Origin of the sequence: Pseudoxanthomonas sp. Root65, assembly GCF_001427635.1 — a bacterium.
GTDB lineage: Bacteria > Pseudomonadota > Gammaproteobacteria > Xanthomonadales > Xanthomonadaceae > Pseudoxanthomonas_A.
The window spans coordinates 729,146-786,816 of record NZ_LMHA01000002.1 but is presented as its reverse complement, the minus strand read 5'-3'; the positions used below and the strand labels follow the sequence as shown (position 1 = coordinate 786,816).

46 protein-coding genes and 2 pseudogenes (2 of these 48 running past the window's edge) are annotated in these 57,671 nt (G+C 67.6%); 28 read left to right on the top strand and 20 right to left on the bottom strand.

Going from position 1 to position 57,671, the window contains the following annotated elements:
• A protein-coding gene (locus ASD77_RS14205; RefSeq protein ID WP_055943030.1) for a hypothetical protein crosses the window boundary here: on the top strand, positions 1–2,001 show its 3' portion. 1,632 nt of this gene lie to the left of the window's left edge; only the last 2,001 of its 3,633 coding nucleotides appear in the window; the start codon falls outside the window, past its left edge; the stop codon is at positions 1,999–2,001.
• Positions 2,002–2,007: 6 nt separating this feature from the next.
• Here ASD77_RS14205 and ASD77_RS14200 read toward each other — a convergent pair whose 3' ends face one another.
• A complete protein-coding gene (locus tag ASD77_RS14200) occupies positions 2,008–3,300 on the bottom strand; it encodes a DUF1343 domain-containing protein (RefSeq protein WP_055943027.1) in 1,293 nt (430 codons plus the stop codon).
• A gap of 140 nt (positions 3,301–3,440) precedes the next feature.
• Between ASD77_RS14200 and ASD77_RS14195 the strand changes: the two genes are divergently transcribed.
• Complete coding sequence (locus tag ASD77_RS14195) at positions 3,441–5,498, top strand: hypothetical protein (RefSeq protein ID WP_156383652.1); 2,058 nt, start codon at positions 3,441–3,443, stop codon at positions 5,496–5,498.
• Positions 5,499–5,538: 40 nt separating this feature from the next.
• Here the strand turns inward: ASD77_RS14195 and ASD77_RS14190 are convergent, their stop codons facing one another.
• The 5 genes and pseudogenes from ASD77_RS14190 to alr form a co-directional block, all read right to left on the bottom strand.
• Positions 5,539–7,902: a Tex family protein gene (locus ASD77_RS14190; RefSeq protein ID WP_055943021.1), complete on the bottom strand. Its 2,364-nt coding sequence runs from the start codon at positions 7,900–7,902 to the stop codon at positions 5,539–5,541.
• 151 nt (positions 7,903–8,053) lie between these two features.
• Positions 8,054–8,626 (bottom strand): annotated as a pseudogene (locus ASD77_RS14185) (OmpA family protein); the annotation flags it as partial.
• Between the two features lie 209 nt (positions 8,627–8,835).
• On the bottom strand, positions 8,836–10,296 hold the full coding sequence (locus tag ASD77_RS14180; RefSeq protein ID WP_055943018.1) for a wax ester/triacylglycerol synthase family O-acyltransferase: 1,461 nt from the start codon (positions 10,294–10,296) through the stop codon (positions 8,836–8,838).
• Positions 10,297–10,356: 60 nt separating this feature from the next.
• Entirely contained in the window at positions 10,357–11,775 is a 1,419-nt protein-coding gene (locus ASD77_RS14175; RefSeq protein ID WP_055943015.1) for a deoxyribodipyrimidine photo-lyase, read from the bottom strand.
• 27 nt (positions 11,776–11,802) lie between these two features.
• A complete protein-coding gene (gene alr, locus ASD77_RS14170; protein WP_055943012.1) occupies positions 11,803–12,993 on the bottom strand; it encodes an alanine racemase in 1,191 nt (396 codons plus the stop codon).
• A gap of 97 nt (positions 12,994–13,090) precedes the next feature.
• Here alr and ASD77_RS14165 point away from each other — a divergent pair, with 97 nt between their 5' ends.
• The gene (locus ASD77_RS14165; RefSeq protein ID WP_156383651.1) at positions 13,091–13,789 is read left to right on the top strand and encodes a hypothetical protein; all 699 of its coding nucleotides are present in this window, start codon (positions 13,091–13,093) and stop codon (positions 13,787–13,789) included.
• 4 nt (positions 13,790–13,793) lie between these two features.
• Here ASD77_RS14165 and ASD77_RS14160 read toward each other — a convergent pair whose 3' ends face one another.
• The 5 genes from ASD77_RS14160 to ASD77_RS14140 all read right to left on the bottom strand — a co-directional run bounded on the left by ASD77_RS14160 (position 13,794) and on the right by ASD77_RS14140 (position 17,193).
• On the bottom strand, positions 13,794–15,194 hold the full coding sequence (locus ASD77_RS14160; protein WP_055943006.1) for a replicative DNA helicase: 1,401 nt from the start codon (positions 15,192–15,194) through the stop codon (positions 13,794–13,796).
• A 211-nt stretch (positions 15,195–15,405) separates the two neighbouring features.
• The gene (gene rplI / locus ASD77_RS14155) at positions 15,406–15,855 is read right to left on the bottom strand and encodes a 50S ribosomal protein L9 (RefSeq protein WP_055943002.1); all 450 of its coding nucleotides are present in this window, start codon (positions 15,853–15,855) and stop codon (positions 15,406–15,408) included.
• Positions 15,856–16,019: 164 nt separating this feature from the next.
• Positions 16,020–16,250 (bottom strand): 30S ribosomal protein S18, encoded by a 231-nt coding sequence (gene rpsR, locus ASD77_RS14150; protein ID WP_055942998.1) that lies wholly within the window; start codon positions 16,248–16,250, stop codon positions 16,020–16,022.
• 11 nt (positions 16,251–16,261) lie between these two features.
• A complete protein-coding gene (gene rpsF, locus ASD77_RS14145; protein ID WP_055942995.1) occupies positions 16,262–16,684 on the bottom strand; it encodes a 30S ribosomal protein S6 in 423 nt (140 codons plus the stop codon).
• A 170-nt stretch (positions 16,685–16,854) separates the two neighbouring features.
• On the bottom strand, positions 16,855–17,193 hold the full coding sequence (locus ASD77_RS14140; protein WP_055942992.1) for an iron-sulfur cluster assembly accessory protein: 339 nt from the start codon (positions 17,191–17,193) through the stop codon (positions 16,855–16,857).
• A 113-nt stretch (positions 17,194–17,306) separates the two neighbouring features.
• On the opposite strand from ASD77_RS14140, the gene asnS reads away from it, so the two are divergent.
• The 17 genes from asnS (at position 17,307) to ASD77_RS14055 (ending at position 31,803) form a co-directional block, all read left to right on the top strand.
• Positions 17,307–18,707 carry an asparagine--tRNA ligase gene (asnS, locus tag ASD77_RS14135; protein WP_055942989.1) on the top strand — a complete coding sequence of 467 codons (1,401 nt, stop codon included), beginning with the start codon at positions 17,307–17,309 and terminating at the stop codon, positions 18,705–18,707.
• Positions 18,707–19,012, top strand: coding sequence for a hypothetical protein (locus ASD77_RS14130; RefSeq protein WP_055942986.1), 306 nt, complete (start codon positions 18,707–18,709; stop codon positions 19,010–19,012). The genes asnS and ASD77_RS14130 overlap by 1 nt, the downstream gene beginning before the upstream one ends.
• Positions 19,009–19,317 (top strand): hypothetical protein, encoded by a 309-nt coding sequence (locus ASD77_RS14125; RefSeq protein ID WP_055942981.1) that lies wholly within the window; start codon positions 19,009–19,011, stop codon positions 19,315–19,317. Before ASD77_RS14130 ends, ASD77_RS14125 begins: the two co-directional genes overlap by 4 nt.
• Positions 19,318–19,324: 7 nt before the next feature.
• Complete coding sequence (locus tag ASD77_RS14120) at positions 19,325–19,969, top strand: FMN-binding negative transcriptional regulator (RefSeq protein WP_055942977.1); 645 nt, start codon at positions 19,325–19,327, stop codon at positions 19,967–19,969.
• A gap of 104 nt (positions 19,970–20,073) precedes the next feature.
• Entirely contained in the window at positions 20,074–20,862 is a 789-nt protein-coding gene (locus tag ASD77_RS14115; protein ID WP_055942974.1) for an SDR family oxidoreductase, read from the top strand.
• Between the two features lie 38 nt (positions 20,863–20,900).
• Positions 20,901–22,328, top strand: a complete 1,428-nt coding sequence (locus tag ASD77_RS14110; RefSeq protein ID WP_200947402.1) for an aldehyde dehydrogenase — start codon at positions 20,901–20,903, stop codon at positions 22,326–22,328.
• Between the two features lie 24 nt (positions 22,329–22,352).
• Positions 22,353–23,018: a carbonate dehydratase gene (can, locus tag ASD77_RS14105; RefSeq protein ID WP_055943515.1), complete on the top strand. Its 666-nt coding sequence runs from the start codon at positions 22,353–22,355 to the stop codon at positions 23,016–23,018.
• On the top strand, positions 23,011–23,442 hold the full coding sequence (locus tag ASD77_RS14100; protein WP_055942971.1) for a RidA family protein: 432 nt from the start codon (positions 23,011–23,013) through the stop codon (positions 23,440–23,442). Before can ends, ASD77_RS14100 begins: the two co-directional genes overlap by 8 nt.
• A gap of 1 nt (position 23,443) precedes the next feature.
• The gene (locus ASD77_RS14095; RefSeq protein ID WP_055942968.1) at positions 23,444–23,992 is read left to right on the top strand and encodes a 3-hydroxyanthranilate 3,4-dioxygenase; all 549 of its coding nucleotides are present in this window, start codon (positions 23,444–23,446) and stop codon (positions 23,990–23,992) included.
• A gap of 8 nt (positions 23,993–24,000) precedes the next feature.
• A complete protein-coding gene (locus tag ASD77_RS14090) occupies positions 24,001–24,678 on the top strand; it encodes a nucleotidyltransferase domain-containing protein (RefSeq protein ID WP_235578541.1) in 678 nt (225 codons plus the stop codon).
• Positions 24,662–25,069, top strand: coding sequence for a hypothetical protein (locus ASD77_RS14085; RefSeq protein WP_055942965.1), 408 nt, complete (start codon positions 24,662–24,664; stop codon positions 25,067–25,069). Before ASD77_RS14090 ends, ASD77_RS14085 begins: the two co-directional genes overlap by 17 nt.
• 79 nt (positions 25,070–25,148) lie before the next feature.
• Entirely contained in the window at positions 25,149–26,159 is a 1,011-nt protein-coding gene (locus ASD77_RS14080) for an amidohydrolase family protein (RefSeq protein WP_055942962.1), read from the top strand.
• Positions 26,160–26,265: 106 nt separating this feature from the next.
• On the top strand, positions 26,266–27,540 hold the full coding sequence (kynU, locus tag ASD77_RS14075) for a kynureninase (protein WP_055942960.1): 1,275 nt from the start codon (positions 26,266–26,268) through the stop codon (positions 27,538–27,540).
• A 15-nt stretch (positions 27,541–27,555) separates the two neighbouring features.
• Positions 27,556–28,935 carry an NAD(P)/FAD-dependent oxidoreductase gene (locus ASD77_RS14070; protein WP_055942957.1) on the top strand — a complete coding sequence of 460 codons (1,380 nt, stop codon included), beginning with the start codon at positions 27,556–27,558 and terminating at the stop codon, positions 28,933–28,935.
• Between the two features lie 123 nt (positions 28,936–29,058).
• Complete coding sequence (gene sbcB, locus ASD77_RS14065; RefSeq protein WP_055942954.1) at positions 29,059–30,498, top strand: exodeoxyribonuclease I; 1,440 nt, start codon at positions 29,059–29,061, stop codon at positions 30,496–30,498.
• Positions 30,499–30,557: 59 nt separating this feature from the next.
• The gene (locus tag ASD77_RS14060; protein WP_055943509.1) at positions 30,558–31,244 is read left to right on the top strand and encodes a DUF2461 domain-containing protein; all 687 of its coding nucleotides are present in this window, start codon (positions 30,558–30,560) and stop codon (positions 31,242–31,244) included.
• Between the two features lie 16 nt (positions 31,245–31,260).
• Complete coding sequence (locus ASD77_RS14055) at positions 31,261–31,803, top strand: DUF2939 domain-containing protein (RefSeq protein WP_055942952.1); 543 nt, start codon at positions 31,261–31,263, stop codon at positions 31,801–31,803.
• Between the two features lie 20 nt (positions 31,804–31,823).
• Here the strand turns inward: ASD77_RS14055 and ASD77_RS14050 are convergent, their stop codons facing one another.
• The 6 genes from ASD77_RS14050 to ASD77_RS14025 form a co-directional block, all read right to left on the bottom strand.
• Positions 31,824–32,555: a hypothetical protein gene (locus ASD77_RS14050; protein ID WP_055942949.1), complete on the bottom strand. Its 732-nt coding sequence runs from the start codon at positions 32,553–32,555 to the stop codon at positions 31,824–31,826.
• 98 nt (positions 32,556–32,653) lie between these two features.
• A complete protein-coding gene (locus tag ASD77_RS14045) occupies positions 32,654–33,562 on the bottom strand; it encodes a 5'-nucleotidase (RefSeq protein ID WP_055942947.1) in 909 nt (302 codons plus the stop codon).
• A gap of 41 nt (positions 33,563–33,603) precedes the next feature.
• On the bottom strand, positions 33,604–34,092 hold the full coding sequence (locus tag ASD77_RS14040) for a hypothetical protein (RefSeq protein WP_156383650.1): 489 nt from the start codon (positions 34,090–34,092) through the stop codon (positions 33,604–33,606).
• 118 nt (positions 34,093–34,210) lie between these two features.
• Positions 34,211–34,978: an NAD kinase gene (locus tag ASD77_RS14035; protein ID WP_055942941.1), complete on the bottom strand. Its 768-nt coding sequence runs from the start codon at positions 34,976–34,978 to the stop codon at positions 34,211–34,213.
• Between the two features lie 29 nt (positions 34,979–35,007).
• The gene (locus ASD77_RS14030) at positions 35,008–35,613 is read right to left on the bottom strand and encodes a hypothetical protein (protein WP_055942937.1); all 606 of its coding nucleotides are present in this window, start codon (positions 35,611–35,613) and stop codon (positions 35,008–35,010) included.
• A gap of 95 nt (positions 35,614–35,708) precedes the next feature.
• Positions 35,709–40,781 (bottom strand): NAD-glutamate dehydrogenase domain-containing protein, encoded by a 5,073-nt coding sequence (locus tag ASD77_RS14025; protein WP_082563312.1) that lies wholly within the window; start codon positions 40,779–40,781, stop codon positions 35,709–35,711.
• A gap of 310 nt (positions 40,782–41,091) precedes the next feature.
• On the opposite strand from ASD77_RS14025, the pseudogene ASD77_RS14020 reads away from it, so the two are divergent.
• The 5 genes and pseudogenes from ASD77_RS14020 to ASD77_RS14000 all read left to right on the top strand — a co-directional run.
• Positions 41,092–41,694 (top strand): annotated as a pseudogene (locus tag ASD77_RS14020) (TetR/AcrR family transcriptional regulator); the annotation flags it as partial.
• A 107-nt stretch (positions 41,695–41,801) separates the two neighbouring features.
• On the top strand, positions 41,802–42,983 hold the full coding sequence (locus ASD77_RS14015) for an efflux RND transporter periplasmic adaptor subunit (RefSeq protein ID WP_055942934.1): 1,182 nt from the start codon (positions 41,802–41,804) through the stop codon (positions 42,981–42,983).
• A gap of 15 nt (positions 42,984–42,998) precedes the next feature.
• Positions 42,999–46,166: an efflux RND transporter permease subunit gene (locus ASD77_RS14010; protein ID WP_055942930.1), complete on the top strand. Its 3,168-nt coding sequence runs from the start codon at positions 42,999–43,001 to the stop codon at positions 46,164–46,166.
• A gap of 250 nt (positions 46,167–46,416) precedes the next feature.
• The gene (locus tag ASD77_RS14005) at positions 46,417–47,613 is read left to right on the top strand and encodes an efflux RND transporter periplasmic adaptor subunit (protein WP_082563310.1); all 1,197 of its coding nucleotides are present in this window, start codon (positions 46,417–46,419) and stop codon (positions 47,611–47,613) included.
• Between the two features lie 12 nt (positions 47,614–47,625).
• Positions 47,626–50,808, top strand: coding sequence for an efflux RND transporter permease subunit (locus ASD77_RS14000; RefSeq protein ID WP_055942924.1), 3,183 nt, complete (start codon positions 47,626–47,628; stop codon positions 50,806–50,808).
• A 179-nt stretch (positions 50,809–50,987) separates the two neighbouring features.
• On the opposite strand, the gene ASD77_RS13995 is transcribed toward ASD77_RS14000, so the two are convergent.
• The gene (locus tag ASD77_RS13995) at positions 50,988–51,371 is read right to left on the bottom strand and encodes a helix-turn-helix domain-containing protein (protein ID WP_055942921.1); all 384 of its coding nucleotides are present in this window, start codon (positions 51,369–51,371) and stop codon (positions 50,988–50,990) included.
• 127 nt (positions 51,372–51,498) lie between these two features.
• Here ASD77_RS13995 and ASD77_RS13990 point away from each other — a divergent pair, with 127 nt between their 5' ends.
• Positions 51,499–52,401: an SDR family oxidoreductase gene (locus ASD77_RS13990; protein ID WP_055942917.1), complete on the top strand. Its 903-nt coding sequence runs from the start codon at positions 51,499–51,501 to the stop codon at positions 52,399–52,401.
• A gap of 65 nt (positions 52,402–52,466) precedes the next feature.
• Here the strand turns inward: ASD77_RS13990 and ASD77_RS13985 are convergent, their stop codons facing one another.
• Positions 52,467–54,347 carry a DUF885 domain-containing protein gene (locus ASD77_RS13985; RefSeq protein ID WP_055942914.1) on the bottom strand — a complete coding sequence of 627 codons (1,881 nt, stop codon included), beginning with the start codon at positions 54,345–54,347 and terminating at the stop codon, positions 52,467–52,469.
• Positions 54,348–54,515: 168 nt separating this feature from the next.
• Positions 54,516–55,664: an acyl-CoA dehydrogenase family protein gene (locus tag ASD77_RS13980; protein WP_055942911.1), complete on the bottom strand. Its 1,149-nt coding sequence runs from the start codon at positions 55,662–55,664 to the stop codon at positions 54,516–54,518.
• Positions 55,665–55,789: 125 nt separating this feature from the next.
• Here ASD77_RS13980 and ASD77_RS13975 point away from each other — a divergent pair, with 125 nt between their 5' ends.
• Together ASD77_RS13975 and ASD77_RS13970 are read left to right on the top strand one after the other, a co-directional pair.
• A complete protein-coding gene (locus tag ASD77_RS13975; RefSeq protein WP_055942908.1) occupies positions 55,790–56,719 on the top strand; it encodes an ArsR family transcriptional regulator in 930 nt (309 codons plus the stop codon).
• A protein-coding gene (locus tag ASD77_RS13970; RefSeq protein WP_055942904.1) for a homocysteine S-methyltransferase family protein crosses the window boundary here: on the top strand, positions 56,716–57,671 show its 5' portion. 139 nt of this gene lie beyond the right edge of the window; 956 of the gene's 1,095 nt are visible here — the first part of the coding sequence; the start codon lies at positions 56,716–56,718; its stop codon lies beyond the right edge, outside the window. The genes ASD77_RS13975 and ASD77_RS13970 overlap by 4 nt, the downstream gene beginning before the upstream one ends.

Sequence of the window (57,671 nt, the reverse complement as noted above, 5' to 3'; positions counted from 1 at the left end):
GCCTCGGCACGCGGGCTGGAAGTGGCGCGCGAAGGCACGCCAATCCTGCTGCAATCGGGGCTGGACACGCTGGGGCGCTGGATCGCGATCTCCGGGGCCGCCGCCGCGCCCGGTGCCGGCGCGTACACCACGCGCGGCTGGGCGCTGCTGCTGTTCCTGGCTGGCGCACGCCTGGGCTACTGGCTGAAGGTCGGGCGCGCGCAGGCGTTCCAGCCGGCTTCGCGCCTGCGCGAAGCACTGCGTGGCTCCAAGGCCGGACGTCTGCTGTCCGAAGCGATGGGCCGGTTCCATGGACAGAGCGCGGCCAGCTGGTACCTGTCCGACGGTGGCCACTTCGACAACACCGGCGTGCATGCGCTGCTGCGGCGGCAGCTCGACTTCATCATCCTGGCCGACTGCGGCGCCGACCCGCAGTACCAGTTCGGCGACCTGGAGAACCTGGTGCGCAAGGCGCGCATCGACTTCGGCACCGACATCGAGTTCTACACGCACGAGAGCGCCGGCCGGCTGCCGCTGCCCACCGATACCCAGATCAACATCCTGGCACCGGAAGACCTGCGCCACCTGTACACCGCGCGCGGCGTGCTGCTGGCGCGCATCCGCTACCCCGAAGTCAACGGCGAACGCCGCGTCGGCACGCTGCTGGTGGTGAAGCCCAACCTGCACTGGGCGCTGGACAGCGACGTGCTGGCCTATGCCAGCCGCAATCCGCTGTTCCCGCAACAGCCGACGTCCGACCAGTTCTTCGACGAGGCGCAGTGGGAGAGCTATCACCGGCTCGGCGAGGACTTCGGCGACGCACTGCACCCGCGCTGGCTGGCGCGCATTCCCGGCTGGTCCTCGCCGGTGGAAGGCGACGACGAACTGCCGCCGCTGCGGCGGCTGCAGTTCCGACCGGCCGAACCGGATGCGCAGGCGGTCCCGTTCTGGCGCGGCAACGCGAAGACGGCAGCACTCGGGGCGACGCTGGGCCTGGGCGTGCTGGTGACGATGCTGGTGCCGCTGATGCAGGTGTTCGACCGCATCGAGGAAAGCCGGCAGGCGCAGGTGGACCGCACCCAGCAGCACATCGATGTCGCCACCGAGGCGCTGGACCTGTGGGAAGAGACGCCGGACCAGCCGCCCTTCGCCAGCGATGCGCAGAAGATCGCGATGGCCGCGCTGTACCGACAGGTCGCCGACGTCCGGCTGGAAGACGCCGGCGACAGCGATGCCGGTGCGCTGGTCTATCGCGCGCAGCAGCAGTGCAGCATCCTCCCCGGCCAGACGCTGGGCACCTTCTGCCGGCCGTCGACCGCGTTCGAAGACCGCGAGCGCTCGGGGCTGTGCGACTACGTGTGCACACAGCCGGGCACGCGCTACTACGGCTACTGGGGCAAGAGCCGCGACATCACCCCGCAGGACGAGATACCACTGGACGTGTCGCCGGCCGTCGGCGCCATCGCGGGCGCCGCGGTGGGCGCGCAACCCGTGCCTGCGCCGCCACCGCCGCCCGACCCCGTCCCCACGCTGGGGAGCGAGATGCCGGTTCCCGCACCACCGCCTCCGCCTCCTCCCGTTGCCGACACCCGCCTGCAGGCCTGCCGCCAGGGGGATCGCGATGCCACGCTCTACGTGCATGTCTATGACGAAGCCACGCGCGCGCGCATCGCGACGTTGGAGCCGCCGGTTGCCGACAGCGGCGTGCGCATTCCCGGCATCGAGAACGTGGTGAGCTCGGCCACGGCGCGCAAGGCACGTCCGCCCACGCCCTACCGCACGCCCACGCTGATCGTGCACGACCTGCCCCACCGGCAGGCCTGTGCCGACGCCGTCGCCGCCTGGGTGCAACAGCAGATAGAACCCTGGTACGGCCCCGGCAACGGGGTGGCGATCGCACCGCTGCCCTCGCGCTTCAGGCCGGGCAAGGGCGTGATGGAACTGTGGCTGCCGCCGGTGGACAGCACCTATGGCGGCCACCGCGACATCTCCAAATGGGCCAACGAAGCCCAGACCCGTTGAACCGGATCAGTCGCGCGCGTCGGACCTGCCCGGATACCGCAGGTGGCGCTGGCGGAGGCGGAGGAAATCCGCCAGCGGCGCCTGCCACCGCGCTTCGATGGCGTCCAGCGTGTCGCCGCGTGCGATGGCCTCGCGCAGCCACGGCACGCCGGCCAGCCGGTCGAAGAACGGCGGTTCGCCCGGCAGGAAATCGAAGTCCTGCGGATGCTGGTCGTGCAAGGCCTTCAACACCGCGACGCCGGTGCGGACCGGGCGGAACGCGGCACGATCGGTGACATGCAGCTGCACGCCGCCGCAGGCCTGGCCGGCGTGCTTGGAAAAAGTCGGCGTGAACCAGGTCGGACGGAACCGCACGCCCGGCAACGCCATCGCATTGAGCCGTTCGGCCAGCGCGCGCGCATCCACCCACGGTGCGCCGAGGGTCTCGAACGGCCGCGTGGTGCCGCGTCCTTCCGACACGTTGGTGCCTTCCAGCAGGCCCATGCCCGGATAGACCAGCGCGGTGTCCGGCGTGGGCATGTTGGGCGATGGCGGCACCCACGGCAGCGCGCCCCGCAGCGGTTCGTCGCCACGTCGCCATCCCTGCATCGCCACCACATGCAGCTCGGCGCCGATGCCGAATTCGGCATTGAACAGCGAAGCCAGTTCGCCGATCGTCATGCCATGCCGCAGCGGGATCGGGAACAGGCCGACGAACGAGGCCAACGCCGGCTCCAGCACCGGGCCTTCGACCTGCACACCGCCGAGCGGGTCCGGACGGTCGGCGACGACGACCGGAATGCCCGCACGCTTCGCCGCACGCATCACGCCCGCCAGTGTGTAGGGATAGGTGTAGAAGCGCGTGCCCACGTCCTGGATATCGAAGACCAGCACGTCGATGCCGGCCAGCATCGCCGGCGTGGGTTCGCGATGCGCTCCGTACAGGCTGTGCACCGGCAGGCCCGTGGCGGCATCGCGCGAGGAGGACACCTTGTCGCCCGCCTGCACGTCGCCGCGCACCCCGTGCTCGGGCCCGAAAAGCGCGACGAGCGTGAAGTCCGGATGCGCGGCAAAGCGGTCCACGTCGCTGCGCAGCTGGCTGTCCAGCCCCGTGGCGTTGGTCACCAGCCCGACCCGCTTGCCACGCAGCAGGTCCAGCCGCTGTTCCAGCAGTACCTCGATGCCCAGGCGTGGTGCCACGGCCTCGGCTGCGACAGCGGCCGCGTACGGCCAGAAGGACGCCAGCGACAACAGCGCCAGCAACACGCGGGCGCGGACCGGGCGCAGTGCAGCATGCAGGGGACGATGGAACCGGGGCATAGTGTCACGACCGTTTGCTATCGTTGTCACGACAATAGCAGCCTGCGTCCGTCGCCGCGCCATCCGCCGGCAATGCCGCATTCTTCCGTTGTCAGGTGAGCGATCCGATGTCCCGTACGGCGAAACGCATCATGCGCAGCATGTCTTTCCTTGTCATGGCCGGCGTGCTGGCCCCCGCGGCGGCCCAGCCCGCGACCAACCGCCTGGGCGTGTCGCCCTCGGCGCAGTCGCAGGATTTCGTGGCGCACAAGCAGCAGTTCCAGTTGCACAGCCTGCTGACGGAACAGCGCCATCCGCGCAGCGTCGACCTGAGCACCCGCATCGCCGCCGACACCGCCGATGGCCTGGCCTCGCTGCTGGCCGTTGACGAGGACATCGCGAAAGCGCTGCAGGGCGTGGCCGCCGATCCGGCGCGCCTGGCCGCCCTGGACGCGGCCTCGAGGGAGATCACCCGCGCGCTGCGCGAAGGCCATCGGCTGTACTTCTACGGCACCGGTTCCACCGGACGCCTGGCGGAAACCATCGAAAGCGGGCTGTGGCGGCCGTTCTGGCAGCGCACGGCGCAGTCGCCGCTGATGGCGAGGATCGAAGCGCGCTATCCGACACTGGGCGAGCGCGTGCGCGGCGAAATCACCGGCGGCGACCGTGCGCTGATCGCCTCGCTGGAAGGCTTCGAGGACATTCCCGAGATCGGCCGCCTGCAGTTGCAGGACAACGGCATCCGTCCGCAGGACCTGGTGTTCGCCGTCACCGAAGGCGGCGAGACCTCGGCGGTGATCGGCACCGCGCTGGCCGCCGCCGACCAGGCCGGCGCGGACGCGCGCCGCACGTGGTTCGTCTACAACAATCCGGACGACGTGCTGCGCCCGTTCGAGCGCAGCCGCCGCGTGCTGGACGATGCGCGCATCACCAAGATCCCGCTGCCGACCGGACCGCAGGCCATCACCGGCTCCACCCGCATGCAGGCGACGACGACCAGCCTGTACGTGCTGGGCGTGGTGCTGGAAGACGCCACCCGCGCGCTGCTGCGCGACGTGTTGTCGGCCGACGAACTGGCCTCGCTGGGCTTCAACGACGTCGGCATCGCCGACCGTCTGCGCGGCTTCACCGCCCTGCAGCGGACCACGGCGGCCGCGGCACCGAAGCTGGCCGCATGGACCGACCGCGAGGCCGCCAGCTACGCCAACGGTCGCCGCAGCACCTATCTCGCCACGCGCGCGCTGATGCCGGTGTTCGTGGACGTCACCGAACGCGCGCCGACCTTCCGGCTCGGCCCGCTTGATCCGGTCAACGCGAGCGAGCGGCGCTCGTGGATCCAGGTGTGGACCCCGGCCACCGATGGCGCACAGGCGTGGCAGGCGCTGCTGCACCGACCGTTCCATGGCCTCGACAAGGCGCTGTACTTGCCGCCGTTCGAGAACGGCATTGACGATCCCTATCTGCGCGAGGCCGCGTTGCGCGGCCTGTCGAATGCGGGCGACGAACAGCAGGCGCTGTACGACCTGTCGTACTCACCGGCCAACATGCAGCGCAATGCGCCCGCGGCCGGAGACTCCGGCGCGCTGATCCTGCTCGGCGACGAAGCGCATCGGGAGGCGAACCGGCAGTGGCTGCAGGCCGCCACCCAGGCTGGCGCCGAGCTGGTGCTGGTGTCGGTGTCCGCAAGGCCGCTGGCGTCGGAGGTGCTGCGCGATGTCGCCGCCCCCCGTCCGGTGCCGGTGATCGCGGTGACCGTGCCGCAGCGCGACGCGTTCGAACTCGACCAGACCATCGTGCTGAAGATGCTGATCAACGCGCACTCCACCGGCGTGATGGCCAAGCTGGGCCGCGTGGTCGGCAACACCATGACCAGCGTGCAGCCGGGCAACCTGAAACTGATCGGCCGTGCCACATGGCTGATCCTCTCGCACGTCAACGGCACGCTGGAATCCTCCGCATGGCGCGCCGCGCACGGCACGACGGCGCCGCTGTCGTATGCCGAAGCGAATGCGGTGCTGTTCGACGCCATCGAGCAGCGCCGCAACGCGGTGGGCGCGGCCGGCCTGCCGGAAGTCGAGCTGTCCGTGGTGGCCGTGCTCGAGGCCCTGAAGACGGGCAAGCCGGTGGACTGGCCCGCGGCCGCCGCAACGCTGCGAGCGCAGGGCCTGAACCGTTATCTGGCGCCCTACGCCACCCCCACGCAGGACGCTACGCCCTGAGAGAGGGAGCGACTCGCGTCGCTCCCTCACGCTTATTCGATCAGCGCTGCTCTTTCGCCCGCGCGAACGCCGCCGCCAGCGCATTGTCGGCCGGCGCTGCGCTGGGCTTGACCGGTCCCGGTCCGCGCCGCGGGTCGCGCGAGGGGCCGCGCTCCTGCCCGCGCGACGGACGCGCATCGTTCGTCCGCGCCTCTCGCGGTGCCTGCGGCGCCGGCGCGTCGTCCAGCCGGCGGGTCAGCGCGATGCGCTTGCGCGCCACGTCGACCTCCAGCACCTTCACCTTGACGATGTCGCCGGCCTTAACCACCTCGCGCGGATCTTTCACGTAGCGGTCGGCCAGCGCGGAAATGTGGATCAGGCCGTCCTGGTGCACGCCGATGTCGACGAAGGCGCCGAACGCGGCCACGTTGCTGACCACGCCTTCCAGAATCATGCCTTCGCGCAGGTCCTTGATGTCTTCCACACCGTCGGCGAAGCGCGCGGCCTTGAACTCGGGGCGCGGATCGCGGCCGGGCTTTTCCAGTTCCTTGAGGATGTCGCGGATGGTCGGCACGCCGAACTTCTCGTCGGTGTACTGCTCAGGCTTCACCGCGCGCAGGAACACGATGTCGCCGACGATCTGCTTCACCTGCCGGCCGCTGCCGGCCAGGATGCGCTCGACCACCGGATAGGCTTCCGGATGCACCGAGGAGGCGTCCAGCGGTTCGTCTCCGTCGGCGACGCGCAGGAAGCCGGCGCACTGCTCGAAGGTCTTCTCGCCCAGGCGCGGCACGCCAAGCAGCGCCTTGCGCGAGCGGAAGGCGCCATGCTCGTCGCGGAAGCGCACGATGTTCTCGGCCACCGTCGACGACAGGCCGGACACGCGCGTCAGCAACGCCGCCGAGGCGGTGTTGACGTCTACGCCGACCGCGTTGACGCAGTCCTCGACGCGGGCATCCAGCGCGCGGGCCAGACGGAACTGGTCCACGTCGTGCTGGTACTGGCCCACGCCAATCGCCTTCGGCTCGATCTTCACCAGCTCGGCCAGCGGGTCCTGCAGTCGGCGCGCGATGGAGACCGCGCCGCGGATACTGACGTCGAGATCCGGGAATTCCTTCGACGCGAACTCCGAGGCGGAATAGACCGATGCACCGGCCTCGCTGACGACGATCTTCTCCAGCTTCAGCTCCGCCGCCTGCTTGATCAGGTCGCCGGCCAGCTTGTCGGTCTCGCGGCTGGCGGTGCCATTACCGATGGCGATCAGCTCCACCTGGTGTTTCGCGCACAGCGCACGCAACACATGCAGCGACGCGTCCCACTGGCGCCTGGGTTCGTGCGGATAGATCGTGGCGTGGTCGACCAGCTTGCCGGTGCGGTCCACCACGGCGACCTTCACGCCGGTGCGCAGGCCCGGATCCAGGCCCAGCACGGCCTTCGGTCCGGCGGGCGCCGCCAGCAGCAGGTCCTTGAGGTTGTCGCCGAACACGGCGATGGCCTCGGCCTCGGCCTTCTCGCGCGCCTGGTTGAACAGGTCCAGCAGCAGGTGCATGTGCAGCTTGGCGCGCCAGGTCAGGCGGCAGGCATCCAGCAGCCATTTGTCGGCGGCGCGGCCCTTCGACGCCACGCCTGCATGCACGGCGACGCGACCTTCGGCCTGCTGGTGACCGGCCTCGGCCTCCATGCCCGGGTCGAGATCGAGCAGCAGGATCTCCTCGCGACGCGCGCGGAACAGCGCCAGCAGGCGGTGCGAGGGAATCTTCGCCAGCGGTTCGGCATGGTCGAAGTAGTCGCGATACTTGGCGCCTTCGTTCTCCTTGCCCTGCGCAACCTTGGCGCGGATCACGCCGACCTCGGTCATCCAGGCGCGCAGTTCGCCGACCAGCGCGGCGTTCTCGCCCCAGCGTTCCATCAGGATCGCGCGTGCGCCGTCCAGCGCCGCCTTGGCGTCGGCCACGCCCTTCTCGGCGTCGATATAGGCGGCCGCCGCGACTTCCGGCACCTGGGTGGGATCGGCCAGCAGGCCATCGGCCAGCGGCTCCAGTCCCGCCTCGCGCGCGATCTGCGCGCGGGTGCGACGCTTGGGCTTGTACGGCAGGTACAGGTCTTCGAGGCGCGCCTTGCTGTCGGCCGCTTCGATGTCGGCACGCAGCGCGTCGGTCAGCTTGCCCTGCTCGTCGATGCTGGCCAGCACGGCGGCGCGGCGGTCTTCCAGTTCGCGCAGGTAGGTCAGGCGCATCTCGAGGTCGCGCAGCTGGATGTCGTCCAGCCCGCCGGTGACTTCCTTGCGGTAGCGGGCGATGAAGGGAACCGTGGCGCCTTCATCCAGCAGCGCGATGGCGGCCTTGGCCTGCGCGGTCTGGGCGCCGATCTCGGCGGCGATGGTGGCGGCGATGTGCTGGGCGATCGTGGGATTGCGGTCTTGCATTGCGTCCGTACTGGAAAACCCGATGGACCGGGTGGGACCCGGATTGTGGCAACCGGCGGCCGCGCTGGAAACGGGTTGACAGCGCGGCCGGGAATCACCAAAGAAAACGGGCCGCTTGCGCGGCCCGTTTTGCATACGCGGCAACGATGGCTTACGAGCGAACCGGCAGCACGCGGACTTCGACGCGGCGGTTCATCGCGCGGCCGGCGTCGGTGTCGTTGCTGGCGACCGGATAACGCTTGCCCATGCCGACGATCTCGAAGCGCTCGCGCTGCAGGCCCTGGCCGATCAGGTAGTTGCCGACCGCGGACGCACGCTGTTCCGACAGGCGCTGGTTGACCGCGTCCGAACCGATGCTGTCGGTGTGGCCGCTGACTTCCACGATGGTCTGGTTGTACTCGCGCAGCGTGGCGGCCACGTTGTTGAGCGCGGGATAGAACTGCGACTTCAGGTCGGCCTTGCCGAAGTCGAAGGTCACGCCGTCGGGCAGGTTGAGCTTGATGACGTCGCCATCGCGGCTGACGTCGATGCCGGTCCCGGCGGTCTGGCGGCGCAGTTCGGCCTCCTGGCGATCCTGGTAGGCACCGATGGAGCCGCCTGCCAGGCCGCCCACGCCCGCGCCGACCAGCGCGCGCTGGCGGCGCTCGGTGGCGTCGCTGCCGCTCAGCAGGCCGGCGACCGCGCCGATGCCCGCGCCGATCAGAGCGCCGGTGCGGGTGCGGTTGGGGTCGTTCGGGTCGCTGGTCTGGCCGGTGTAGCTGGCGCAGCCTCCCAACATCGTCACGGTAAGCGCCGCGAGGGCGCCGGTCTTGAGCATCGCGTTCATGGTGTCTCCTGGGTGGCTTGCGGGTAAAGCGAACGGGGGGCAAGCCTAACCAGCAGAATGTTCATGCGACGCGATTTGAGCCCTGTTCATTCAGGTGGCGGCGGGGATCAGGACAGCATGCCGCTGGCGGTCGGCGCATCGAGCGTCCGCTCCCAGTCCCCCATCAGCGACAGGTACAGCAGCTTGTCGAACTCGGGTCCGAACCGGCGGATCACCGCATCCGGGTCGGGAATCAGCTTGGCGTCGGCGATCAGTCCGAAGTGCACGCGTCCGTTGTAGCTGAGGATGGACACGCCGATGCCGATGGACCCGGTCTGCGGTACCCAGAACATCATGTCGCGGACGCGCGAGCCGCCCATGTACAGCGGCTGCTGCGGACCGGGCACGTTGGTCGCCACGGCGGTCGCCTTGCGCGAGAACAGCTCCAGCGCGACGCTCTGGATCGCCGCCGGCGCCATGCCAAGCGCGGCAAGAAGTCCAAATGCAACAATGGCTTGCCGTGAATTCTTAAGGTCACGCATGCACTCGGCAACACGTTCGAGCCGGCGGATCGGGTTGTCCTCGCCCACCGGCAGATCCAGGAACACAAGGCCGAAGTGGTTGCCCAGCTTGCGCGCATGTTCGAGCGGTCGCAGGTTGACCGGGACGGTCGCGCGCAGGGTCACGCCGTCCAACTGCTCGCCGCGTTCCAACATGTAGCTGCGCAACGCGCCGGCCGCGGCGGCCATCAGCACGTCGTTGACCGTGCAGTCGCAGGCGCGCCCGACCGCCTTCACTTCCTCCAGGTCCAGCGGCTCGGCCCAGGCCACGCGCTTGCTGACACCCAGCTTGCCGCGCAGCAGGGTGGGCGGATCGTCCGACAGCGACAGCGCATGCAGCAGTTCGCGGCCGATCTCGCCGCCCTCCTTCGCCAGCATCGTCGCCAGCGTGGGGTCCTGCATCATCTCCATGCCCTTGCCCAGCACCTTGCCGCCGATCTGCACGTAGCGGTCGATCGCGCCGACCCGACGCACGACCTCGGCGCCATCCTTCTTCAGCCACGCCGAGCGCAGGTCCTTGCCGGCATCCGGTTTGCGGCTGGTATCGGTCAGCGACAGCAGCACCTGCACCAGCGCGATGCCGTCCGCGTAGCTGTGGTGGATGCGCGCCACCAGCGCCGAACCGGTGCCGTAGCGTTCGATCAGGTGGAACTGCCAGAGCGGCTTGGTCTTGTCGAGGGGCGTGGACGCCATCTGGCTGGTGAAGCGTTCCAGCGCCTTCTTTTCGGATTTCGGGTCATGCCGGCCGGGCAGCGCGGAGATGCGCACGTGCCAGTCCAGGTCGAAATCCTGGTCGACGACCCAGGACGCCCCCGCCGGCGTGTCGACGGCCTTCTGCAGGAAGCGCGGATAGGCCAGGAAGCGCTTCTTTATCACCTGCTTCAGGCGATCGAGCGTCATCGGCTCGTCGAACATCAGCACGCCGGTGATCATCATCGGGTTGGTCGGACGACACATCCGCAACCAGGCGGTATCCACCCGCGACATCGGCTCGCGACGCGGCTTTGCCGGCGCCTTCTTCGTGGCCATGCATGTTCTCCTCTCCCGCACCGAGTGAAGCACGCGGTGCCGAAAGGCGTCAAACGCGGCTCAGCTCACGGTCTGGCGGTACGCCGCCAAGGCGCCATCGCGGCCGACCGCCAGATCGGCGATGGGATGGCGCGGATAGTCCGGCGCCAGCCGCGCCAGCACGTCCGGCTTCTGCCACGGCGCGAAACGCAGCGGCACGGGCAGCGCTGCCAGCTCGGGCACCCAGCGCGCGATGTACGTACCGTGGGGATCGAACTTCTCTGCCTGCGTCACCGGGTTGAACACGCGGAAGTACGGCGCGGCATCGGCGCCGGTGCCCGCGGTCCACTGCCAGCCCAGCGTGTTGCTGGCGAGGTCGGCGTCCACCAGCGTGTCCCAGAACCAGCGCGCACCGTGCAGCCAGTGGTAGCGCAGGTGCTTGGTCAGGTAGCTGGCCACGATCATCCGCACGCGGTTGTGCATGTAGCCGGTGGTCCAAAGTTCGCGCAAGCCGGCGTCGATGATCGGCACGCCGGTGCGTCCGCGTTGCCAGGCCGCCAGCGACGCCGGATCGACCTTCGCCCAGTCGAAATGCTCGAAGCGCGGGTTGAGGTTCTGCGTCGTCGTCTGCGGAAAGTGGTGCAGCAGGTGGTAGCCGAACTCGCGCCAGCCCAGCTCACGGATGTAGCCGTCCATGTCGGCGCTGTTGGCGGCGGTGCGCACGCGCTCCAGCTCGGCGGTGATCCGCCAGGGGGCGATTTCCCCGAAGTGCAGGTAGGGCGACATCCGTGAGGTGCCGACACGATCGGGACGGTCGCGGTCGGTGCGGTAGCCGTTGAGCGCACCGTCGATGAAGACCTCCAGTGCCTCGCGTGCGCCGGCTTCGCCCGGCGTCCACGTGTCCCAGAAGCCTGCATCCCAGCCGAGCGACGGCACGAGCCGCCACGCCTCCAGCGGTTCGCTCCGCAGCGCGTCATCGACCGGTGGCAGTCGTGCCGGCGCCGTCCACGATTCGGGGACCCGCCACTGCGCCAGGGCCGCGCGCCAGAACGGGGTGAACACCTTGTACGGCGTGCCCTGCTGGGTGGCGAGGTCCCAGGGCTCGAACAGCAGCACGCCCTTGAAGCTTTCCACCTGCAGTCCACGTTCGCGCAGCGTCTTCTTCAACGCCGCATCGCGTGGCTGGGTGGCGGGTTCGTACTTGCGGTTCCAGAACACCGCCTCGGCGCCGGTGTCGGCCACCAGGGTGTCCAGCGCGGTGGCGCTGGGACCGCGCCGCCGCAGCAGGCGCGATCCACGGGCCTGCAGGTCGGCATCGAGCGCCGCCAGCGTGCGATGCAGCCACGCGTTCGATGCGCCACCCGGCGCCCACTCGCCCTCCTCTTCCGGTGCATGTACGTACACCGGCACGGGCGTGAACCCCTGGTCTAGCGCCGCGCGCAGCGCCGGATTGTCGTCCAGGCGCAGATCGTGGCGAAACCAGACGAGGGCGTTAGGCATGTGGAGAATCCAGGGCAGAGAAGCGCTTTACGCGGCCGACGATGTTCCGGATGCGCCGCCGCTGTATTCGCGCGGGATGCGTGCGTTCAACCCGGTCAGGATCTCGTACGGGATGGTGCCCGCGGCCTGCGCCACCGCTTCGCACGAGATCGTCTGCTCCCCTTGCCGGCCCATCAGCACCACCTCGTCCTCGTTGTAGGCCGTGCCCACGGGACCCAGATCGACCATCAGCTGGTCCATGCAGACCCGTCCGACGATGGGACGACGCGCACCGCGCACGAGCACCTCGCCACGCGAGGACAGCGAACGCGGATAACCATCGCCATAACCGATCGGCACGGTCACCACACGCGTATCGTCCGTCGCGGTCCAGGTGGCACCGTAGCTGACGCTGCGACCCGCCTTCACCACCTTGAAGTAGACCACTTTAGAGACCAGCGAAAGCGCTGGTCGCAGGTCAACGGTCGGTCGCGAGGCGGGGTCCGGCATCACGCCGTACAGCGCGATGCCCGGACGCACCATGTCCAGGCAGGTCTCCGGGAAATGCAGCACGCCGCCGGAATTGGCCAGGTGGCGGATCGGCATGGGCGCACCGATGCGGTCGAAATGCGTGCACGCATGCAGGAAGCGCTGCAGCTGTTCGTGCGTCATCGGCGATGCCGGGTCGTCCGAGCACGCCAGGTGCGAGTAGATGCCCTTCACCGTGCACCACGACGACGCGACGGCGGCGTCGATGAAAGCGCCCGCGTTCTCGCTGTGCACGCCGATGCGCTCCATGCCGGTGTCGACCTTCAGGTGGATCACCGCCTTGCGTCCCAGCGACGCCGCCGCCTGCTCCACCTGCCGCAGCTTGGTGATCGAGGAGACGGTCACCTCCAGATCGTGGGCGAGGAACTGCGCCACCTGCGGCGCGTGGATGCCGCCCAACACCAGGATCGGCACCGTCAAGCCGGCACGGCGCAGCGCGATGCCTTCCTCGACGAACGCGACGCCCAGTTGGTCGATGCCCTGCGACTCGAGATGAAGCGCCACCGGCACCAGGCCGTGGCCGTAGGCATTGGCCTTGACGATGCCCATCACCGGTACGCCGACATGGGTGTGGATCGCGCGCAGGTTTTGCGTCAGCGCGTCCAGATCCACGCGGATGCGCGTGGGGCGGTCGTTGGCCTCGGGGCGGAGATCGTGGTCGGGAATCACGTGGGCAGCCGATGGCGTCATGCGCAGATTGTAGCCCCGGCCGACGGATTCCCCAGCCAGCGCGACCCGTCACCACACGGCTACACTGGCACCGACGTGATGTTCCAGAGGGAACCGCATGAAACCCAACCAAGGGTTCATTCTGGCCGGTGTCGTGTTGCTGGCGGCCTGCGCGGGATGGTGGGCGTGGAAGCACGCCGGCACATCACCGATGTCCAATGATGCGACGGGGTCACTCGCTGCGGAATCACCTGTCCCGCGTATGGACGGACCCGGTGCAGGCGCGAGCGCCTTGGCTCATCCTGCGGGGGATCATTCGTCCCGCATCGCGACTTCCGACACCGACACCGACGCGGCAGCCACCATGCCGGCGCCCGTCGTACCGCGCGACGCCAATGTGGGTGTTGCGCCGCGCCCGATTACGCCCGAGGGCGAAGCGAGGATTGACGCCCTGCTTGCCGGATTGCGACGCACCGACGACGCGACGGCCCGGGACTACGAACTGCTGGCGCGCTCGGAACCCTCGGACCCCGACACCTCCCCTCGCCTGGAATCATTGATCCAGCAGGTCATCGATCGTCATGCGGGCGACCTCGGACAGCTGGAAATCACGCGCCCACGCTGCAGCAGGAGCTTGTGCATGTTGGCAGCGGTTTCTCATGTGCCACAGACCCGGCACGCCCAGGCCGATTACTCGCGCCTCACCGGCCACATGTTCGCCGAGCCGTGGTTCCGCGAGGCGTTCTTCGATCAACGGACGACCGTTCACGGGGATCGCCAGGGCGTGGTCTATGTGAGCTACTTCATCCGCAAATAGCCTGCTACTCGAACGCACCGATGCTGTCGTGGCTCAGGTTGTCGAAGCGGGTGTACTCGCCGAAGAAGCGCAGCTTGCACGAGCCGGTCGGGCCGGAACGCTGCTTGCCGATGATGATCTCGGCCAGGCCTTTGTCCGGCGAGGTTTCCTTGTTGTAGTAGTCGTCGCGGTAGATGAAGACGATCATGTCGGCGTCCTGCTCGATGGCGCCCGATTCGCGCAGGTCGGCCATCACCGGGCGCTTGTCGGTGCGCGTTTCCAGCGAGCGGTTGAGCTGCGACAGTGCGATCACCGGGACGTTGAGTTCCTTCGCCAGGCCCTTCAGCGAGCGCGAGATCTCGGAGATCTCGGTCGCGCGGTTCTCGCTGTTGCCGGGCACCGACATGAGCTGCAGGTAATCGATGACGATCAGCCCGAGGTCGTGCTCGCGCTTCAGCCGGCGCGCCTTGGAACGCAGTACGTCGGGCGACAGGCCGGGCGTGTCGTCGATGAAGACCTTGGCCTGGTCCTTGAGGATGCGGATGGCGCTGGTGACGCGGCTCCAGTCCTCGTCCTCCAGCTGACCGGTGCGCAGCCGGGTGGCGTTGATGCGGCCGACCGAGGAGATCAGGCGCATCGCCAACTGGCCGGCCGACATTTCCATCGAGAAGATCGCGACCGCCTTCTTGGACTTGATGGCCGCGTACTCGGCCATATTCAGCGCCAGCGTGGTCTTGCCCATGGCCGGACGCGCCGCCAGGATCACCAGGTCGGTGGGCTGCAGGCCCGCGGTCATCATGTCGAACTCGGTGTAGCCGGTCGGCAGGCCGGTCACCGTACCGCCGCTCTCGGAGCGCACGCGCAGGACCTCGAACGCGTCCTTCAGCGCGTCGTTCATCGCCACGAAGTCGGTGCGCCCGCGCGCGCCCTGCTCGGCGATGGCGAACACCTTCTGCTCGGCCACGGCCAGCATCTCGTCGCTTTCCTTGCCCTCGGGCTGGAACGCGTCGTTGACGATCTCGGTACCGACTTCGATCAGCTGCCGCATCACCGCCTTGTCGCGGACGATCTCGGCGTAAGCAGTGATGTTGGCGGCCGACGGCGTGGTGCTGGCCAGTTCCACCAGGTAGGCACCGCCGGCGACCAGCTCCATGTGTCCCTGCGATTCGAACCATTCGCCCAGCGTCACGGCGTCGAACGGCCGGTTGCGCTCGGCCAGTTCGCCGATGGCACGATAGATCAGCTGGTGGTCGCGCCGGTAGAAGTCGTTGGGCGTGAGCTTGTCGTTGATGCGGTCGTAGGCCTCCGGTGCCAGCATCAGGCCGCCCAGCACCGCCTGCTCCGCTTCGATGGAGTTTGGCGGCACGCGCAGTTGTTCGATGCGCGAATCGTGCGGGTCGGTGCGGAAGCCGGTACGTGCGGGCATGGACAGAGACAACCAGATCGGAGGAACGCCGGACCGGACATGCTAGAGGCCCGGCCTGTGGGCTCGCGACGGAACAACCTGTGGATAAGTGACGCACGTTGACCGCGCGTCATCTCACCCGCTGCGACGGAACCGTCCGCCGGTCCGCAGAAACAGCACGGGCGCCTTTCGGCGCCCGTCTGTCGGCATCACGGAGGATGCGCGGGGTGGATCAGGCTTCGGCCTGCACCACGACCTTGACGGTCGTCTGCACGTCGGCGTGCAGCTTCACGACGATGTCGTACTCGCCGATGTTGCGCAGCGCGCCTTCGCCCATGATGACCTCGCTCTTCTCGAGCGGCAGGCCGGCGGCGGTGAAGGCGTCGGCGATGTCGCGCGGGCCGACCGAACCGAACAGCTTGCCTTCGGTGGCGGCGTTGGCGGTGATCGTCACGCTGGCGCCTTCCAGCTTGGCGGCGCGGGCTTCGGCGTCATCATGCACGGCCTTGGCCTTGGCTTCGTACTCGGCGCGCTTGGCTTCGAACTCGGCGACGTTGGCGGCGGTGGCCGGCACGGCCTTGCCCTGTGGCACCAGGAAGTTGCGGCCGTAGCCCGGCTTGACGTTGACCTTGTCGCCCAGGACGCCCAGGTTGGTCACTTTCTGCAGAAGAATCAGTTCCATCGTGTATCTCCGATTCGTTAGCGGCCGCAGGGCGACCGCAACTGGTTGCTGTCCGAATGGACGGTATTTTTGAAGACAGGAGTGAGCGAAGAAGAGTGAGAAGTGAGGGAGAACACACCTCTTCACTCACTCCTCGCGGCGGAGCCACTACTCACTCCTCGCCCTCAGACGTCGTGGTTGTCCGTGTACGGGATCAGCGCCAGGAAACGGGCGCGCTTGACCGCGGTGGACAGCTGACGCTGGTAACGGGACTTGGTACCGGTAACGCGGCTCGGCACGATCTTGCCGTTCTCGGTCAGGTACTGGCGCAGGGTGTTGAGATCCTTGTAGTCGATCTCTTTCACGCCTTCGGCGGTGAACTTGCAGAACTTGCGGCGACGGAAGAACTTGGACATGGGTGTGCTCCTCAGGCGGCTTCGGCGGTGTCGGAATCGGTCGAGGCTTCGGTACCGGCCTCGTCGTCGTCACGGCGGCGGCGCTCGCCACGCTCGGGCTTGTCGCCCTTCTCGTCCTTGTTCTTCATGATCAGGGACTGCTCGGTGTCCGGGCCATCACGCTTGATGACCAGGTTGCGCAGCACCGCATCGTTGAAGCGGAAGCTCTCGACCAGCTCGCTCAGCACGGCCTGGTCGGCTTCGATGTTGAGCAGCACGTAATGGGCCTTCACCAGGTTCTGGATCGGGTAGGCCAGCTGGCGGCGGCCCCAGTCTTCCAGACGGTGGATGGTGCCGTTGCCCGCCTCGATCAGCGACTTGTAGCGCTCGATCATGGCCGGCACCTGCTCGCTCTGGTCCGGATGGACCAGGAACACGACTTCATAGTGACGCATCGTTTTTACCTTTCGGATGTGGGTCCGGCCAGGGAAAAGGCCGGACGGAACAGCCCCCCGATGCCCGGATCGGACACGGTGGAGCGAGGACCGACGGCCAGGCCGACCATCGGGAGCCGGAAATTATGGCAGGTCAACCACTTAGGGGCAAGTCACGGCCCGCGGAGCGGTCAGGCGGCGTCGGCGGCCGTGGTGAAGCTCTCGCCGCAGCCGCACTCGGCCGCCGCGTTGGGGTTGCGGAAGATGAAGGTTTCCGAGAGCCCCTGCTTGGCGAAGTCGATCTCGGTGCCGTCGACCAGCGGCAGGCTGGCGGCGTCGACGTAGATCTTCACCCCCGCGAACTCGAACACGGTGTCGCCCTCGCGCGCGTCGCGGGCCAGGTCAGCCACATGGCCCCACCCCGAACAGCCGGTGCGGGTCACGCCGAAGCGCAGGCCGAGTGCAGCCGGGGTCTGCTCGACGAAGCGCTGCACGCGCTCGAGTGCGACCGGGGTGAGGGTGATGGCCATGCGTGTCTCCTGTGCAACGCAAACGATTATAGGCCGCCGGGCGCGCCGAGGGCTGCGCGGCTCTTGTAAACTCCGCGTTCCATTAATAAGTCTGTTATCGAAGGATTCAAGCCATGACGGTGGTGAGCGTCGAACATGCGCTGGCGGGCAAGCTCCCGGCCGGCGGCGAAGTCACGGTGCGCGGCTGGGTGCGCACGCGGCGCGATTCCAAGGCGGGCCTGTCCTTCGTCAACGTCAGCGACGGCTCCTGCTTCGCGCCCATCCAGGTGGTGGCGCCCGATTCGCTGGCCAACTACGAGTCCGAGATCAAGCACCTGACCACCGGCTGCGCGGTCGTCGCCACCGGCACGCTGGTCGCCTCGCAGGGCCAGGGCCAGAGTTTCGAGATCCAGGCCTCATCGGTCGAGGTCGTGGGCTGGGTGGAAGACCCCCTCACCTACCCCATGCAACCCAAGCAGCACTCGCTGGAGTATCTGCGCGAGTTCGCCCACCTGCGCCCGCGCACCAACCTGTTCGGCGCGGTCACCCGCATCCGCAACTCGCTGGCGCAGGCGGTGCACCGGTTCTTCCACGAGAACGGCTACTTCTGGATCAGCACGCCGATCATCACCACCTCCGACGCCGAGGGCGCCGGGCAGATGTTCCGCGTGTCCACCCTGGACCTAGTCAACCTGCCGCGCGACAAGGAAGGCGCGGTCGACTTCTCGCGCGACTTCTTCGGCAAGGAGACCTTCCTGACCGTCTCCGGCCAGCTCAACGCCGAGGCGTACGCGCTGGCGATGAGCAAGGTCTATACCTTCGGCCCGACCTTCCGCGCCGAGAACAGCAACACCACGCGCCACCTGGCCGAATTCTGGATGATCGAGCCGGAAGTCGCCTTCAATGACTTGGCCGCCAACGCGCAGCTGGCCGAAGACTTCCTGAAGTACCTGTTCCGTGCCGTGCTCAGCGAGCGCGCCGACGACCTGGCCTTCATCGCCGAGCGCGTCGAACCGACCGCGCTGACCCGGCTGGAAGCTTTCGTCAACTCGCCGTTCGAGCGCATCGACTACACCGATGCGATCGCGCTGCTGCAGAAGTCGGGGCAGAAGTTCGAGTTCCCGGTCGAATGGGGCCTGGACCTGCAGACCGAACACGAGCGCTGGCTGACCGAGCAGCATGTCGGCCGCCCGGTGGTGGTGACCAATTATCCGGAGCACTTCAAGGCCTTCTACATGCGTCTGAACGACGACGGCAAGACGGTCGCCGCGATGGATGTGCTGGCACCCGGCATCGGCGAGATCATCGGCGGCAGCCAGCGCGAAGAGCGCCTGGACGTGCTGGACGCGCGCATGGCGCAGTTCGGCCTGGATCCGGCGCATTACGGCTGGTATCGCGACTTCCGCCGCTACGGTTCGGTGCCGCATGCGGGCTTCGGCCTCGGCTTCGAGCGGCTGGTGGTGTATGTCTGCGGGCTGTCCAACATCCGCGACGCCATCGCCTACCCGCGCGCGCCGGGCAACGCGGAGTTCTGATGATCCTGTTCTTCGCCCTCTGCTTCGTCGGGGTCGCCATCGCCGGCTTCTGCGCGTTCGTCATCTTCTGGCCGCTGACGCTGGTGCATGTCCGCGACCGTCACGGCGCGCTCGGCGCGGAGTGGGGCGAAGGCGCCTTCCTCAAGCCGGTCGCGCTGCGCTGGCTGCTGTCGGGCGACTACCGCAGCATTCCGGACACGTCGCTGTCGGGCCTGGCCACGCCGGCGCGCATCTCGCTGTGCGTCATCATGGTCGGGCTGGCGATGGCCGGCCTGCTGGCCCTGTGGGCGGAGGCGTTCGCATGACGCCGTTCCTCCGTGAAGACTGGTACCTCGCCTCGCTGGGCCGCACGCTGATCTGGGCACGCTTGCGCGTGCTGGACGCCGGCACCGCCGAGGTGCTGGACAGCGACGGCAACACCCTGCCCTACGACAGCGAGGACAGTGCGCGGGCCGCGCTGTTCGATGCGGAGTTCGTGGCGTTCGACGGCCTGGACGAAGACGACGCGCTGGCGCGCGGCTTCTCGCTGGCCGGCGTGCAGCCGCCGCACGCCGACGACGATGCCGCACTGGTGCCGAAGATGGTGCAGTCGCTCGGCGCACGCGCCTGATTCCACCATGTATACGCCACGCGCGTTCGTCGAAACCGACCTGGTCGCACTCGACCGGCTGATCGCGCGCGATGCCTTCGTCACCCTGGTGACCGTCGCCGACGGGGTGCCGTGTGTCAGCCACCTGCCCGTGCTCTATGCGCGTGAAGGCGACCGGATCGTCATCGAGGGGCACTGGGCGAAACCGAATCCGCAGGCGCGTCATGCCGGCCCTGCCCTGCTGATCGTGCATGGCCCCCATGCCTATCTGTCGCCGGGCTGGTACGTGGACAAAGAGGAAGCCGCACGCGTCCCGACCTGGAACTATGCGGTCGCGCACCTGCATGGCGTACTGGAGCTCACCGACGACACCGCCGAACTGGCGTCAATCGTCGATCGCCTCAGCCAGCTCAACGAAGCCCGGGTGGGCAACGACTGGCGCTTCGAGCATGACCGCGACGACCATGTGCGCCAGCTGCGCGGCATCGTCGGTTTCCGCTTCATGGTCGAGCGCGTGGAGTTGAAGTTCAAGCTCAGCCAGAACCATCCTGCCGCCAATGTCGAAGGCGCTGCCGCCGCGCTGAGGCAGCTGGGGGGCGAAGACAACGTGGCGGTATCCGAGCTGATGCGCGAGCGCCTGGCCCGCCAGGCAGCAGATGTGGGAGCGACGTGAGTCGCGACACGGCGACTTCACCCTCCAGGAGGGCCGGGAAAGCATCGCGACTCACGTCGCTTCCACAAGGCTAAACTCGCCCCACCTCCGCCCTGGATCCTTGCATGGACCTCAACCTCGCCGGCCGGCATGCCTTGGTATGCGGTGCCTCCGAAGGCATCGGCCGCGCAGCCGCCCATGAGCTCGCCCTGCTGGGCGCGGACGTGACCGTCCTGGCCCGTCGTGCCGAGGTGCTGGCGGACGTGGCCGCTGCGCTGCCGCGCATGGCCGCAGAACAGCACCACGGCAGTCTCGCCATCGACGTCGCCGATGCTGCGGCATTGCAGGCAAAGGTCGGCGCACTCGTGGCCGCCCGTCCGGTCCACATCCTCATCAACAACACCGGCGGCCCGCCCGGCGGACGCGCCATCGAGGCCGGCGCCGACGACTACCTGGCCGCCTTCCAGCGCCACCTGCTGGCCAACCAGTCGTTCGCGCAGCTGACGGTACCCGGCATGCGTGAAGCCAGCTGGGGCCGCATCGTCAACGTGGTCTCCACCTCGGTGAAGGAGCCCATCGCCAATCTCGGCGTCTCCAACACCATCCGCGGCGCGGTGGCCAGTTGGGCCAAGACGCTGTCGAAGGAACTGGGCGCCGACGGGATCACCGTCAACAACGTGCTGCCCGGTTACACGCGGACGCAACGACTTGAACAGATCCTGCAGGACCGCGTGCAGGCCACCGGCAAGGACGAAACCGCCATCAGCGCCGCCATGCTCGCCACCGTGCCGACCGGCCGCTTTGCCGAGGCGCACGAGATCGCCGCCGCCATCGCCTTCCTCGCCTCCCCTGCAGCGGCGTACATCACCGGTGTCAGCCTGGCCGTGGACGGTGGCCGCATGCAATCGATCTGAGGCCGTTTACGGGGGGGCTTGCCAGCCGGGTTAAGCTAATGGACATGGACCGCTTCGGCCACTTCATCGACGGCGAGACGCGCGCTGGCAGCGCCTGGCGTCCCGTGTTCGAGCCGGCCTCGGGCGAGATCTATGCCGAGGTCGCCGACGGTATCGAGAGCGATGTGCTGCTGGCCGTGCAGTCCGCCGAATCCGCCTTCCCTGCCTGGGCCGCGCTGCCCACCAGCGAACGATCGCGCTGGCTGGAGACGCTGGCCCAGGCCCTGGAACAACGCCGCGATGCGTTCGCCGCTGCCGAATCCCGCGACACCGGCAAGCCGCTGGCACTGGCGCGGAACGTCGAGATTCCACGCGCCATCGCCAACCTGCGCTTCTTCGCCCATGCCGCCACCCAGTTCGCCAGTGAGTCGCACCATGGCGAGGCAGGCTTGAACTACACCCTGCGGCCGCCACTGGGCGTGGTGGCGGCGATCTCGCCGTGGAACCTGCCGCTGTATCTCTTCACCTGGAAGATCGCGCCCGCGCTAGCGGCCGGCAATACGGTGGTCGCCAAACCGTCCGAGATCACGCCGGCCACCGCGACGCTGTTCGGACAGCTGGCCGCGGACATCGGCCTGCCGCGTGGGGTGCTGAACATCGTGCACGGCGCGGGCCCGGCCGTCGGCGAACCGCTGGTGCGGCATCCCGCGATCAAGGCGATCTCGTTCACCGGCAGCACGGCGGTTGGGCGGCGCATCGCCGGTCTGGCCGCGCCGGAGCTCAAGAAGGTCTCGCTGGAACTCGGCGGCAAGAACGCCACCTTGGTCTTCGCCAACAGCGACTGGCGCGCGCACCTGGACACCCTGCTGCGCTCGGCGCTCCAGAACGCCGGACAGATCTGCCTGTGCGGTTCGCGCCTGCTGGTGCAGCAGGCGATCTACGAGGAATTCCGCGACGTGCTGGTCGAGCGAGCCGCCGGGTGGCAGGCCGGGCCGCTCGACGATCCGGATACCCGTCTCGGCGCGTTGGTGTCGCAGGCGCACTTCGACAAGGTGCTGGCGTGCATCGCACGCGCGCGCGTCGAGGGCGGCCGCGTGCTGACCGGCGGCCATACGCTGGACCGTCCGGGCTGGTACATCGCGCCGACCGTGATCGAAGGCCTGGGACCGGAAGCCGCGACCAACCGCGAGGAAATTTTCGGCCCCGTGGTGACGCTGCAGCCGTTCGAGGACGAGGCCCATGCGCTTGCGCTGGCCAATGCCGGGGACTACGGCCTGGCAGCCACTGTGTGGACGCGCGACCTGGACCGCGCCCATCGCCTGGCAGCGCAGCTGCGCGCCGGCATTGTCTGGATCAATACGTGGATGACACGCGACCTGCGCACGCCGTTCGGCGGCACGGGGGCTTCCGGCCTGGGCCGGGAAGGCGGCCTGGAGGCCATGCGTTTCTTCACCGAACCCAAGAACGTCTGCATTGCGTTGCGCTGAGGAACCTAGACCCGAATGTCCGACCTGACCGAACTCGAGAAACTGCTGCAGAACAACCGCGACTGGGCCGACCGCATCAAGCAGGAGGACCCGGGCTTCTTCAAGCGCCTGTCCCAGCAGCAGTCGCCACGCTACCTGTGGATCGGCTGCTCCGATTCGCGCGTGCCGGCCAACCAGATCCTGGGCCTGGACCCGGGTGAGGTGTTCGTCCATCGCAACATCGCCAACGTGATGTCGCATGGCGACCTCAACGCGCTGTCGGTGGTGCAGTTCGCCGTCGACATCCTGAAGGTCGAACACATCCTGCTGGTGGGCCACTACGGCTGCGGCGGCGTGCATGCGGCGATGACCGGCCTGCGCGTGGGCCTGGCCGACAACTGGCTGCGCCATGTCGCCGACGTGGCGATGAAGCATGCGGACCTGCTGGAACAGGTGGACACCGAATCGCTGCGCCATGCGCGCCTGTGCGAGCTGAACGTCATCGAGCAGGTGTTCAACGTCTGCCAGACCACGGTGGTGCAGGACGCCTGGGCACGCGGACAGCCGCTGGCGATCCATGGCTGGGTCTACAGCCTGTTCGACGGGCGGGTGCGCGAGCTGGGCATGGACGTGAGCGCAGCCGACGAACTGCAACCCGCCTACCAGCGCGCCCTCGCGGGCGTGCCGCCCAAGGGCAAGCGCGATGAGTGAGGCCGTCCACGCCGATGCCGCGCCGAAGCCGGTCGGCCAGTATCCGCACGCGCGACGCGTGGGCGACCTGCTGTTCCTGTCAGGCATCGGGCCGCGCGATCCGGCCAGCAACGCCATCGTCGGCAACGTGCACGATGCGGACGGACGCCTGATCAGCTACGACATCGACGCGCAGTGCCGTGCCGTCTTCGCCAACGTGCGTGCCGTGCTGAAAGCCAGCGGTGCACGCTGGGAAGACCTGGTGGACGTGACGGTCTACCTCACCGACATGGCGCACGACTTCAAGGCCTACAACCGGGTCTGGACGGAGTACTTCCCCGACGCGGCCACCGCCCCCTGCCGCACCACGCTCGGCATCACCGCCCTGCCCACCCCTATCGCGATCGAGCTGAAGTGCATCGCGCACCTGCCGGAGCGCCGCTGAGATGCTGCCCAACCCGCTCAACTTCCAGGCCTGGATCGACGAGCATCGGCACCTGCTGAAGCCGCCGGTCGGCAACAAGGTCATCCATGACGGCGACTTCATCGTCATGGTGGTGGGCGGGCCGAACGCGCGCACCGACTATCACTGGGACGAAGGCCCGGAGTGGTTCTACCAGTTGGAAGGCGAGATGGTGCTGCGCATCCAGGAGGACGGTGCCGTGCGCGACATTCCGATCCAGGCCGGCGAGATCTTCCTGCTGCCGCCGCGGGTGCCGCATTCGCCGCAGCGCATGCCGGGCTCGGTCGGGCTGGTGATCGAGCGCAGGCGCCTGCCGCACGAGGACGACGGCCTGCTGTGGTTCTGCGAGCGCTGCAACGAGAAGGTGTACGAGGAGTACTTCCACCTCAACGACATCGAGAAGGATTTCTTCCGCGTCTTTGAAGCTTTCTACCGCAACGACGACCTGCGCACCTGCAAGGCCTGCGGCCACCTGAATCCCCGGCCCAGCCGCTACGAAATGCAGGCCGACTCGCAGGCCGACATCACCTGAGCTTGCACTTGCCCAATCTGGGCATTATCGTGCCCGATATGGGCATTAACGACATTCCCCGGTCTGGAAAGGTCAGCGAAGCGGCGGCGCGCTATGCCAGCGCCAGCCTATCCGGCGCCCTGTTCACCACCACCCAGCAGCGCGTGCTGGCCTGTCTGTTCGGCGAGCCCGGACGCAGCTACGCGGTCAACGAACTGATCCAGGCCACAGGCGCCGGCAGCGGCGCCGTCCAGCGCGAACTGGCCCGCCTGGCCGGCAGCGGACTGCTGACCGTCGAGCACGTCGGCAACCAGAAGCGCTACCGCGCCAATCCCGACGCCCCGATCCACGACGAGCTGGTGTCCATCGTCCGCAAGACCTTCGGCCTGGCCGAGCCGCTGCGCGAAGCGCTGGCGCCGCTGGCCGGGCGCATCCACGCCGCCTTCCTCTACGGATCGATCGCCAAGGGCAGCGACACCGCCCGCAGCGACATCGATCTGATGGTGATCGCCGACGACCTGGCCTACGCCGACGTGATGCTGGCGCTTCACCCGGTGGCCGAACGGCTGGGGCGGCAGGTCAATCCCACGGTCTACGCGCGCGACGAGCTGCGCACCCGGATCGACGCAGGGAACAGCTTCGTCACCCGGGTCCTGCAACAACCGCGGCAGTGGCTGATCGGGGGCGACGATGACCTCGCCGCTTGAGAATCTGGCCGGTTCCAGCGGCCCGCTCAGTGCCGAACCTCCCGACAAGAAGGAAGTCGCCGGCCTGCTGCGCTCCGGGCTGGCGCGACTGGCCGATGCGCACAGCGACGCGCTGTCGCTGGAAAGCCGCTTCGACCTGGCCTACAACGCGGCGCACGCGCTGAGCCTGGCGGCGCTGCGCCGCGCCGGCTACCGCGCGCGCCATCGCTATATCGTCTTCCAGGTGCTGCCGCATACGCTGGGGCTCGGCCCCGAGGTCTGGCGGGTGCTGGCCAAGGCGCATGACCTGCGCAACCTCGCCGAGTACGAAGGCCACGTGGAGGTGGACCGTCGCCTGGTCAACGACGTGATCGCCGCCTGCGAGCGGGTCTCCGACGCGCTGGAACGATGATCCGCAGCGCCGGGCCCATTCCCGCACCGTCGCGGCAACGCAGCGCGAAACCCGCGCAGTCAGCCCCTACAATCCCTCCATGCTGAAAATCGACACCCACGCGCATTTCCTGCCCCGTGACTGGCCCGACCTGGCGGCCAAGTACGGCGACCTGCGCTTCCCGGTGATCCACCACGGCGACGACGGTCGTCACCGCATCTACAAGGACGGCAAGTTCTTCCGCGAAATCCTGCCCAAGACCTGGGACCCGGAGGAACGCATCGCCGACTACGCCCAGTTCGGCGTACAGGTGCAGGTGATCAGCACGGTGCCGGTGATGTTCAGCTACTGGGCCAAGCCGCATCACGCCCTGGAACTGCACCAGGCGCTCAACGACCACACCGCCGCCGCCTGCCGCGACTACCCGCGCCATTACGCCGGCATCGGCACGGTGCCGATGCAGTCCCCGCGCCTGGCCGTGCAGGAACTGGAACGCTGCATGGACCAACTGGGGCTGCAGGGCGTGCAGATCGGCAGCCATGTCAACGACTGGAACCTGGACGCGCCGGAGCTGTTCGAGTTCTTCCAGGCCGCCAGCGAGCTCGGCGCAGCGATCCTGGTGCATCCGTGGGACATGATGGGCGCGGCGTCCATGACGAAGTACTGGCTGCCCTGGCTGGTGGGCATGCCGGCCGAACAGTCGCGCGCCGCGTGCAGCCTGATCTTCGGTGGCGTGCTGGAACGCCTGCCGCAACTGAAGGTCTGCTTCGCCCACGGCGGCGGCAGCTTCCCCTACACCATCGGTCGCATCGAGCATGGCTTCAACATGCGGCCGGACCTGGTGGCCACCGACAACCATCGCAACCCCCGCGACTACCTGGGCCGCGTGTACTTCGACTCCTGGGTCGCCGATCCGCGCGCGCTGCGCTACCTGCTGGACACCGTCGGCCACGCGCGCGTCATGCTGGGTACCGACTACCCGTTCCCGTTGGGCGAACAGGAACCGGGCGCCGGCATCGCCGCGCTGGGCCTGGACGAGGCGCAGCAGGCGCGCCTGTACCACGGCACGGCGCTGGAATGGCTGGGTCTGCCGGCGTCGAGGTTTCTATGAAACTTCGGTGTGGGAGCGACGTAAGTCGCGATCAACGAGTCCCTGTAGTGCCTCATCGCGACTCACGTCGCTCCCACAACCACATTGCCAGTCCTACCACCACTCCATGACCGACCCGCTGTCCCGCACCCACATCATCGCCCTCGATGCCGCCGATCCGCTACGTGCGCTGCGCAACGACTTCCTGATCCCGCGCCACAAGCACAACGACCAGGTGTACTTCTGCGGCAACTCGCTCGGCCTGCAGCCGAAGGGCGCGCGCACGTACATCAACGAGGTGCTGGACAAGTGGTCCACCGAAGCCGTGGAGGGCCATTTCACCGGCAACGCGCAGTGGATGACCTACCACGAACTGGTGCGTGACCCGCTGGCACGCGTGGTGGGCGCGGAGCCGGCCGAGGTGGTGGCGATGAACACGCTGACCACCAACCTGCACCTGATGATGGTGAGCTTCTACCGCCCCACGGCGGAACGGCCGGCGATCCTGATGGAAGCCGGCGCATTCCCGTCCGACCGACATGCGATGGAGTCGCAGGTGCGCTTCCATGGCTTCGACCCGGCGACCGACCTGATTGAAGTGGAGCCGGACCAGCCCGATGGCACGCTGTCGATGGCCGCCATCGAGCGCGCCATCGCCGAACACGGTCCGCGGCTGGCGCTGGTGCTGTGGCCGGGCATCCAGTACCGCACCGGACAGGCCTTCGACCTGGCCGAGATGGCCCGCCTTGGCCATGCGCAGGGCGCCATCGTCGGCGTCGACCTCGCGCATGCGGTCGGCAACCTGCCATTGCGCCTGCACGACAGCGGCGTCGATTTCGCCGTGTGGTGCCACTACAAGTACCTCAACTCCGGGCCGGGTGCCGTCGCCGGCTGCTTCGTGCACGCACGGCATGCGCTTACCGATCGACCGCGCTTCGCCGGCTGGTGGGGACACGAAAAGGAAACCCGCTTCCGCATGGCCCCCGAGTTCGTCCCCACGCCCGGCGCCGAGGGCTGGCAGCTCAGCAACCCGCCCATCCTGGGCCTGGCGCCGCTGCGCGCCTCGCTGGAACTGTTCGAGAAGGCCGGCGGCATGGACGCCATCCGCACCAAGTCGCTCAAGATCACCGGGCTGCTGGAAGCCCTGATCCGGACACGGCTGTCGGACGTGCTGCAGATCATCACGCCTGCCGACACCACCCGACGCGGCGCACAGCTGTCGCTGCGCGTGAGCGGTGGTCGCGAGCGCGGGCGTGAGCTGTTCGAGTACCTGCTGTCGGTGGGCGTCGTCGGTGATTGGCGCGAGCCGGACGTGATCCGCATCTCGCCCGCTCCGCTCTACAACCGCTACATGGACGTCCACCGCTTCGTCGAGGAAGTCGAGACGTGGCGCGGATTCTGATCGGGAGACCTACGCTTGGGCACTGAGACGCCTCGACACATCACCATCATCGGCGCCGGCCTCGCCGGCGCGCTGCTGGCCACGCTGATGGCCCGTGCGGGCTGGCGGGTGGACGTGTTCGAGAAGCGTGGCGACCCGCGCGTGCAGGGCTATGCCGGCGGGCGCTCGATCAACCTGGCGCTGACCGAGCGCGGCCGCCATGCGTTGCGGATGGCCGACGCCGACGATGCGGTGATGCGGCAGGCGGTGATGATGCGCGGTCGCATGGTGCATGCCCTCGATGGGCGGCAGCAGTTGCAGCGCTACGGGCGCGACGACTCGGAGGTCATCTGGTCGATCCATCGTGGCGATCTGAACATCACCCTGCTGGACCTGGCCGAGCGCGCGGGTGCGGCACTGCATTTCCATCGCCGGTTGGACACCGTGGACTTCGATGCGCAGGTCGTCCGGTTCGGTGACGAACAGGATGGCAGCGTGCATGCCGTGGGCTTCACTGCCCTGATCGGTGCCGACGGTGCCGGATCGTCGCTGCGCGGCGCCATGCAGCGACGCGAGGATCTGGGCGAGCGTACCGAGTTCCTCGACCATTCCTACAAGGAACTGGAAATCCCGCCGTCGGCCGACGGCGATTTCATGATGGAACCGAATGCGCTGCACATCTGGCCACGCGGACACTACATGTGCATCGCACTGCCGAACGATGAGCGCACGTTCACGGTGACGCTGTTCCTGCCCAATCACGGCGACCCAAGCTTCGCCAGCGTCCGTACGGGAAAGGACGCGAAAGCGCTGTTCCTGCGCGACTTCGCCGACGCCGTACCGCTGATCCCCGAACTCGAACAGGACTGGGAGACCAACCCCACCGGCCTGCTCGCCACGCTGTACCTGGATCGCTGGCATCTCGGCGGCCAGGCGGTCCTGCTGGGCGACGCGGCCCACGCCATGGTGCCCTTCCACGGCCAGGGCATGAACTGCGCCTTCGAGGACTGCGTGGCGCTGTCGCGGCATTTGCTGGGGTCTGACGACCTGGCCGTCGCCTTCGCCGCGTTCGAGGCCGAACGCAAGCCGAACGCGCTGGCGATCCAGGAGATGGCGCTGGAGAACTACGTGGAGATGCGCGACAAGGTCGACGACAGCGGCTTCCTGCTGCAGCGCGAACTGGAACTGGCATTGCAGGAACGCCACCCGCAACGCTTCGTCCCGCACTACACGATGGTCAGCTTCATGCGCATCCCCTACGCGCTGGCGCAGCACCGCAGCCACGTGCAGCGTGACCTGCTGGTGCGGCACACCGCAGGCCGGGCATCGCTCGACGGCATCGATTGGGCGGCAGTGGATGCGGATGTCAGTGAAAGGTTGCCGATCCTCGCGGACGCCGCGGCGATGGCCCACTGACAGGTGACCAGCATGGCCGACAGCTTCCTCTTCTGCGATCACGCCCCGATCCACCCTCCGGCGCGCGTTCAACGACGCCGTCGCAACGGCCCGGCACAATGACTTGCCGACGAAGGACGACGCATGGCGGGAACCTTTCTCTTCTACGATCTTGAGACCTTCGGCGCCGATCCGAGGCGCAGCCGTCTGGCGCAGTTCGCGGCGGTGCGCACCACGCCCGCGCTGGAGGTCATCGATGAACCGATCAGCTTCTTCGTGCAGCCCGCCGACGACCTGCTGCCCTCACCCATCGCCACGCTGATCACCGGCATCACCCCGCAACAGGCGCTGCGTGACGGCGTCAACGAGGCCGAGGCCTTCGCCCGCATCGCCGACGAAATGGGCCGGCCGGAAACCTGCACGCTGGGCTACAACAGCCTGCGCTTCGACGACGAGTTCGTCCGCCACGGCCTGTTCCGCAATTTCCACGAGCCGTACGAGCGCGAGTGGCGCGGCGGCAACTCGCGCTGGGACCTGCTGGACGTGATGCGGCTGATGCATGCGCTGCGGCCAGAGGGCATTGTCTGGCCGAAGCGCGAGGACGGCGCCACGTCGTTCAAGCTGGAGCACCTCGCGCTGGCCAACCGCGTACGCGACGGCGATGCGCACGAGGCGCTGTCGGACGTGTTCGCCACCATCGGTCTGGCGCGCCTGATGCGACAGGCGCAACCCCGCCTGTGGGACTACGCGCTGCAGTTGCGCGACAAGCGCTTCGCCGCGCGGCTGCTCGACACCATCGCCATGCTGCCAGTACTGCACGTCTCGCAACGCTATCCCGCGCACCGGCTGTGTGCCGCACCGGTGCTGCCGCTGGCCCGGCATCCGCGCATCGACAACCGCGTAGTGGTGTTCGACCTCGACAGCGATCCGGCGCCGCTGCTGTCGATGTCGCCGGACGATATCGCGGACCGTCTGTACACGCCGGCCGCCGACCTTCCCGAAGGCGAACAGCGCATCCCTTTGAAGGAAGTCCACCTCAACCGTGCACCGGCGCTGGTGGCGTGGTCGCACCTGAGGCCCGCCGACCTGGACCGGCTGGGCATCGATCCCGCGCGCTGCGAGCGCCACGCCGCGATCCTGCGCGAAGCCGGCCCCGAACTGGCCGAAAAAGTACGCCAGGTCTTCGCCGGCGAACGCGCTTTCCAGGCCGGCGATGTGGACGGATCGCTCTACGACGGTTTCCTGGCCGATGCCGACAAGCGTCGCTTCACCGACGTGCGCACCACCCCGCCTGCGTTGCTCGGCCAGCGCGATTTCGGCTTCCGCGATGCGCGGCTGCCGGAACTGCTGTTCCGCTATCGCGCGCGCAATTGGCCCGACACCCTGTCCGCCGGCGAACGCCAGCGTTGGGACGACTACCGGCGCCAGCGCCTGGGCACGGACAGCGGGCTGTCCGAGTACAGCTTCGAGCGCTTCGATGCGGAAGTGGCCGAACTGCGGCTCACGCAGGCCGCCAGCACCGACAACCTGGCGCTGCTGGACAAGATCCAGCAGTGGCGCGACGACCTGCAGGCCAGCCTGTAACGGCACGTCGAGGGCGATCTTGCCGGTTCCATGACGCCGGCGTGTCTAGAATGGCGACCATGGCCACCTACTTCTCCGATGCCAGTTTCAAATTCCTGCGCGGGCTGGCGCGCCACAACGACAAGACCTGGTTCGCCGACCACAAGGCACAGTACGAAGACCATGTCCGGCAACCGTTCCTGCGCCTGCTGACGGACCTGCAACCGGACCTCGCCGCGGTCAGCCTGCATTTCCGCTCCGAGCCCAAGACCGTCGGCGGTTCGCTGTTCCGCATCTACCGCGACGCGCGCTTCTCCAACGACAAGTCGCCCTACAAGTCCTGGCAGGGTGCACGCCTGTTCCACGAGCGCCACAAGCAGGTACCGGCCCCGTCGTTCTACCTGCACCTGCAACCGGGCGAATGTTTCGTGGGCGCCGGCCTCTGGCATCCGGAACCGGATACGCAGCGGCGCGTCCGCCAGTTCATCCTCGACAATCCCGGCAGCTGGAAGAAGGCCGCGCACGACCCTGCGTTCCGGCGCCGCTTCGAGTTCGAGGAGAGCGAGAAGCTGGTTCGGCCGCCGCGCGGCTTCCCGGCCGATTTCGAGTTCATCGACGACCTGAAGCACCGCAATTTCGTCTTCTGGCGCCCGCTGGACGATGCCACCATGATGGGACCGCGCCTGCGGCAGGCCCTGGCGGGCGATCTGAAGATGCTGGGGCCGTTCGTCGACTACCTGTGTGCTGCGCTGGACCTGGAATTCTGACCCGGAGATTGCACGGATGAAGAAGTGGCTCGTCGGCGGTGTACTGCTGGCCCTTCTGCTGGGACTGGCCACGTATGTGGTCGCCGGCCCCTATCTCGCCCTGCACGGCATCCGCACGGCGCTGGCGCAGCAGGACACGGCGAAGCTCCAGAAACACGTGGATTTCCCCGCGCTGCGGGTCAACCTGCGCGCGCAGGTGGAGGACTACCTCGCGCGCCAGGCCGGGCCGGAGGTGTCGTCCAACCTGTTCGGCGCGGCCGCGCTGTCGCTGGCCAACCAGGTCCTGGGACGCGGCGTGGACACCTTGGTCACGCCGATGGGGATCGCGGCGCTCCTGCAGGGACGCGCCACCTGGAAACGGGCGATCGGCGAGACGGTCGGCGGCGATACCTATGCGCCGCCGGTGCCGGCCGAACCACTGAAGGAGGCCGAGCACCGCTACGAATCGCTGTCGCGCTTCACCGCCACCGTGCATGACGGCGACGGCGATCCGGTCGTGTTCGTGCTCACCCGGCAGGGCCTGCGCTGGCGGCTGACCGACATCCGCCTTCCGCTCTGATTCGCATCCCGACTACGCCCTCAGGCATGCACGGCGGGCGCGCCGGCCCATTGCACGTCGACATCCGGCAACGCGAGCCGGAACAGGTCCGCCACCGTGCGCACGCCGTCGAGCACGTCCGCGCGCGCCTTCTCTTCCGCGTCATCCTGCGGGTCGGTGTCACCCCGCAGGTGGGCCTGCAGGACGTTTTTCTTTTCGTACGCATCGATCCGGGTGTACCCGCTCACCCGCTCGATCCGCTTGGTCCAGCTGCTTTGCCAATAGAAGTCGCGGCGGTCGGCGAAGTGCTCGCAACGCGGCAGGAAGTGGATCGGCCACGCGGCATCCTCCAGCACGTCCAGGCCCTCGGTGATGGTGAACGCATAAACGCGCTCGCCATCGTGGGCGAAGCGGGTTTCAGGCACCAGGTGGAAGCGCTCGGCATCGGCGTCCGGCACCCACGCTCCACGGCAGTACAAGCGCTGGCCGATGCGCGCATAGTGCGGCGAGAGGACCAGCAGACTCTCCTGCGACCCTCGCGGGCGGCGCATCACCCGGATCTTGTTCGGCAACCAGTAACTCACGTAATGCAGGCGGCGGCCGCTGTCGACGTACGCCCAGAAGTCGGGTCCTTCCCCACCGTGCTTGAGCACGCGGCAGGTGGCGGACGGCAGTTCGAGGTCGTAGACCTTTTCCTCCATGATCCGCTGGCTGCCCCATTCCCGCCGGCGATGGACCAGATGCAGGCGACCTTCGCGCTCTTCCAGGCACACGACACGCTCCCCCCGTGCTCCGCGCGGTTGCGGAGCGGCTTGTGCCTGTACCTATCGGGGAGCCCTCTGGCGCCCGGACAGGCGCAGCGGGACAGGCGTCACGGATTGGCGACGCCGTGGGGAACGTGACCGGCGGCGACGTGATGCCGCGCACTGTCGATGTTGTGTTGGGAGTCGTCGAAGAAAATGTCCGCGCCGAAGGCCTCCAGGAACGGCCCCTTGTGGCGCCCGCCCAGGAACAGCGCCTCGTCCAGGCGCACCCCCCATTCGCGCAGCGTGCGGATCACCCGCTCGTGCGCCGGCGCCGAGCGCGCGGTGACCAGCGCGGTGCGGATGGGCGAGCGCTCGTCGGCCGGAAATACCTGCTGCAACTGGTGCAGGGCCGACAGGAAGTTGCGGAACGGGCCGCCCGACAGCGGCTCGCGGGCACGTGCCTGCTCGTGCTTCCCGAACGCTTCCACGCCCTGCTCGCGCGAGATCCGCTCGCTCTCGTCGCCGAAGATGACCGCGTCGCCGTCGAACGCGATGCGCAACTGGTGCTCGTGCCGCAGCTGCGGCGCGCCCGCGGGCAGGATGGTCGCCGCCGCAATGCCGTGCTCCAGCGAGCGCCGCACCGATTCCGGATTCGCCGACAGGAACAGGTCGGTGCCGAACGGCTTGACGTAGGGCCAGGTCGGCTCGCCCGCCGTGAACGTGGCGCGCACGATGCCCAGCCCGTAATGCTGGATGGAATTGAAGATGCGCAGGCCGGTGTCGGCGGAGTTGCGCGACAGCAGGATCACCTCGACACGTGGCGCCTCGGCCGGCGCCCCGGTATTCAGCGCCAGCAGCTTGCGGACCACCGGAAACGCGATGCCGGGCGCGAGTACGTCATCCTCGTGATGGCGCTGGAAATCGCTGTAGGCCTGTACGCCCTCGCGCTCGTACAGCGCGTGGCTTTCTTCCAGATCGAACAGGGCCCGCGAGGTGACCGCGACGGTGAGCAAACGGGGGGTGTTGTCGGCCATGCGCACAGTATCGGCGATCCATGGCGCGCGAGGCGAGAGCGCTAGCTTCCCGGTGCGGCCGCAATGCGCAGCTGCGCCGGCGGCCCGCGGCGATTGTCCGCCGTCACCGCACGCACCTCGACGACCAGATCGATGTTCGCCTGGGCTGCCGGCGGTCCGTCCTGCCAGAGGAACACGAACTCGCTGCGCCGTCCGTCCACGCGCCCGGCCACCGGCTGGTCGGGGAAGATCGCTAGGGCGTCGTCGCCGACCACGCGGAACTCGAAGCCGAGTTCGCGCAGTTTGTAGTCCGTGCCGCGCGGCCATTCCACGCTCAGCGTCAGCAGGCCGCTGGCATCGCACGAGGCGCGACCGTCCACCCCGCGCGTCAGGCTGACGAGTTCCAGCACGGGCGGTTTGAGGCCGGTGTCGTCGACCGCGGGCACGTCGCCGCGTTTCGCGAACGCGGTGATGCCCGTGGACAGGTTGCAGGCCGCCACATCGGCCACCGCCAGCAAGGCGCACAGCGCCCACGCGCACTTCAATGGCATCGTGACCCCTCCCCGGGTGGATGCGAACCGAACCGCTACGGGGCGCTGGATAACATGTGTGACATGAAGCGGCAAGCCGCACTGCGGCGAAGCCCAGCGGTCATCGATACACCGCGGCTCAGGTCATGAACTGTTCGCTGAGGATCCGCTCTTCGAGATTGTGCTCACGGTCGAACAACAGCGTGACCGTGCGGTCGCGCGATTCGCGGATGGTCACTTCCACCACGTCGCGCACTTCGTGCGAGTCGGCGGTGGCGCTGACGGGTCGCTTGTAGGGGTCCAGCACGCGGAAGCGCACTTCGGTATCGGCCTTGAGGATGGCGCCCCGCCAGCGTCGCGGACGGAACGGCGCGATCGGGGTCAGCGCGATAGTGTGCGAGCCCAGCGGCAGGATCGGACCGTGCGCGGAGAAGTTGTAGGCGGTGCTGCCGGCCGGCGTGGCCGTCAACACGCCATCGCAGATCAGTTCGTCCAGCCGGGTCTCGCCATTGAGGTCGATCTGGATGTGCGCCGCCTGCCGCGTCTGCCGCAGCAACGAGACCTCGTTGTAGGCCAGCGACGAGGTGGACGTGCCCGATTCGGTCAGCGCCTGCATTTCCAGCGGACGCAGCTTGGCCGGCTCCGCAGCAGCGATCCGCTCGACCAGACCGTCCGAGCGGTAATGGTTCATCAGGAAGCCCACCGTCCCCAGCTTCATGCCGAACACCGGCCTGCCCAGCGCGCCGTGACGATGCAGCGTCTGCAACATGAAACCATCGCCGCCTAGCGCGCACAGCACGTCGGCCTGGTCGGGGGCATGCGCCCCGTGCTCACGCCGCAGCGTGGCCAGCGCGTCCTGCGCTTCGGGCGTCGGGCTGGCGAGAAAGGCGATGCGCGGGTCGGACATCCGTGGCTCCAGGTCGGCGGCGCGTACGATCAGGCGGGACAGCGGGCCATCGATGACGTCACATCGAGCGCGGTCGCGATCCTGTCAGGGTCGGTGATCATGAAGGCGCCGTGGTCACGGGTCCAGTAGTCGTAAGCGAGCGCTCGGATGTCGGGGTCGTTGATGGCGAATCCGCCTTCGGCTTCGCGCGCTTCCAGCATCTTGCGGGTCGCATCGAACGCCTCGACGCCGGCCTGCTGGAACAGCAGCCGACCGCCGCCATAGTCGTCATGCAGGCGCTTCTGCAGCTTGACGTTCCCGAGCAGCATGCTGAGCACTCCCTCCTTCAGGGCGGGATCCTCGGGCAGCGCGTAGCCGTTGCCACTGCACGCGGCGTACGCCGCTATCGCGGCCTCGGCGCGCTGCTTCTCCGACTCCGTCGGGCGCGCGCTCGCGGCATGGTCGCGTATCCACCGACGCAAGGTCGGCGCCATGAACAGCGAACGCGCGCTGTCCGCGCGTGCCTGCGGACTGTCACCGGTGATCTGGTCGGCGTAGACCGGCTGTCCTGCCACCTGCCCCACTTGCCGCCGCGGCTCTGCCGCCCCCGCCGACAGCACCCAGGACAACAACAGCCATCCCGCGATCGTGCGCATGGTACGTCTCCGCAAAACGAAAAGGGGCGACCCGCAGGTCGCCCCGATTCTAGCCAGTAATCGCGGCCGGCGTGCACCGGCCGCGTCACCGTGCATCAGCCCTGCGACGCCAGCTGCCCCAACCGCTGCACCGCCACCGACGCGGTCGGGTAGTCCAGCGTCTTCTGCGCGGCCAGCTCGTTGAGCATGTTGAGCGTGAAGCGCAGACCGGCGTCGTCGCGGCCGAGCCAGGCCTTGACCTTGGCATCGGCATGGCCGCCGGGCAGCGACAGCACCTGGTTGGCCAGCGTACGCTGGTGGGCGGCGAGTTCGTCGCGCAGCACGCCGCGGGCGACCGCGTGCCAGCGGCCATCCACCTTCAGGGCTTCGATCTGGTCCTGCAGCCACGGGAGGTGCAGCGCTTCGCCCAACCGGTAGTGCACCTTGGACACCTCGACCGGCTTGAGCTTGCGTGCACGGGCCAGTTCGATGATGTCGCAGGACGGCTCCAGGTACGGCAGTGCCGCGATCTGGCCGGCCAGGGCCACAGGCAGACCCTTGTCCTTCCACGCCTGCAGGCTGGCGTTGTACGCCGGCCGCAGCGAATCCGGCAGCACGCCGTCGGCAGCCCGGATCTCGTTGAAGCCGTCGTGGTAACGCTCCACCGCAGTGGCGATCGCGGGGATCGGCCCCTGCCGGGTCAGCAGCCAGCGGGTGAAGTTGCGCTGCACCTGCCAGATCACCTGCAGGGCGTCGATCTGCACCGACTCCGGCACCTTGCCGTCCAGCGCATCGATCTGGTTCCACAGCGCCCGCGCATCCAGCGTTTCGCGGGTGATGGTGAAGGCCTTGGCGACTTCCGCCGGCGAGCGGCCCGTGTCTTCCTGCATGCGCAGCAGGAAGGTGGCGCCCATGCGGTTGATGGTGGTGTTGGTCACGGCCGTGGCGATGATTTCGCGCTTCAGGCGGTGCTTCTCCATCTCCGAGGCGTACTTCTTCTGCAGCGGTTGCGGGAAGTAGCGCTGCAACTCCTTGGACAGGTACGGATCCTCGGGGATGTCCGATTCCAGCAACTGCTGGAACGCGACCAGCTTGGCGTACGACAGCAGCACCGACAGTTCCGGACGGGTCAGGCCCTGGCCGCGCGCCTTGCGCTCGGCCAGCTCCGCGTCCGACGGCAGGAACTCGATCTGCCGGTCCAGCAGGCCCTGTGATTCCAGCGTCTGGATGAAGTGCTGCTTGGAGCCCAGGCGCGACACGCTCATCCGCTCCATCAGGCTGATGGCCTGGTTCTGGCGGTAGTTGTCCCACAGCACCAGTTCGGCGACTTCGCCGGTCATGTCGGCCAGCAGCTTGTTGCGGGCGTCCATCGACAGCTTCTTCGCCTGCACCACGCCGTTGAGCAGGATCTTGATGTTCACCTCGTGGTCGGAGGTGTCCACGCCGGCGGAGTTGTCGATGAAGTCGGTGTTGAGCAGCACGCCATGCTGCGCGGCTTCGATGCGCCCCAGCTGGGTCAGGCCCAGGTTGCCGCCCTCGCCCACCACCTTGCAGCGCAGCTCGCGGCCGTCGACGCGCAGACCGTTGTTGGCGCGGTCGCCGACATCGGCGTGCGTCTCGCTGGCCGCCTTGACGTAGGTGCCGATGCCGCCGTTCCACAGCAGGTCGACCGGCGCCTTCAGGATGGCGCTCATCAGTTCGTTGGGCGTCATCGCCTTGACGCCGTCGGCGATGCCGAGCGCGGCGCGCACTTCCGGCGTGATCTCGATGGACTTGGCGCTGCGCGGATGGATGCCGCCGCCCTTCGAGATCAGCCTGGCGTCGTAATCGGCCCAACTGGAGCGCGGGACCTTGAACATGCGGTCGCGTTCCTTGAACGACTTCGCCGCATCCGGATTCGGGTCCAGGAAGATGTGGCGGTGGTCGAACGCGGCCAGCAGGCGGATGTGCTCGGACAGCAGCATGCCGTTGCCGAACACGTCGCCCGACATATCGCCGATGCCGACACAGGTGAAGTCCTCGGTCTGGCTGTCGCGGTTCATCGCGCGGAAGTGGCGCTTGACCGACTCCCATGCGCCACGCGCGGTGATGCCCATGCCCTTGTGGTCGTAGCCGACGGAACCACCGGAGGCGAACGCGTCGCCCATCCAGAAGCCGTGCGCGATGGCCAGCCCATTGGCGATATCGGAGAACGTCGCCGTGCCCTTGTCGGCGGCGACGACCAGGTACGGGTCGTCCTGGTCGTGGCGCACCACGTCGACCGGCGGCACGATCCTGTTGCCGACGATGTTGTCGGTGATGTCCAGCAGGCCCTGGATGAACAGCTTGTAGCAGGCGATGCCTTCGGCCAGCACCGCGTCGCGGTCGCCGCCCACCGGCGGACGCTTGACGAAGAAGCCACCCTTCGCGCCGACCGGCACGATGACGGTGTTCTTCACCATCTGCGCCTTCACCAGGCCCAGCACCTCGGTGCGGAAATCCTCGCGGCGGTCGGACCAGCGCAGGCCGCCACGGGCCACCGGACCGAAGCGCAGGTGCACGCCTTCCACGCGCGGGCCGTACACGAAGATCTCGCGGTACGGACGCGGCTTGGGCAGGTCAGGCACCTTGGCCGAATCGAACTTGAAGCTGATCGTGTGCGCCGGCTTCCCGTCCTTGCCGACCTGGTAGAAGCTGGTACGCAGCGTGGCTTCGATCGCGCCCATGAAGCCGCGCAGGATGCGGTCCTCGTCGAGGCTGGACACCCGATCCATCAGCTTCAGCAGCGACTGGTGCGCCGCATCGACCTGCTGCTCGCGCTTGCCGCCGCGCGCCTCGACCAGCCTGGCCAAGGTCTTCTGCGCCGCCTCGTCGTTCCCTGCCAACGGCTTGAGCTGCGCGGCGAAGCGCTCCTGGCCTTCCTTGACCTGCGCCTTGCTCTCGCTGCCGGTCGCCGGATCGAAGCGGGCCTCGAACAGTTCCACCAGCAGGCGGGCAAGCAACGGGTAGCGGTTGAGGGTTTCCTCGACATAGCTCTGCGAGAACGGCACGCCGGTCTGCAGCAGGTACTTGCAGTAACCACGCAGCACGGCGACCTGGCGCCAGGCCAGGCCGGCGCCGAGCACCAACCGGTTGAAGCCATCGTTCTCGGCGTCGCCATGCCAGACGCGGGCGAACGCGTCCTCGAACGCGGGCGCCAGGCGTTCCACATCGAACGCACCGCTCACCGCTTCGACTTCGAACTCCTGGATGTAGCGCGCACCCTGTGCGGTCTCCAGCCGGAACGGATGCTCGGAGATCACGCGCAGGCCCATGTTCTCCATCAGCGGCAGCGCGTCGGACAGCGGGATGTCGGTTTCCTGCCGGTACAGGTTCAGGCGCAGCCGGCCCTGGCCGGGACGCTTGCGGCGCGACTCGTGCAGGCTCAGGCGCAGGTCGTTGGCGCCGGACAGCGAGGCGAGATGTTCGACATCGCGCGCGGCACCCTCCGGCGAGACGACTTCGATGTAGCCGGCCGGCAGCGCACGTCCGTAACCCCCGGCCAGCAGCAGACCCTTGGATTCGCCATGGCGGCCGATCAGGGTTTCGCGCAGGTCGTCCTGCCAGTTGCGCAGCAGGTGGGCGATGTCGCCTTCCAGCGCGGAGGTGTCCACGTCGACCTGTTCACCGGCCTTCGGGCGGATGGTGATGTGCAGCTGCGCCAGCGGCGACTCGCCCAGCAGCACACTGCTGTCGACGTACTCGCCGCGCATGGCGTCCTTCAGCAGCGACTCGATGCGCAGGCGCACGTCGGTGTTGAAGCGTTCGCGCGGGATGTAGACCAGCGCGGAATAGAACCGGCCGTAGCGGTCGCGGCGCAGGAACAGCTTGCTGCGCACGCGCTCCTGCAGGCCCAGGATGCCCATCGAGGTGCGGAACAGTTCCTCGTCGCTGGACTGGAACAGCTCCTCGCGCGGCAGCGTCTCCAGGATGTGGCGCAGCGCCTTGCCGCTGTGGCCGCTCGGCGACAGGCCGGACTTCTGCATCACGTACTCGTGGCGCTCGCGCACCAGCGGGATTTCCCACGGGCGGCGGTTGTAGGCGCTGGAGGTGTACAGGCCGATGAAGCGCTGTTCGGCGATCGGGTTGCCCTGCGCGTCGAACTCCAGCACGCCGATGTAGTCCATGTTGCCCGGGCGATGCACGGTGGAGCGGCGGTTGGTCTTGGTGAGGATCAGCGCATCCACCGAGCCACCCTGCGGCAGGTAGTGCGCGGCCAGCGTCTTGATGTTGCGCGGCGGCGTGGTGTCGCCCTCGCGCAGCAGGCCCAGGCCGCTGTCCTCGACGGCGGCGAGGATGCCGGTGCGCTTCTCGACGCGGTATTCGCGGTAACCGAAGAAGGTGAAGTGGTCGGCGGCGGCCCAGCGCAGGAACTCCTGCGCCTCGCGGCGGCCGTCGTCGTCCACCGGCATGCGGCGGGTCGCCATGTCGTCGGCCAGCGCCAGCATCTTCTCGCGCATGCTCGACCAGTCGCGCACGATGGCGCGGACTTCCTCCAGCACGTTGCGGATTCGCTTCTCGACCTGCGCCATCTCTTCCGGCGGCAGGCGGTCGATCTCCAGCAGCATCAGCGACTCGTGCTTGCCCTCGCCCACCGCGGTGACCTTGCCCGACTTGTCGCGGGTGAAGCGCACCAGCGGGTGGCCCAGCACATGCACGCCCACGCCCATCTCCGCCAGCGCCATGCTGACCGAGTCGACCAGGAACGGCATGTCGTCGTTGATGATCTGCAGCACGGTGTGCGGGGATTCCCAGCCGTGCGACTTCAGCGATGCGTTGAAGATGCGCACGTTGGCGGTGCCGGGCTTGCGGCTGCGCGCGAACGCCAGCGTGTCGGCGGCGATCGCGGCCCAGCCGTCGGCGCTGTGGTGCGGATATTCGTCTTCTTCCATGCGCTTGTAGAACGCGTCGGCGAAGCTGCGCGCCTCGGCCTGCGCGGCGGAACCGGATACGCGCTTGCGGATCGCATCGAGGATGGGCGACAGCGAGAACGCCTCACCGGTCTTCGCCACCTGCCTGCCTTTCTCCCCCGCGGCCTTCGCCGCCTTGTCCGGTCGGACAGCCACCTTTCGGGTGGGTGTCGCCTTAGGGCTCACCGAGGTGGTGGCCTTGCCGGCTTCCGGTTTGGACGTTTTCTTGGAGGCTTTTTTCGGGCTGCGCGCAGCGTTCATGCAGGAAGTGACTCAACAATTGGTAGTCGAATGGTCATTGTATCTCCCGACGCCATGACAAAACTTGCTGCGTGGCGGCATTGGCATCGCTTGCCATCGTGCGGGTGATTGTCTAGCGCGCGCCGAGCGGAGTGACACGCTGCATGCCACTCGGCGGATCGACGAGAACGGCCCCAACATTCGGCAGCGCACGGAAGATCGGGCGACCTCGTCACGCGTTGTTTACAAGTGCCGACACCCGCTTTGTGCACGGAAACGCCGTGTTTTCAAGCCTGTCAAAATTCTAAACTGGACGGTATAGTCCAGTCCGATGCGAGCCTCCCCCACCCCTTCCGCGCCCGACCTGCGTCGCGCCCGCGTCCACCAGGCGGTGCGCGAGCTCATGGCCGAACAGGGTTTCCGCATCAGCATGGACAGCGTTGCGGCGCGCGCGGGCTGTTCCAAGCAGACGCTGTACGCCCACTTCGGCAGCAAGCAGGAACTGCTGCGCAGCGTGATCGCCGAACACCAGGACCTGGCCACCGCGCGCCTTTCGCCGACGGCCGAAGATCCGCGCACCGCGCTGCTGGCCTTCGCCACGCAACACCTCCGGCACCTGTGCGATCCTGCCATCGTGGCGACCAGCCGCCTGATGACGGCCGAAGCGCACCAATTTCCCGATGAAGCGCGCGACCTCTACCGGCAAGCCTGCGATACTCTCGTCCAGCGCCTCGCCACCTGGCTGCAGCATGCGATGGACCAGGGCCAGCTGAGGCATGACGATCCGCACTACGCCGCGGAGCTGCTGCTCAGCATGATCGTGGGAATGGACTTCGACCGGCAGCGTTTCGGTGTGCCCCACCGTGCAGGCGACCGTGCGCGCCGCCGCTGGGCCGAGTTCTCGATCGACACCTTCCTGCGCGCATTCTCGCCGGTCCCCGACACACTCGATTCCGCGCGTCCCGACGTCCCTGCCGGACGGCGCATCCGCCCATCGCATTCCCTTCCCGCGTCCAAAAGAACAAGAAACGGAGTTTCCCCATGACCTCCCCCGTCCGCTCCCTCGTCCTTGCCAGTGCCCTGCTGGCGATCCTGGCCGCCTGCAGCAAGCCCGAACCGCAGCAGATGCCGCCGCCCGAAGTGGTGGTGGTGAGCGCCACGCCGCAGGACGTGCCCTTGCAGCGCGACCTGGTAGGCCGCCTGTCGCCGTACCGCAGCTCGGACGTGCGCGCCCGCGTCGCCGGTGTCGTACAGAAGCGCGTGTACCAGGAAGGCAGCGACGTGAAGGAAGGCCAGGTGCTGTTCCTGATCGATCCGGCACCGCTGCAGGCGTCGCTGAGCGCGGCGCAGGCCACCCTGGCATCGGCCCAGGCGACGTACGCGAATGCGAAAGTCGCGGCGGATCGCGCGCGCCAGCTGGCGCCGCAGCGGTTCGTTTCCCGGTCCGACCTGGACAATGCCGAAGCCGCCGAGCGCAGCGCCGCCGCCGCCGTGCAGCAGGCCCGCGCCAACGTCCAGACCGCCCGCATCAACCTGGGCTACGCCTCGGTCACCGCACCGATCTCCGGGCGTGCCGGCAAGCAGCAGGTCACCGAGGGCGCGCTGGTCGGCCAGGGCGACGCCACGCTGCTCACCACCATCGACCAGATCGACTCGCTGTACGCGAATTTCTCGATGAGCTCCAGCGAGCTGCAGACCCTGCGCCAGGCCCAGGGCGACGGCAAGGTGCAGCTCGCGGGCGACGGCCAGCGCACGGTGCAGGTGCTGCTGCCCAACGGCGAGGCCATCGACCAGACCGGCACGCTGGACTTCTCCGACACCGTCGTCGATCCGGCCACGGGCAGCGTGTCGCTGCGCGCCACCGTGCCGAACCCCGACCGCACGCTGCTGCCGGGTACGTTCGTCACCCTGCGCGCCACGCTGGGCGAACAGAAGGGCGCGTTCCTGATCCCGCAGGGTGCGGTGCAGCGCGATACCGCCAGCGCGTACGCGATGGTGATCGGCAAGGACGGCAATGTCGCACGCAAGAACATCACCGCCCAGCAGGCCATCGGCGCCAACTGGCTGGTCACCGACGGCCTGACCACCGGCGACCAGGTCATCGTCGAAGGCCTGCAGAAGGTCAAGGAAGGCGCGCCGGCCAAGGGCGTGACGGCCGCACAGGCGGCCGCGGCGAAGGCTGCGCAGGCCAAGCCCGCGCCGGCGGCCGGCAAGGCCGAGTAAGAAGGACCCGCCCCCATGCCCAAGTTCTTCATCAACCACCCGATCTTCGCCTGGGTCGTGTCGATCCTGATCTCGCTCGCCGGCGTGATCGCGATCCTCAACCTCGGCGTCGAGTCCTATCCCTCGATCGCGCCGCCGCAGGTCACGGTCAGCGCGACCTATCCCGGCGCCAGTGCCGAGACCACCGAGCGCTCCGTCACCCAGGTCATCGAGCAGCAGCTCACCGGCATCGACAACCTGCTGTATTTCAGTTCCAGTTCCAGCTCGGCAGGCCAGGCCTCGATCACTCTGACGTTCCAGACCGGCACCGATGCGGACATCGCGCAGGTACAGGTGCAGAACAAGGTCTCGCTGGCCACGCCCCGCCTGCCCAGCGAGGTCACTGCGCAGGGTGTGGTAGTGGCCAAGGCGAACGCCGGCTTCCTGATGGTGGTGGGCCTGCAGTCCGACAACCCGAGCATCGACCGCAACCGCCTGAACGACATCGTCGCCTCGCGCGTGCTGGACCAGATCTCGCGCGTGCCGGGCGTCGGCAGCACCCAGCACTTCGGTTCCGAGTACGCCATGAACCTGTGGCTGGACCCGGGCAAGCTGCAGGGCTACAACCTGTCGGCCACCGAGGTGCTGACGGCGGTGCGCGCGCAGAACGTGCAGTTCGCCGCCGGTTCGGTCGGCTCCGATCCCGCCCCCGACGGCCAGGCGTTCACCGCCACGGTCTCGGCGGAAGGCCGCTTCACCTCGCCCGAGCAGTTCGAGCAGATCATCCTGCGCGCCAACAACGACGGCTCGACCGTGCGCCTGAAGGATGTGGCGCGGGTGGAGTTCGGGGCGCAGAACTTCGGCTTCGACACCCAGTTCAACGGCAAGCCGGTCGGCGCCTTCGCCATCCAGCTGCTGCCGGGTGCCAACGCACTGAACGTGGCCGACGCCGTGCGCGCCAAGATGGACGAACTGGCACCCAGCTTCCCCCAGGGCGTCAGCTGGTTCTCGCCGTACGACACCACCACATTCGTCAAGATCTCGATCGAGGAAGTGGTCAAGACGCTGATCGAGGCGGTGATCCTGGTATTCCTGGTGATGCTGGTGTTCCTGCAGAACTTCCGCGCCACCATCATCCCCACGCTGGTAATCCCGGTAGCGCTGCTGGGCACGTTCTGGGGCCTGAGCCTGATCGGCTTCACCATCAACCAGCTGACCATGTTCGCACTGGTGCTGGCCATCGGCATCGTGGTCGACGACGCGATCGTGGTGATCGAGAACGTCGAACGCATCATGGCCGAAGAGAAGCTGCCGCCGCGCGAGGCGACCATCAAGGCGATGGGCCAGATCACCGGTGCGGTCATCGCGATCACCGTGGTGCTGGCGGCGGTGTTCATTCCGTCCGCGCTGCAGGGTGGCGCGTCGGGCGAAATCTACAAGCAGTTCGCCCTGACCATCGCCATCTCGATGGCGTTCTCGGCCTTCCTGGCGCTGGGCTTCACCCCGGCACTGTGTGCCACGTTCCTCAAGCAGCACGAGCACGACAGCCACGAGAAGAAGAACATCGTCTTCCGCACGTTCGAGAAGTACTACGGCAAGATCGAGAAGACCTACGTGGGCCACATCGGCTCGGCCATCAAGCACGCGCCGCGCTGGATGGTCGTGTTCGCGCTGCTCACCGTGCTGGCGGGCTTCCTGTTCACCCGCCTTCCGAGCAGCTTCGTGCCGGAAGAAGATCAGGGCTACGCGCTGGCTATCGTGCAGCTGCCGCCCGGCAACACGCTGCAGAAGACCAAGCAGGTGTTCAACCAGGTACGCGGCACCCTCCAGCAGATGGACGGCTTCGACGGCGTCATGGAAGTGGCAGGCTTCAGCTTCCTGGGCCGCGGCGAGAACGTCGGCATGGCCTTCATCCGCCTCAAGCCCTGGGACGAGCGCGACGTCACCGTGCCGGAGTTCATCCAGCAGGCCAACCAGCGTTTCTACGGCATCAAGGGCGCGCAGATCTTCGTGGTCAACCTGCCCACGATCCAGGGCCTGGGCCAGTTCGGCGGCTTCGACATGTGGCTGCAGGACCGCGCGGGTCTGGGTGAAGAAGCCCTGATGGCGGCACGCAACCAGCTGCTGGGCGCCGCCTCGCAGGACCAGAGCCTGATGGGCGTACGCCCGAACACGCTGGAGAACGCGCCACAGCTGCAGCTGCACGTGGACCGCGTGCAGGCGCAGTCGATGGGCATGTCACTGAGCGACATCTACAACGGCATCCAGCTGATGCTGGCGCCGGTGTACGTCAACGACTTCTTCTACGAAGGCCGCATCAAGCGCGTCAACATGCGCGCCGACGCGCCGTACCGCACCGGCGCCGAGTCGCTGGCGCGGATCTACTCGCCGAGCAGCCAGCAGGCCGATGCGAGCGGCGGCCGCGCCATGATCCCGCTGTCCAACGTGGTGCAGTCGTCGTGGTCGTCGGTGCCGCCATCGCTGTCGCGCTACAACGGCTATTCGGCGGTCAACATCAACGGTTCGGCGGCACCGGGCAGCTCATCCGGCCAGGCGATGACGACGATGGAGAACATCGTCACCGAGCAGCTGCCGCAAGGCTTCGGCTACGACTGGAGCGGCATGTCGTACCAGGAGATCCTGGCCGGCAACAGCGCCACGCTGCTGATGGTGCTGTCGATCGTGGTGGTGTTCCTGTGCCTGGCCGCGCTGTACGAAAGCTGGTCGATCCCGGTGGCGGTGCTGCTGGTGGTGCCGCTGGGTGCGCTGGGCGCCGTGCTCTTCACCATGCTGCGGCCGGGCCTGTCGAACGACCTGTTCTTCAAGATCGGCCTGATCACCATCATCGGCCTGGCGGCGAAGAACGCGATCCTGATCGTCGAGTTCGCGGTGATGGAGCGCAAGCAGGGCAAGACGCTGCGCGACGCGGTCATCACCGCCTCGCACCTGCGCTTCCGCCCGATCCTGATGACCTCGTTCGCCTTCATCATGGGCGTGCTGCCGATGGCCATCTCGACCGGCGCCGGCGCCAATGCCCGCCACGCGATCGGCACCGGTGTCATCGGCGGCATGTTCTTCGCCACCTTCCTTGGCCTGCTGCTGATCCCGGTGTTCTTCGTGGCCGTGCGACGCGTGCTGGGCGACAAGATGGACGAGCCTTCGAAGGAATACCTGCTGGAACAGGAGAGGCCGGCCTCGCGCTGAGCGCCGCCCCTCTCGCAAAAGCCCCGGCATCGCCGGGGCTTTTCGTATGCACCGGCCGCGGACATCCCGGTGCATCCGGTGTCCGCAACCAGGCGTACGGACACGGGCCGGCTGTCCGCGCCAGGGCTGATGCCGTCATGCACTTCTTGCGGCCGTCTCAATTCGTGATAATCCGCCGATTGATCCTGTCGATCACGCCCCACCCCGTTCGTCGACCTGACGATATCCCCCGACCTGCCGAAGACGCCCCATGACACGGAAAGACCCGACCGCAAGGAAAACGCCCTCCGCCACCCGCCGGATGATCCTGATGCTGATTGCCGTGGTGGTGATCTTCGGCGGCGTGTTCGCCGTCAAGGCGATCATGAGCAAGGGCATGAACGACTTCTTCGACACCATGCCGCAGCCGGCCGCCACCGTGACGGACTGGACGGCGAAGCAGGAGGAATGGATCGACGCGCAGCAGGCCGTGGGTACGTTCGTGGCCATCAACGGCACCGACGTCACCACCGAGGCCGGCGGTGTGGTGCGCAGCCTGTCGATCGATGTCGGCAAGCCGGTCAAGGCCGGCACCGTGCTGGCCCAGCTCAATACCGCCAACGAACTGGCGGTGCTGAAGTCGCTGGAAGCCTCCGCCAAGCTCGCCGCTGTCCAGCGCGACCGCTGGCAGGCGCTGGCGCGCGACAAGCTGGTTTCTCAGGCCGAGGCCGAGGAGCGCGCCACGGTGGCGGCGACTTCGCTGGCGCAGGTCGAGGCGCAGCGCGCCCTGATCGCGCAGAAGACCATCCGCGCGCCGTTCGACGGCGTGCTGGGCATCCGCAAGGTCAACCTGGGCCAGTACCTCAACCCCGGCGACGCCATCGTCAGCCTGCAGGCGCTGGACCCGATCTATCTGGACTTCACCCTGCCCGAGCAGCGCGTGGGCCAGGTACTGCCGGGGGCGAAGATCCGCGCCACCGTCGACGCCCTCCCCGGCCAGGTGTTCGAGGGCGAGGTCACCGCGGTGGAGCCGCAAATCGACCCGGCCACGCGCAACTTCAAGGTGCAGGCCACGCTGGCCAACGGCGAGTACAACCTGCGTCCGGGCGCGTTCGCCCACGTCGGCTTCGACACTGGCGACGCGCGCAAGGTGGTGGTGGTGCCGCAGACGGCGATCAGCTTCAACCCCTATGGCAACGCGGTGTACGTGATCCAGGAAGTACCGCGTGCCGAAGGCGAGAGGGACATGCAGGGCAAGCCGCTGACCGGCAAGAAGCTGATCGTGCGCCAACGCTTCGTCACGACCGGCGCCACCCGCGGCGACCTGATCGCGGTCGTCGAGGGCCTCAAGCCCGGCGAGCGCGTGGCGACCACCGGCCTGCTCAAGCTGCGCAATGATGCGGAAGTGGTGATCAACAACAAGGTGCCGCCGGTGACCGATGCCCAGCCCACGCCCGAAAACCGTTGACGGAGCGCCGGCATGAAATTCACCGACATCTTCATCAACAAGCCGGTGCTGGCTATCGTCGTCAGCCTGTTCATCCTGCTGTTCGGCCTGCGCTCGTTCACCGAGTTGAACGTGCGGCAGTACCCCGAGCTGCGCAACGCCGTGGTCAACATCAGCACCACCTACTACGGCGCGGACGCGGACCTGATCCAGGGCTTCATCACCACGCCGCTGGAGCGTGAGGTCGCCAGCGCCGAAGGCATCGAGTACCTCAGCTCGACCAGTTCGGCTGGCGTGAGCATCATCCAGGCCTACATCAAGCTGGATCAGGACCCGAACGAAGCGCTCACCCAGATCGCCGCCAAGGTCAACAAGATGCGCGGCCAGCTGCCGCCGGAGTCCGAGGACCCGGTGATCGACCTGCAGCAAGGCCAGCAGATCGCGGCGATGTACGTGTCCTTCGCCAGCGAGACGCTCGACAACAACCAGATCACCGACTACCTGACCCGCGTGGTGCAGCCCAAGCTGGTGACGGTGTCCGGCGTGCAGCGCGCCGACATCCTGGGCGCGGGCACCTTCGCCATGCGCGTGTGGTTGAAGCCGGACCGCATGACCGCGCTGCAGGTCACCGCCAGCGACGTGTCGACCGCCCTGTCGTCCAACAACGTGCTGGCGGCGGTGGGTTCGACCAAGGGCCAGATGGTCGCCATCGACATGACCGCGCGCACCGACCTGCGCAATGCCGACGAATTCCGCCAGCTGATCATCCGCGAGCAGAACGGCGCCATCGTGCGGCTCGGTGACGTAGCCGACGTGCAGCTCGGTTCGGAGAGTTACGGCACCTCGGTCCGTATCAACGGCGAGGCCGCCACGTTCATGGGCATCTTCGTGTCCCCGGACGCGAATTCGCTGGACGTCATCAAGGACGTGCGTGCGCTGTGGGATGGCGAGATCGTCCCGCAGCTGCCGGAAGGCATCAAGGCCACCATCCCCTACGACAGCACCGAGCAGATCCAGGACGCCATCGACGAGGTGGTCAGCACCATCGTCGAGGCGGTCATCATCGTGATCGTGGTGATCTTCCTGTTCCTGGGGTCGCTGCGCAGTGTGCTGATCCCGGCGGTGACGGTACCGCTGTCGCTGGTGGGCGCGCTGTTCCTGATGCTGCTGATGGGTTTCACGATCAACCTGCTGACGCTGCTCGCGATGGTACTGGCCATCGGCATCGTGGTGGACGACGCGATCATCGTGCTGGAGAACATCCACCGCCACATCGAAGAAGGCATGTCGCCGTACGACGCGGCGATCAAGGGCGCGCGCGAGCTTGCCTGGCCGGTCGTCGCGATGACTACCACGCTGGTGGCGGTCTACCTGCCCATCGGCTTCCAGGGCGGCCTGACCGGCGTGCTGTTCACGGAGTTCGCGTTCACCCTGGCCGGCTCGGTGCTGCTGTCGGGCGTGATCGCGCTGACGTTGACCCCGATGATGTGCGCCAAGATCCTCAAGCCGCACAGTGAAGGCGGCAAGGGCAAGCTGGAAAAGTGGTTGGACGAGCGCTTCGAGAAGCTCAATGCCGGTTACCAGCGCCGCCTGCACGGCACGATGGAGACCAAGTCGGTGGTCGGCGTGTTCGGCATCCTGGTGCTGGTCTCGTGCGCCTTCCTGTACATGACGGCACCGAAGGAGCCGGCGCCGCTGGAGGACGAAGGCTTCATCTTCTCCGTCGCCAGCGCCGACCCCTACTCCACCCTGGACTACGTGGAGCGCTACACCGAAGAGGTCACCTCCATCGCCAAGGGCGTGCCGGAAGTGCAGGACTACTTCCTGTTCAACGGCGGCTTCGGCGGCAGCGGCGGCGGCGCCAGTCCGATGGCGATGGCCGGTTTCGTGCTGAAGCCCTGGAGCGAGCGCGAGCGCTCGACCAACGCGGTGCTGCAGCAGGAACTGCAGCCGAAGATGAGCCAGGTCAGCGGCCTGAACATCTTCGCGCTGGTGCCCCCTTCGCTGCCCAGCGCGGGCGGCGACGGCGGTGGTGGCGAGTTCATCATCGGCGGCGTGGGCGAGCTGAGCCAGCTGGCCGACCTCGCCGACGAAATCCTGGTGAAGGCGATGGAGAGCAAGCGCTTCATCTTCCTGGACAAGGACCTGAAGATCGACAAGCCGCGCATCGAGGTCAACATCGACCGCGAAAAGGCGGCCAGCCTCGGCATCGACATGCGTACGCTGGCGGCCGACATGGCGGCCATGCTGTCCGGCGGCTACACCAACCGCTTCGCGATGCAGAACCGCTCGTACCTGGTGATTCCGCAGGTGCAGCGCAGCGACCGCCTCAATGCCAGCGACCTGGAGAACTACTACACCCGCACCCGCGACGGCGAGCTGATCCCGCTGTCGACGCTGGTGACGCTGAAGGAGAGCGCACAGCCGCAGTCGCTGAAGCGCTTCCAGCAGCTCAATGCGGTGTCGATCACCTTCGCCCCCCGCCCCGGCGTGAGCAAGGGCGAGGCGCTGGCGATCCTCGACCAGGCGGCGAAGGAGGTGCTGCCGCAGGGCTATTCGGTGGATTACGCCGGCGAGTCGCGCCAGTTCAAGCAGGAAGGCGCGGCGATGCTGGTCACGCTCGCGCTCGCGCTGATCGTGATCTTCCTGGTGCTGGCGGCGCAGTTCGAGAGCTTCCGCGATGCACTGATCATGCTGCTGACGGTGCCGATGGCCATCAGCGGCGCGCTGTTGACGGTCAACGTACTGGCGATCCTCAGCGGCATCCTCGGCTTCATGCAGATCGAAGCCTTTCCCGGCATGAGCATCAACATCTACACGCAGGTGGGCCTGGTGACGCTGGTCGGCGTGATTTCCAAGCACGGCATCCTGATCGTGGAGTTCGCCAACAAGCTGCAGTCCGAGCAGGGCCTGTCCAAGCGCGAGGCGATCGAACAGGCTGCCGCCATCCGCCTGCGTCCGGTGCTGATGACCACCGCCGCGCTGGTGTTCGCGATGATCCCGCTGTTGATCGCCAGCGGCCCGGGTGCCGCCTCGCGCTTCTCGATGGGCGTGGTGATCGCCTCGGGCATGACCATCGGCACGCTGTTCACCCTGTTCGTGTTACCGGCGTTCTACCTGTACCTGGCGCGCGACCATGCGCATGACCGCGACAGCGAGCACGCACCGCAGGACGACGGCGATGGACTGCCGCCGGAGCCGGCCACCGGTCACTGACCGGCAGCGGCACGTTTGCAAAGCGAGAAACCCCGGCATCGCCGGGGTTTCTTTTTGCGGCGAATGCAGGACTACGCCAGCCCGAGCTTGGTGACCCTCACGCTCGGGATTGCGCTTGTCGTTCCAGGCATCACCTCGACAGCATCCCGTGAAGCACGTCGCGCGTGCACGCCCAAGTCTCAGAGCGGTGCATTGGCCGCCGGCGCGACATACGCCTGACGCGCCGCGCGCACTTCGTCGTGGTGGTCGGAAGCCCATTGGGCGAGCATCTCTATGCGCTCGAAGAACGAGGTTCCCAGCGGCGTCAGCGCGTAATCCACACGCGGCGGTACCGTCGGGAACACCTCGCGCCGCACCAGCCCATCCTGTTCGAGGCGACGCAGCGTCTGCGCCAGCATCCGTGGCGAGATATCGGCGATGCGCTTGCGCACCTCGGTGAAGCGCAGCGTGCCACCGGCCAGCTCGTGCAACACCAGCACGGTCCAGCGGTCGCCCAACCGGTCCAGCACGTCGCGGATCGGGCAGTTCTCGGTGAGGATCAGCGATTGGCGGTGCAGGGTCATGGGCGACATCCAGTGCATGGTTACCGCGCGGTAACCGGGTTACTTCAGGCTCCCTGCTTGTGGGCGCGAAAGCCATTACTACCATAGCGTAACCAATGACCTTTCCGTTATCAAACCAGGAGTCCGCATGAACACGCCCACCCCCACCCTGCTGGTCACCGGCGCCTCCGGGCAGCTTGGCGGCGCCGTCGTCCGCCACCTGCTGGACACGCTGAAGATTCCCGCCGAGCGCCTGATCGTGACCAGCCGGTCCCCCAAAGGACTGGCCGACCTCGCCGCGCGCGGCGTGACCGTGCGCGCCGCCGACTTCGACCAGCCCGGCACGCTCGCCGCCGCGTTTGCGGGCGCCGATCGCCTGCTGCTGGTCAGCACGGATGCCCTGATGGAACCGGGCAAGCGTCTGGCCCAGCATCGCGCCGCCGTGCAGGCCGCGGTCGGTGCCGGCGTAAAGCATGTGGTCTATACCTCACTGCCGTCCGCCGATACCTCGCATGTTTCCTTCGCGCCGGACCACTGGGGCACCGAACAGGCACTGTCCGCGTCGCCGCTCACGTGGACTGTGCTGCGCAACGCCTGGTACTTCGAGAACCTCGCCTATGCCTTGCCCGGTGCGCTGGCGTCCGGTGCATGGGCGACCGCGGCGGGCGAAGGCCGCATTGCCTATATCGCGCGCGACGATCTGGCCCTCGCCGCCGCTCATGCGCTGGCCTCCGGCGACACGGCGAACCGTGTCCTCACCCTCACCGGGACGCAGGCGTACGCTGCCCGCGACATGGCCGCCCGCGTCGCCGCATTGACGGGAAAACCGCTGTCCGTCGTCGACATCACGCCCGAGCAGCACATCGAAGGCTTGCGCGCGCATGGCTTTCCCCCCGTCCTGGCCGAGGTGTTCGCCTCCTTCGATGCCGCGACCGCCGACGGTGATCTCGGCGAGGTCACGGACGACTATCGCCAGCTCACCGGCCGGTCGCCGACCACGCTGGATGCGTGGCTGCCGGCGAACCTCGACCTGCTGACCAAGGCGCACTGAGCCGGAAAAGAAGAACCCCGGCACGAAGCCGGGGTTCTCGGTGACGCCTGGACGGGACCGAGCGATCAGGCCGGCTTGGCCGCCTTCTGCTTCGCGATCCACTGGTCTACGCGACGCTCCAGCAGGGTCAGCGGCAGCGCACCGCCACCCAGCACGGTGTCGTGGAAACCCTTGATGTCGAACTTGTCGCCCAGTTCGGTCTCGGCCTTCTTGCGCAGTTCCTGGATCTTGATCATGCCGATCTTGTAGGCCGTCGCCTGGCCCGGCATGATCAGGTAGCGCTTGATCTCGGACTCGATCGCCGCACGCGGCACCGCACTGTTGGCGTCGAAGTACTCCACCGCCTGCTCTTCCGTCCAGCCCTTGGCATGCAGGCCGGTATCCACCACCAGGCGGATCGCGCGCCACATTTCCGAGCTCAGGCGACCGAATTCGGAATACGGATCCTGGTAGGTGCCCGGCATTTCCTTGGCCAGCCACTCCGAATACAGGCCCCAGCCTTCCGCATAGGCGGTCACGCCGTACTGCGTACGGAACTTCGGCACGCCGGTCAGCTCCTGCGCGATCGAGATCTGCATGTGGTGCCCCGGCAGGCCCTCGTGGTACGCGATGACCTCAAGCTCCGGCTTCGGCATGGCGTTCATGTCGGACAGGTGCGCGTAGTACACGCCCGGCCGCGCGCCATCCGGCGTACCGGGGAAGTAATGCTGCGCGGCACCGTCCTGCTCGCGGAACGGTTCCACGCGCTTGACCACCAGGTCGGCCTTGGGCAGCAGGCCGAAATACTCCGGCAGCACCTTCTTGATATTGTCGATGGCACGGGTGGCGTCGTCGATGTAGGCCTGGCGGCCGGCGTCGGTGTTGGGATACTTGAACTGCTTGTCGGTGTCGATGAAGGTGAAGAACGCATCCAGGTCGCCCTGGAAGCCGACCTTGTCCTTCAGCGCGGTCATCTCGCCCTTGATGCGCTCGACTTCCTTCAGGCCCAGCGCGTGGATCTCCTCGGCGCTCATGCCGGTGGTGGTCATCTGCCGCAGCTGGTACTCGTAGTACGCCTTGCCGTTCTTGTGGGTCGTGCCCACGCCGGTGGCGTTGACGGCGGCCTTCGGCAGCTCTTCCTCGCTCCACGCGATCACGCCGTCGTAGGCCGGCTTGAACTGTTCGAGCAGCGCCTTGCGCGCCTCGTCCTTCAACGCGGTGGCGCGGGCGGCGTCAATCTTGCCGGCCTTGACCAGCGCATCGGCCTTGGCCTGGGCGTCGGCCCAGATCGCCGAATCCTCGCCTGCCGAGAACGGCGCACCGGCGACGACCTTCTTCGCCTGGTCGATGACGCCCTCGTAGGCGAACTTCGGCGGACGCACACCCTGTGCCGCCGATGCGCGCGCGCGTTCGAGCAGCTGGTCGAACGCACGCTGGGTGGCCTTGAGGCGGGCGACGTAGGCGGTGTAGTCGGACTCTTCCTCGACCTTGTGGAAGCTGATCAGGAAGGTCGGCCAGAAACCCTGCGCACCGTTCATCTGATCGAACGCGTAGCCGTCCAGCAGGAACGGCAGGCCATCGCGCGCGTTCTCGTACTGCAGCTTCCACAGGTCGTAGGAGAACTTGGTCTCGTCGTCGAGCTTGGCGTAGTCGAAGGACTTCTCCATCTCCTCGACGCTGGACTTCTGCCAGGCGACCTGGTCGCGCTGCGCTTGCTCGGACATGTCGTCGACCTGGTCGTACAGGTCCTTGCGGCCCTGGAAGGTCAGCTGGATCGGGCTGAACTTCAGTTGCTCTTCGTACTTCTTCTCGAACCACTCGTTCAGACGCTTGCTCTCGGCAGCGATGTCGGCAGCGGACGCCACCGGGGTGGCCGCATCGGCGGCCGCGCCGGCCGCAGGGGCATTGCCCTTGTCGCAGGCAGCCAGGGCCAGCGTGAGGGCACAGACGATCAGGGTTTTGCGCATCGGGGTCTCCAGGAGGAAAACGGGGGACAGACCCCCGCATCGGGCCACTCTAGCGGACCCCGCGCCGGTGGTCCCATGACGAAAGACGGGGGTCGGGACAACCGAAGTCCCGGAACGGAGAACGCCGCCTTGCGGCGGCGTTCTGTTGGAGCCCGATGGCTGCGGTACTCAGCGCAGTCCGGTCTCGTTGCGCGCGATCACCAGTCGCTGGATCTCACTGGTGCCCTCGTAGATCTCGGTGATCTTGGCGTCGCGGAAGTACCGCTCGATCGGCATTTCCTTCGAGTAGCCCATGCCGCCGTGGATCTGCAGCGCCTGGTGGGTGATCCACATGGCCGCTTCCGATGCCGTCAGCTTGGCGATGGCGGCTTCGTTGCTGAAACGCTGGCCCTGGCCCTTCACCCATGCGGCGCGCAGGGTCAGCAGCGTGGCCGCGTCCAGCTTGCACTTCATGTCGGCGATCTTGGCCTGGGTCATCTGGAACGTGCCGATCGGCGCGCCGAAGGCCTTGCGCTCCTTCACGTAGGCGATCGTCGCCTCGTAGGCGGCGCGCGCAATACCGATGGCCTGCGAGGCGATGCCGATGCGGCCGGCATCCAGCACGCTCATGGCGATCTTGAAGCCTTCGCCTTCCTTGCCCAGCACATCCTCCGCAGCGGCCACGTAGTCGGTGAACTCGATCTCGCAGGTGGCCGAGGCACGGATGCCCAGCTTCGGCTCGGTCTTGCCGCGATGGAAGCCGGCCTTTTCGGTGTCGATCATGAAGGCGGTGATGCCGCGCGCGCCCTTGTCCGGCTCGCTCATCGCGAACAGCACGATGTATTTGGCCACCGGGCCCGAGGTGATCCAGCTCTTCTTGCCGTTGATGACGAAGCTGCCGTCGGCCTGCTTCACGGCGCGGCAGCGCATCGCGGTGGCATCGGAGCCGGATTGCGGCTCGGTCAGCGCGAAGGCGCCGATCTCGCGTCCCTCGGCGATGGCGCGTACGTAGGTCTGCTTCTGGTCTTCGCTGCCGAACGTCAGGATGCCGTTGCAGAACAGCGAGTTGTTGACCGACACGATGGTGGAGTGCGCGGCATCGGCGGCGGCGATCTCGATCATCGCCAGCACGTAGGCGATCGGGTCCATGCCAGCGCCGCCGTACTCGGCCGGCACCTCGATGCCCATCAGCCCGTTCTCGCCCAGCAGACGGATGTTGTCCAGCGGAAACTCACCGGTCCTGTCGTGATGCTCGGCACTGGGTCCGATCTTCTCCTGGGCGATCCGGCGCGCAACGTCCTGGATCATCAACTGCTCTTCGGTGAATGCGAAATCCACGGGTATCCCTCGACCATGTGTTAGATACCAATTGTAACCCGCGACCATGCGCGGGCGTATGCCGCGGGTTGACCGTGACCCGGCCCGCCGTCAAAATATCTCTATATCGCGATATGGAGATATTTATGGATCTGGAGGCCTGGTCTACCCGGCTCAAGGTGTTCGCCGACGCCACCCGCGTGCGCCTGCTGGCGCTGCTGGCGCGCGAGGAGCTCACCGTCGCCGAGCTGTCGGCGATTACCCAGCTGGCGCAGCCGCGCGTCTCCACCCATCTGGCCAAGCTCAAGGAGGCAGGCCTGGCCCGCGACCGCCGCGCAGGGGTGTCGGCGTACTACCGGTTCGACGAGGACAACCTGGACAGCGTGCAGCGCGAACTGTGGCGCAGCCTGCGCGACGGCAGCGACGATCCGCTGCTGCGGCAGGACGCCGAACGCATCACCGCGGTGCTGGCGAACCGTGCCGCCGACCAGAACTGGGCCGACAGCGTGGCAGGCGACATGGAACGCCACTACTCGCCCGGCCGCACCTGGGAAGCGCTGGCCCGTACCGCGCTGCCCCTGCTCGAGACCGGCGACGTGCTGGACATCGCCTCCGGCGACGGCGTGCTGGCCGAACTGCTCTCGCCGCATGCCAAGCGCTACGTCTGCATCGACACCAGCACGCGCGTGGTCGCCGCCGCCGGCGAGCGCCTGCGGCGTTTCCCCAACGTGGAAGTCCGAGAGGGCGACATGCACGCACTGCCCTTCAAGGACGGCAGCTTCGACCTGGTCGTACTGATGCACGCGCTGACCTATGCCAGCAAACCGGCACAGGCCGTCGCCGAAGCCGCACGCGTGCTGCGCAAGGGTGGTCGCCTGTTGCTGAGCAGCCTTGGCAAGCATGAGCACAGGTCAGCCGTCGAAGCCTACGGCCACGTCAACCTCGGCTTCACCGAGAAGGAACTTCGCAGGTTCGCCGAGAAGGCCGGGCTGGACATCGCCAACGCCGAGACCGTCACCCGCGAGCGCCGTCCTCCTCATTTCGAAGTCATTTCCCTCACCGCCACCAAGCCATGAAGTCACTGCCCTGGCTGAACCCTCGGCGCGCCGACCTGCTCGCGCAAGCCCTGGAACACCGCATCCTGATCATCGACGGCGCGATGGGCACCATGATCCAGCGCCACGGCCTGCAGGAGGCCGACTACCGTGGGCAACGTTTCGCCGACGGCTGCGATGCCCAGCACCCGCATACGCATACGCACGGTCCCGGTTGCGACCATGACCTCAAGGGCAACAACGACCTGCTGCTGCTGACCAAGCCGGAGGTGATCGCCGAGGTGCACGCGGCGTATCTCGAAGCCGGCGCCGACCTGATCGAGACCAATACGTTCAATGCGACGTCGATCAGCCAGGCCGACTACCACCTCGAACACTTGGTCTACGAACTGAACAAGGCCGGTGCGCAGGTCGCGCGCCAGTGCTGCGATGCCGTCGAGGCGTCCACGCCCGACAAGCCCCGCTTCGTGATCGGCGTGCTGGGACCGACCAGCCGCACCGCATCCATCAGTCCCGACGTCAACGACCCGGGTTTCCGCAACACCAACTTCGACGAGCTACGCGCCACGTATCGCGAGGCCATCGAAGGCCTGATCGACGGCGGTGCCGACACGCTGATGGTGGAGACCATCTTCGACACGCTCAACGCCAAGGCGGCGCTGTATGCGATCGAGGAGGTGTTCGACGCGCGGGGTGGCCGGCTGCCGGTGATGATCTCCGGCACCATCACCGATGCCTCGGGCCGCACGCTGTCCGGGCAGACGGCGGAAGCCTTCTACGCCTCGGTAGCGCATGGCCGTCCACTTTCGATCGGCCTGAACTGCGCGCTGGGCGCCAAGGACCTGCGCGAACACGTCGAAACGCTGGCCACCGTGGCCTACGCCTACGTCAGCGCGCACCCCAACGCCGGGCTGCCCAATGCGTTCGGCGAGTACGACGAGACGCCCGAAGAAATGGCCGCCACGCTGAAGGA

Coding starts and splice junctions, on each gene's coding strand:
- ASD77_RS14005 (WP_082563310.1), top strand. CDS start 46,417: ATGACACGGAAAGACCCGACCGCAAGGAAAACGCCCTCCGCCACCCGC.
- ASD77_RS13995 (WP_055942921.1), bottom strand. CDS start 51,371: ATGACCCTGCACCGCCAATCGCTGATCCTCACCGAGAACTGCCCGATC.
- ASD77_RS14175 (WP_055943015.1), bottom strand. CDS start 11,775: ATGCCTAACGCCCTCGTCTGGTTTCGCCACGATCTGCGCCTGGACGAC.
- ASD77_RS14025 (WP_082563312.1), bottom strand. CDS start 40,781: ATGAACGCTGCGCGCAGCCCGAAAAAAGCCTCCAAGAAAACGTCCAAA.
- ASD77_RS14040 (WP_156383650.1), bottom strand. CDS start 34,092: ATGCCATTGAAGTGCGCGTGGGCGCTGTGCGCCTTGCTGGCGGTGGCC.
- ASD77_RS14110 (WP_200947402.1), top strand. CDS start 20,901: ATGGACATGGACCGCTTCGGCCACTTCATCGACGGCGAGACGCGCGCT.
- ASD77_RS14120 (WP_055942977.1), top strand. CDS start 19,325: ATGTATACGCCACGCGCGTTCGTCGAAACCGACCTGGTCGCACTCGAC.
- ASD77_RS14055 (WP_055942952.1), top strand. CDS start 31,261: ATGAAGAAGTGGCTCGTCGGCGGTGTACTGCTGGCCCTTCTGCTGGGA.
- ASD77_RS14080 (WP_055942962.1), top strand. CDS start 25,149: ATGCTGAAAATCGACACCCACGCGCATTTCCTGCCCCGTGACTGGCCC.
- ASD77_RS14165 (WP_156383651.1), top strand. CDS start 13,091: ATGAAACCCAACCAAGGGTTCATTCTGGCCGGTGTCGTGTTGCTGGCG.
- ASD77_RS14125 (WP_055942981.1), top strand. CDS start 19,009: ATGACGCCGTTCCTCCGTGAAGACTGGTACCTCGCCTCGCTGGGCCGC.
- ASD77_RS13990 (WP_055942917.1), top strand. CDS start 51,499: ATGAACACGCCCACCCCCACCCTGCTGGTCACCGGCGCCTCCGGGCAG.
- rpsF (WP_055942995.1), bottom strand. CDS start 16,684: ATGCGTCACTATGAAGTCGTGTTCCTGGTCCATCCGGACCAGAGCGAG.
- ASD77_RS14010 (WP_055942930.1), top strand. CDS start 42,999: ATGCCCAAGTTCTTCATCAACCACCCGATCTTCGCCTGGGTCGTGTCG.
- ASD77_RS14000 (WP_055942924.1), top strand. CDS start 47,626: ATGAAATTCACCGACATCTTCATCAACAAGCCGGTGCTGGCTATCGTC.
- rpsR (WP_055942998.1), bottom strand. CDS start 16,250: ATGTCCAAGTTCTTCCGTCGCCGCAAGTTCTGCAAGTTCACCGCCGAA.
- ASD77_RS14060 (WP_055943509.1), top strand. CDS start 30,558: ATGGCCACCTACTTCTCCGATGCCAGTTTCAAATTCCTGCGCGGGCTG.
- ASD77_RS14100 (WP_055942971.1), top strand. CDS start 23,011: ATGAGTGAGGCCGTCCACGCCGATGCCGCGCCGAAGCCGGTCGGCCAG.
- ASD77_RS14190 (WP_055943021.1), bottom strand. CDS start 7,902: ATGCAAGACCGCAATCCCACGATCGCCCAGCACATCGCCGCCACCATC.
- ASD77_RS14115 (WP_055942974.1), top strand. CDS start 20,074: ATGGACCTCAACCTCGCCGGCCGGCATGCCTTGGTATGCGGTGCCTCC.
- rplI (WP_055943002.1), bottom strand. CDS start 15,855: ATGGAACTGATTCTTCTGCAGAAAGTGACCAACCTGGGCGTCCTGGGC.
- ASD77_RS13985 (WP_055942914.1), bottom strand. CDS start 54,347: ATGCGCAAAACCCTGATCGTCTGTGCCCTCACGCTGGCCCTGGCTGCC.
- ASD77_RS14085 (WP_055942965.1), top strand. CDS start 24,662: ATGACCTCGCCGCTTGAGAATCTGGCCGGTTCCAGCGGCCCGCTCAGT.
- alr (WP_055943012.1), bottom strand. CDS start 12,993: ATGACGCCATCGGCTGCCCACGTGATTCCCGACCACGATCTCCGCCCC.
- ASD77_RS14195 (WP_156383652.1), top strand. CDS start 3,441: ATGTCTTTCCTTGTCATGGCCGGCGTGCTGGCCCCCGCGGCGGCCCAG.
- ASD77_RS14045 (WP_055942947.1), bottom strand. CDS start 33,562: ATGGCCGACAACACCCCCCGTTTGCTCACCGTCGCGGTCACCTCGCGG.
- kynU (WP_055942960.1), top strand. CDS start 26,266: ATGACCGACCCGCTGTCCCGCACCCACATCATCGCCCTCGATGCCGCC.
- sbcB (WP_055942954.1), top strand. CDS start 29,059: ATGGCGGGAACCTTTCTCTTCTACGATCTTGAGACCTTCGGCGCCGAT.
- ASD77_RS13975 (WP_055942908.1), top strand. CDS start 55,790: ATGGATCTGGAGGCCTGGTCTACCCGGCTCAAGGTGTTCGCCGACGCC.
- ASD77_RS14095 (WP_055942968.1), top strand. CDS start 23,444: ATGCTGCCCAACCCGCTCAACTTCCAGGCCTGGATCGACGAGCATCGG.
- ASD77_RS14180 (WP_055943018.1), bottom strand. CDS start 10,296: ATGGCCACGAAGAAGGCGCCGGCAAAGCCGCGTCGCGAGCCGATGTCG.
- ASD77_RS14015 (WP_055942934.1), top strand. CDS start 41,802: ATGACCTCCCCCGTCCGCTCCCTCGTCCTTGCCAGTGCCCTGCTGGCG.
- ASD77_RS14130 (WP_055942986.1), top strand. CDS start 18,707: ATGATCCTGTTCTTCGCCCTCTGCTTCGTCGGGGTCGCCATCGCCGGC.
- ASD77_RS14160 (WP_055943006.1), bottom strand. CDS start 15,194: ATGCCCGCACGTACCGGCTTCCGCACCGACCCGCACGATTCGCGCATC.
- ASD77_RS14140 (WP_055942992.1), bottom strand. CDS start 17,193: ATGGCCATCACCCTCACCCCGGTCGCACTCGAGCGCGTGCAGCGCTTC.
- ASD77_RS14030 (WP_055942937.1), bottom strand. CDS start 35,613: ATGCGCACGATCGCGGGATGGCTGTTGTTGTCCTGGGTGCTGTCGGCG.
- asnS (WP_055942989.1), top strand. CDS start 17,307: ATGACGGTGGTGAGCGTCGAACATGCGCTGGCGGGCAAGCTCCCGGCC.
- ASD77_RS14035 (WP_055942941.1), bottom strand. CDS start 34,978: ATGTCCGACCCGCGCATCGCCTTTCTCGCCAGCCCGACGCCCGAAGCG.
- ASD77_RS14200 (WP_055943027.1), bottom strand. CDS start 3,300: ATGCCCCGGTTCCATCGTCCCCTGCATGCTGCACTGCGCCCGGTCCGC.